This window comes from Pectobacterium peruviense (assembly GCF_002847345.1).
In the GTDB taxonomy this organism is placed as follows: Bacteria; Pseudomonadota; Gammaproteobacteria; order Enterobacterales; family Enterobacteriaceae; genus Pectobacterium; species Pectobacterium peruviense.
The window spans coordinates 57,672-102,946 of record NZ_LXFV01000022.1 but is presented as its reverse complement, the minus strand read 5'-3'; the positions used below and the strand labels follow the sequence as shown (position 1 = coordinate 102,946).

Below are 45,275 nucleotides of genomic sequence, written 5' to 3'. Positions count from 1 at the left end.
GGATTGTCATTTCACCGCCTTTTTACGGCGGATGACTGTGTTGAATATGCCCGCCAGTACGGCGGTGTCAGTCAGCCGCAAACGCTGGTAACCGCAGAAGAGATCGGCGATGGCAATCTGAATCTGGTGTTTAAAATTAAAGATGAAGCGGGCATCAGCCGGGTGATTGTTAAACAGGCGCTGCCCTACGTACGCTGTGTCGGGGAATCCTGGCCGCTGACGCTCGACCGCGCCCGTATTGAGGCCGAAACGTTGCTGACGCACGCGCGTTTTTGTCCGCAACATACCGTGACCGTGCTATATCACGATCCCGAACTGGCGGTGATGGTTCAGGAAGATCTCTCCGATCATCGCATCTGGCGCAGCGAGTTGATCAAGGGAGTGGATTATCCTCAGGCGGCGGCGCAGTTAGGGGAATATCTGGCACAAACGTTATTCCATACTTCTGATTTCTATCAGCATCCGCATGAGAAGAAAGCAGCGGTAAGCCAGTTTACCAACCCTGAACTGTGCCAGATTACCGAAGACCTTTTCTTTACCGACCCCTATATCGATCACGAAAGAAATCAGTTTGATGCGGCGTTGACACCGGATGTGCAGGCATTGCGTGACGATCGGGCGCTGAAGCTGGCGGTTGCTGGGCTTAAGCACCGCTTCCTAAGCAAAGCTGAAGCGCTGCTGCACGGCGACATCCACAGCGGATCGATCTTTGTGGCGGAAGGGCGCTTAAAGGCGATTGACGCTGAATTCGGTTTCTATGGGCCGGTTGGTTTTGACGTTGGCACCGCCATTGGCAACCTGCTGCTGAATTATTGTGGCCTGCCGGGGCTGCTGTCCCCGCGTGAGGCGGCGGCTGGGCGTGAACGACGTCTGGAAGATATTCGTGCGCTTTGGCAGACCTTTTCTGCACGTTTCCTGGCACTGAGCGAAAGTGACAGCCGCGAGCCGGCGCTGGCGGAATCGGGTTATGCCGCGCTGTTTTTACAGCAGGTTTGGCTGGATGCTATCGGATACTGTGGAACTGAACTGATTCGCCGCACGATTGGGCTGGCGCACGTTGCCGATCTTGATAGCATTCAGGAGACGGATGCCCGTCTGGCGTGTCAGCGTCATGCTCTTTCGCTGGGCAGGACGTTGGTGCTGGCAGCTCCGCATATTGCCGATGTGGATGCACTACTGGCGCGTGTACGGCAGAGTGGGGCTTAATAATTAGTTAGCCACACAATTTCAAGACCCGCTCCCGTCAACGAACCGGATGGGAGCGGCAATCCTATGATGTTTTATCTCTATTTCTTCCCTTTATTCATCATGGCCTGTAAATCCGCAAAAGGATTATGCGTGGCAACTCCAACATCCTTCTGCGCATCTTCACCTGCAACGACGGTCGAACCGTACATATCTGCATCGGTATATTTCGAATGCTCATTGTCGTGACAGTAGAGGCACAGCATTTCCCAGTTACTGCCGTCTTCCGGGTTATTGCCGTGATCGTGATCGATGTGGTGAACGGTCAATTCACGCAGGTTGGAATAGACGAATTCGCGTGAACAACGACCACACACCCACGGGAAAAGTTTGAGCGCTTTTTCGCGGTAGCCGCTTTCAAGTCTGGCGTAGTTCTTGGGGATGTAAGCCATGTGTAGGGTTTCATTCAGAAGAAAAGATGGCATCGATTTTACAACTGATGAACGTGTAAAGAAAGGAACAGGCCGCCATATTGACGGCCTGATTCTATTTATGCCGCTTCGGTTTTTCTTTCTGGCTGTGTTACGGACGCGGGATTGTTGGCGGCCAGCGCGTCGAACGCAAAGTCATCCACATTAATAGAACGTAAGCGGCTGGCTTCGGCTTTGGTCAGAATACCCGCTTCTTCTGCGGTAATCTGACCTTCGATCAGCGCTTGCTCTGCCAGTTGATCCAATCGCATGAACGGCAGCGGTTTATCGCTGGCCTTCGACAGGCGTTGGTAAATCGGCTCGGCTGCGATGATATCCCGCAATGCTTCTTCCAGCAGCCCGACAGGGTTGTGCTCACTGGCAACCAGATATTGGCCGCGTCCCAGACGACTACGCGTTTCTGATGGCGTTTGCAGAATCTTCGCGACCTCGTGATCGAGGCGATCAGACGGTGCAGGGCAACGCAGACCCAGCGGGAAGATAATGACGGTCAGCAACCCCGCCACGACGCGATTCGGGAAATTGCGCAGCAGATCGTCCAGTGCTTGCTCTGCCTGATGCAGGCTATCCTGCACGCCCCAGTGCACCAGCGGTAGATCCGCTTTCTGGCGACCTTCATCCTCATAGCGTTTCAGCGTCGCAGAGGCTAAATAGAGCTGGCTGAGAATATCGCCTAAACGTGCCGAGATACGCTCACGACGCTTCAGGCTACCGCCCAGTACCGCCATCGATACATCAGACAGCAGTGCCAGATTCGCACTGAGGCGGTTGAGTTGTTGATAGTAGCGACGCGTTTTGTCGTTTACCGGCGCACGGCTTAGCAGGCCGTTGGTCAGGCCGAGCCAGAAGCTACGCACCTTATTGCTGCCAACGTGGCCAATGTGTCCAACCAGTGCACGGTCAAAGCGCGATACATCGTTGTCCTGCGCGGCTGCCATTTCTTCCAGTACATAAGGATGACAGCGGATTGCACCCTGGCCGAAGATAATCATACTGCGCGTCAGGATGTTTGCCCCTTCCACGGTGATGGCAATCGGTGCGCCCTGATAGCTGCGCGCCAGAAAGTTGGACGGGCCGAGACAGATGCCTTTACCGCCAGCGATATCCATCGCATCCAGCACGCTGCGCTGACCGCGGTGGGTACAGTGATATTTGACGATAGCGGAAAGCACAGCTGGTTTTTCACCCTGCATGATGCCGCTGGTAATCAGCGTCGCAGCAGCGTCCATCACGTAAGCATTACCTGCGATGCGTGCCAGCGGTTCTTCGATGCCTTCCATCTTACCGATAGAGATTTTGAACTGGCGGCGAATGTGGGCGTAAGCACCAATGCCGAGGGCAATCGACTTCAGCCCGCCGGTGGAATTGGACGGTAACGTAATGCCGCGCCCCACTGACAGGCACTCCATCAGCATACGCCAGCCCTGACCTGCCATCTTCGCACCACCAATGATGTAATCCAGCGGAACAAAAATGTTCTCACCCTGCGTTGGTCCATTTTGGAATGGAACGTTCAGCGGGAAATGGCGGCGGCCGATTTTAACGCCGTCAGTATCCGTCGGAATTAACGCACAGGTAATCCCTACGTCGTCTTGATCGCCTAACAGGTGATCGGGATCGTACAGCTTAAAGGCCAACCCGAGCACGGTGGCGACGGGCGCGAGTGTGATATAGCGTTTATTCCAGGTCAGGCGCATACCTACGACCTGTTCCCCGTGCCAGTTGCCGTAGCAGACAATGCCGGTATCGGGAATTGAACCTGCATCAGATCCCGCTTCTGGGCTGGTCAGCGCAAAGCAGGGAACTTCCTGACCGCGTGCCAGACGTGGCAGGTAGTGATCTTTTTGCGCTTCCGTACCGTAGTGTTGCAGCAGTTCGCCGGGGCCGAGTGAGTTAGGAACACCGACGGTGATCGCCACAATACTGGAGACGCCCGACAGTTTTTGCAGCACCTGTGCTTGTGCATAAGCGGAGAATTCCAGACCGCCGTATTGCTTTTTGATGATCATGGCGAAGAAGCGGTGTTCTTTTAAAAATGCCCACAGCTCCGGTGGAATATCGGCGCGTTCGTGGGTGATTTCAAAGTCGTTGGCCATTCGACAGGCTTCTTCAACTGGCCCGTCGATAAACGCCTGCTCTTCAGCCGTCAGTTGCGGGCGCGGGTAGTTATGCAATTTTTTCCAGTCCGGTACGCCGCGAAACAGATCGCCTTCCCACCAGGTTGTTCCGGCATCGATCGCTTCTTTTTCCGTGTTCGACATCGGCGGCATGACCTTCTGGAACATGCGCAGCGCGGAAGCGGAAACCAGCTTTTGACGCAGGGCGGGAACCGTAATCGGAATCAGCAGAATTACGAGCGGAATCATCAGCCAAACGGGCCACAGTAACATGGCGGACATGGCTGCGAAGTAGGCCAGCAGGATGGCGCTGCCGAGCAGCAGATTGAGCCGATGGTAAAACATCGCTCCGATGATAATCAGTAGGAGGAGGATACTGACAGCAACCATAACGTGTCTCCAGCATTGTGATCGAATTAAAGGTTCCTTCCCTCCACCGAGTATTGTGTGATAGTGGAAAGCGAGAACCGTTTCATCAGTGAAATAAGGCGTAAGAGGTCAATGTTGTAAGAGGTCTGACCTGTTGCTTATATTTGTTTTAGTTTATCTGATTATTTTTATCAATTCGTTTACATCATAATTACAACTCACTTCACAAACCGAACGGCCGTCACGCGTTTTCTGACGGGCATCAGCGATCCTCTCGATCCCGTGATTACGCGCTTCTCGCTGTTTGTTCAATCCGCTACACTGCATGCAGAAGATGATACTGTCACCAGACAAAATGAGAGGATTCCATGTATCAGGATTTAATCCGTAGTGAACTGAAAGAAGCGGCAGAAACACTGAATAATTTCTTGAGTGATGATGCGAACATTCAGTCGATTCAAAACGCTGCGGTACTGCTGGCTAACGCTTTTAAAGCGGGTGGTAAAGTGATTTCCTGCGGTAACGGTGGCTCACACTGTGACGCGATGCACTTTGCCGAAGAGCTGACGGGTCGTTACCGTGAGAATCGTCCGGGTTACCCAGCTATTGCGATCTCCGATCCAAGTCACCTGTCTTGTGTCAGCAACGATTTTGGCTACGATTTTGTCTTCTCCCGTTACGTTGAATCGCTGGGACGTGAAGGCGATGTGTTGCTGGGGATTTCCACTTCTGGTAATTCTGGCAATATCATTAAAGCCATTGCTGCGGCAAAAACGAAAGGCATGAAGGTCATTACGCTAACGGGGAAAGACGGCGGCAAAATGGCAGGATCGGCCGATGTGGAAATCCGTGTTCCGCACTTTGGTTATGCCGACCGTATTCAGGAAATCCATATCAAAGCGATTCACATCCTGATTCAACTGATTGAAAAAGAGATGGCGGATCAGTAAGCCGCATTAATACGCTCTAAAAGGGCAAGAAGGGAAGGGTAGGAAGTCAGATGTGTGAACTGCTGGGGATGAGCGCGAATGTACCGACGGATATCTGCTTTAGCTTTACCGGGCTGATACAACGCGGTGGGAACACCGGTCCGCACCGGGATGGCTGGGGGATTACCTTTTATGAAGGGAACGGCTGTCGTACGTTCAAAGATCCGCTGCCGAGCTATAACTCGCCGATTGCCCGGCTGGTGCAGGATTACCCGATCAAATCGTGTGCGGTGATTTCACATATTCGGCAGGCGAATCGCGGTGAGGTTTCGCTGGAAAATACCCATCCGTTTACTCGCGAGCTATGGGGGCGGAACTGGACGTACGCCCACAACGGGCAGCTTAAAGGCTACCACACCCTGAAAACGGGGATGTTTCGCCCTGTCGGCCAGACGGACAGCGAATTTGCCTTCTGCTGGCTGTTGTCCCAGCTGTCCGAGCGCTATCCACGCACGCCGGGTAACTGGCCTGCGGTATTCCGCTATATCGCTAAACAGGCGGATGTCTTGCGGGAGAAAGGCGTGTTTAACATGCTGCTGTCGGACGGGCGATTTGTGATGGGGTATTGCTCAACCAAACTCTACTGGATCACCCGCCGCGCGCCGTTTGGCAAAGCGACGCTGTTAGATCAGGATGTAGAGATTGATTTCCAGCAGCAGACTACGCCCAATGATGTCGTCACCGTGCTGGCGACGCAGCCGCTAACGGGCAACGAAACCTGGCATCAGATAATGCCAGGTGAATTCGTTCTATTTTGTTTCGGCGAGCGCATACTTTAAGGTTGGCTGGCTGGTCATCAGCGGTGGGTTAACGACGTATTGCCCGTTAAAAACCGTGATGGCCGGCGGCTGGTTGTGCTGATTAAAGTAAGCGTATCCCGGCTGAAGCTGTTTCCAGAAGCTGGCATAGGTAGAACTGCGGTGGCGCTGCATGTTCTGTTCCGTCATGCGGAACGGATAGATGGCGATATCAATTTTCGCCTGCCCGTGGCGTAGCGCCGCTTCTGCATAGCGATAAATCACATCCATATAGTTGTTAGTCATGGCATAGCAGCCAACCGACACACATTCACCGTGGATCATTAAATAGCGGCCAGAATATCCCTGTGATTTATCATAGTCGTTGGGAAAACCGATATTGATCGCGCGGTAATATTGGCTGTCTGGCTTGAGCTGGCGCAGATCGACCTGATAGAAACCTTCCGGGCTTTTTAAATCGCCTTCAACGCGTTTTGGCCCTAATCCACCCGAATATTTACAAATTGGATATTGTTCCAATAAACGATATTCGTTGCCGACTTTCGCATAGAGTTCGAATATTCGCTCTTCTTTAAAGATCTGAATATAGATCGGAGAGCCTAATAATTGCTGTTTTAATTCTTTTGCTATCGGCGCAAGCGGTGGTGCAGTCTCGCTGGCGGCGCTGGTAACAACAAGAGAAGGCAAAAAAAACAACATCGCAAACGACAGCGCGATTTTTTGCATTATGGTTCCTGATAATAAAATTGCCTGCTACACGCGGCATCCGCGTCGCGATACTGGTGCTTTAGCGAAAGCGTTGGGACAGCCGTTATCGTTCTGTATTTCGTCGCCAAATAGAGAACGACGAAAACGAAATCACATTATCATTGGTTTCATATTAATCAAGCGTTGAAAAGCGCTAGGAAATAACATTTACAAAAAACGGCCCGAAAGGATGCGGGCCGCCCAATTTGAGATCGTTTTTACGTCGTTAATTGCGGAGAAAAGCGTATTAGGCGCGGGTGGCTTCTATCATCATAATGTCGGTGACAAAGGAACCGTCTGCCTGTACGTCAAAATGCTGCGCCACCTCATCCGCCAGCGTTTTTTGCAACTCACGGATGGCGATAGCGAAATGTTCAGGCGTGCGCATACGTGCGATCCAACTGCTGAATTCCAGCGTCAACCTGTCGCTGGTAACATTGCGCACGGTAAACCCTGCTTCTGTAAACAGACTCAGCCATTCGCCCGGCGCGTAGTTGCGCACGTGCGACGTGTCGCGCAGCTTCTCTACCGTCTGCAAATAGATGTCCAACAACGGATGACCGGGCGAAACGACGTCCATCATGATCACGCGACCGCCCGGTTTCAGCACGCGCCGCATTTCACGTAACGCCTGCCCGACATCATGCCAGTGGTGTGCGGAATAACGGCTGATGATGATGTCCGCACTGCCGTTATCGAATGGTAAAGACTCGGCTACGCCTTGTTGAATGCGGATATTATTCAGCCCTTTTTGCTCTGCGGCCTGACTCACCACATCCAGCATTTGGGATGACAGGTCATAGGCGACAACCTCCGCCACGGCCTGTGCGGCGACGAAGCTGGCATGTCCGGCACCGCAGCCAACATCGATCACGCGTGCCTGCGGAAAAGGAGCCAATAACGCCGCCAGTTGGGTTAAATCTTTGCCCTGCGCGTGCACCGCGCTGGTCAGGTAGCTCTGCGCCTGTGAGCCGAACTGGTGTTCGACACGACGATTATGATTCTGTTTTTCTTCCATCATTGCTCCCGCTTTATCTGAGTTTTTTCGTTTCGTCATGGTTAAACGGCGGCGCGCCTGCCAGTAAAGAAGACCTTAGTCTGAGAACACTATAATCAGGGAAAAATACGGGTACAATATGAGCATTTATACGGGTATAAAATACTCCCTGTTTGATTAGCACATTTTTGCCGCTGTCATCGTAAGTCACTTGGATGAACAGAATGAAAAGGACACTGGGTTATGTCTGCAAATACGTTTATGTCTGCCAATTCTCTGAGTGGTCCAAAAGCGCTAGGCGCTTTCTTACGGGCGTTGCGTGAGCGGACAACGCCGGAAATGGTTGGTCTGCCTGCCTCTGGGCGGCGGCGCACCAATGGGTTACGCCGCGAAGAATTGGCGCAAATCGCCCGAATCAGCACCACTTGGTATACCTGGATTGAGCAGGGGCGTGATGTGTCCGCTTCGGCATCCGCGTTGACCCGTTTATCGCAGGCATTAAAACTGGAACCCGCCGAGCATGACTATCTTTTTAGTCTTGCTGGCGTGAAGGATCCTCAGAAGCAGAATAGGGCAACGTTGCTGGATGCACAGGTTGCCGCCAGCCTGCACCAGATTGCCTGCCCTGCGTATCTTCTGGATGGCTGCTGGAATATGCTCGCGTGGAATGCGCCGTCGGAACAGTTGTTTGCCGAGTGGTTGGGAAATGATCCCGAACCTAATCTGCTGCGTTTCATGTTTCTTAATCCATTAGCACGATCGCTGGTGGTGGACTGGCCGGAACGAGCAAAGCGGGTGGTGGCAGAGTTTCGTGCGGAATCAAGTTATTACGCGCCAACCGAGTCCGTTCGGCAAATCGTGATGGCGCTGTGTGAAGAAAGCCGCGAATTCAACCTTTGGTGGTCGCAGCAGGCTGTCACCGCCCGTGAAGGCGGCGAAAGACGTTTTCATCATCCTTTGCTTGGCGATGTGGCCTACCATCAACAGACTTTCCATCCTGCCGGTCATGGGGAAGTTAAGCTGGTGATGCTCATCATGCAGTAAACGCGGCAAGCATCGCGCAACTTGTCTACACTGACTTTGATCTGTATATTCATACAGTATTGTCAGAGGGCCAGTATGCGCAAAATCATTCATGTTGATATGGACTGCTTCTACGCAGCAATTGAGATGCGTGATAACCCGCGCCTGCGCGATATTCCTCTGGCGATTGGTGGAAGCGCCGATCGACGTGGCGTTATTAGTACCGCTAACTATCCTGCCCGACGCTACGGTGTCCGCAGCGCGATGGCGACCGCAACCGCTCTGCGCCTGTGTCCGCAGCTCACGTTGTTACCGGGGCGCATGGAGGTGTATAAGTCCACTTCGCGCCAGATCCGAGAAATTTTCGCCCGCTACACCTCACTGATCGAACCGCTTTCTCTGGATGAAGCCTATCTGGATGTTACCGATAGTCCGCACTGCAACGGTTCGGCAACGCGGATCGCCGAAGAAATCCGCCGAACGATTGCGCATGAACTGAATCTGACAGCCTCGGCAGGCATTGCGCCGATCAAGTTTCTGGCGAAGGTCGCGTCTGAGTTAAATAAGCCGAATGGACAATATGTAATTACACCGGAGCAGGTGGATGATTTCCTGCTCGCGCTGCCGCTGGAGAAGATTCCCGGCGTTGGAAAAGTGACGGCGAAACGGCTGGAAGAACGCGGTCTGCATACCTGTGCCGATGTGCGGGTATATGCGCTGGCGGATCTGCTCAAAGCATTCGGCAAGTTTGGCCGGGTGCTGTGGGAGCGATGTCAGGGGATTGACGATCGGCGGATTTCACCGGATCGGCTGAGGAAGTCGGTTGGGGTAGAGAAGACGCTGGCGCAGGATATCCACGATTGGGGTCAGTGTGAAAACCTGATAGAACAGCTTTATCAGGAGTTGGAAGTTCGTCTGAAACGGGTGAAACCCGATCTGCATATTGCGCGTCAGGGGGTAAAACTCAAGTTCGATGACTTTCAGCAAACGACGCAGGAACATGTGTGGCCGATGTTGAATAAACAGGATCTGTTGAAGCTGGCGCAACAAACCTGGCAGGAGCGGCGTAAATCCAGAGGCGTCCGGCTAGTTGGGCTACATGTGACGTTGCTCGACCCGCAAATTGAGCGACAGCTGGTCTTTGATTGGGGATAGTCGGGACAGACTGGGAATAAAAAGGCGACGGATATCCGTCGCCTTGGTTTTTTACAGCAATGCGATTAGGCGCGTGGCGGAATCGCTTTCAGCAGTTCTGTCAGCAATTTCCAGTACAGATCCACGCTGCCGATATGTACTTGCTCATCCGGCGAGTGCGGTCCGGTGATGGTCGGCCCAATGGAGACCATATCCATGTCTGGGTACGGTTTCTTGAACAGACCACATTCCAGCCCTGCGTGAATCACCATGATGTTCGGCGTCTTGTTGAACAGCTTCTGATACGTTTCGCGAACCAGCGCCATGACCGGTGAATGCGCATCTGGCTGCCAGCCTGGGTAGCCGCCTTTCGGTGACGTTTTCGCGCCAGCCAATTGGCCGAGCGACGTCAGCGTACCGACTACAGCGTCTTTGCCGCTGTCGATCAGCGAACGAATCAGGCAGATAATTTCCGCGTGGTCGTCTTCCATGGTGACAACGCCGAGGTTCAGTGAGGTTTCCACCACGCCTTTGACGTCGTCGCTCATGCGGATCACGCCGTTCGGCGTCGCGTTGAGCAGCGCCAGCAGACGGTCGCGGCTGTCCTGCGTCAGCGGGTGTTCGTTGCTGTCGCTGGCTTCCACCAGCACAGTCAGGTTTTTCTCAACGGCAGACAGTTCATTCTTCAACACGGCCAGATAGTCTTGGCTCAGCGTCTTCAACTGCTCGACGTTAGCGGCAGGCAGTGACAGCGTCGCGAAGGCTTCACGTGGAATCGCGTTACGCAGCGTGCCACCGTTCAGATCGAGAATGCGGATATCCAGCGCTTTCGCCTGCTCGAACAGGAAACGTGCCAGCAGTTTGTTGGCGTTACCCAGTCCCAGATGAATGTCGCCACCGGAATGGCCGCCTTTCAGCCCTTTAATCGTCAGCTTCAGCGTTTGGTAACCAGCTGGTGGCACTTCACGCACCAGCGGTAGATGGGTAATAAAATCAATACCGCCCGCGCAACCCATGTAGATCTCGCCTTCTTCTTCCGAATCGGTGTTGATCAGGATTTCGGCCTGAAGCCAGTTAGGTTGCAGGCCAAATGCGCCATCCATACCCGCTTCTTCCGTCATGGTCAGCAGTACTTCCAGCGGACCGTGCTCGACGCGCGGATCGGCCAGCACTGCCAGCGCGGAAGCCATACCAATACCGTTATCCGCACCTAGTGTGGTGCCGCGTGCTTTCAGCCATTCACCGTCCACGTAAGGCTGGATCGGATCGGTAGTGAAATCATGCACGGTGTCGTTGTTTTTCTGCGGCACCATATCTAGATGCGCCTGCAACACGACAGGTTTGCGATTTTCCATACCTGCGGTTGCCGCTTTGCGCAGCAGAATATTGCCAACCTGATCGCGTTCGGCATAAATGCCTTTCTCTTTAGCCCATTCCAGAATGTGCGCGGCCAGCGCTTCTTCATGATAAGAAGGGTGCGGAATAGAACAGATTTTGGCGAAAATATCCCACAGAGGCTGGGGGGAAAGTTGAGACAATTCAGACACTATTTCAGTCTCCTTATTAGCTGCCTGTTTTCGCATTCTGGCGTGCAGGGGCTAGAGGTTAAAAGTTAATCGCGGTTAGCCACGTAAGGTGGCGTGTCATAAGAGAATATCATTTTCCATCAAAGCTGGGGAAATTGCCGTCGTTCCCGCTTACTTTTCATTCCGCAATATAAGTCAACAGGCTTGGCAGGGCGCAGGTTGTCAGGAAAAACTCGGCTCTCGCGTTGAGAAAAACTGGTTTTTATGTTGTTGGCTATCTATAATCTCGCGCAACCTTTTTCCCCCTCTCAGACTCAACTTAAGCCGGTTTTTATTCGGCTGGGATATATTTTATGAGCGAAAAGTACGTCGTAACCTGGGATATGTTGCAAATTCATGCCCGCAAACTGGCACAGCGTTTACTGCCTGCCGAACAATGGAAAGGCATCATTGCCGTCAGCCGTGGTGGTCTGGTTCCTGGCGCGCTGCTGGCGCGTGAGCTTGGCATTCGTCACGTTGATACCGTTTGCATCTCCAGTTATGACCATGACAACCAGCGCGAAATGAAAGTGATCAAGCGTGCCGAGGGAGATGGCGAAGGATTTATCGTGGTTGACGATCTGGTTGATACTGGCGGTACGGCAAAGGCGATTCGTGATATGTATCCGAAAGCGCACTTTGTGACCATTTTCGCCAAACCTGCTGGTCAACCGCTGGTCGACGACTACGTGATTGATATCCCGCAGGATACCTGGATTGAACAACCGTGGGATATGGGCGTGGTGTTTGTTCCGCCTTTGTCTAGCCGTTAATCGCCTAGCGACAATCCTCACCGATTCCCAACAATGCCCGGTTTAGCCGGGCATTGTTGTATCTACTCCCTTATGATTTCTGGCGCAGGGCTTGATCCGATCGTGTGTTTCTGACGTTGGCATTTGTCTTCCCTAGCCTGAGTTCGTTACACTTTAGCAGGTGACGAAGAAGTCGTCTGATGTCCGCTAACGGCGGTTCACATTAACGGAGGCTGCTGTGGCGCAAGCTAACCTGTCTGAAACGCTATTCAAACCATCCTTCAAACATCCAGAAACCTCGACGTTGGTCAGACGTACGCGACACGATCAGGAAACGCAGGGGATACATTCTACGCTGGAAGGAGAAAAGACCCGCAGTTGGTATCGGATGATTAACCGACTGATGTGGATTTGGCGTGGTGTCGACCCGTGGGAAATTGAAGACGTGCTGTCACGTATCGCGGCCAGCAAGTCTGACCGAAGCAATGAACAGTTGCTCGATACGGTGATCGGCTACCGAGGCGGTAACTGGATTTATGAGTGGGCGAAGCAGGGCGCAGACTGGCAGCAGCGAGCCACAGAAAGTGGAAATGACGCGCGAACCGGACAGTTTTGGTTGAATGCAGCCAACCTCTACAGCATTGCCGCGTATCCGCATATTAAAGGCGATGAGCTGGCGGAGCAGGCGCAAACGCTGGCAAATCGCGCCTATGAAGAGGCTGCTAAGTACCTGCCGTACGAACTCAAAGAACTGACCTTTCCGATTGCAGGCGGCGGCACGCTGACTGGCTTTCTGCATATGCCATCGCAAGGAAAAGCCCCTTTCCCGACTGTCCTCATGTGTGGCAGTCTGGAAACGTTGCAGAGCGATTATCACCGCCTATTTCAGGACTATTTTGCGCCAGCGGGCATGGCGATGTTGACGATTGATGTTCCCTCCGTTGGATTTTCTTCCCGCTGGAAGTTGACTCAGGATTCCAGTTTTTTGCACCAGCAGGTCTTACGCGCGTTGCCGGATGTCCCGTGGGTCGATCACACTCGCGTTGCTGCATTTGGTTTCCGCTTTGGTGCCAACATTGCCGTTCGGCTGGCTTATCTGGAATCACAGCGCTTATGCGGCGTAGCCTGTCTTGGCCCAGTGGTGCATCATCTGTTAAGCGATCCGACTCGCCAGCAGCAGGTACCAGATATGTTTATGGATGTGCTGGCAAGCCGGTTGGGCATGCCTTACTCGACGGATGCGTCGCTGAAGACCGAGCTGGGGCGTTATTCGTTGAAAACGCAAGGGCTGCTAGGGCGTCGCTGCCCGACGCCGATGCTGGCAGGTTACTGGGATAACGATCTGCTATGCCCGAAAGAAGAGGCAAGCCTGATTGTGAATTCATCCGCACAAGGAAAGCTGATGCCGGTTAATTTCTCTCCGGTGTACCAGAATTTTGATCGCGCACTACAGCAAATCAGCGCGTGGTTGCAGGATAAAGTGTGTTGAACATGATGAATAAACACGTGGGTGCCGGCAGTAACCTTATGCCAGGTGGTTGATAAATTGCCATTCTCTGCTAAAAAGAATGTTCAACCAGAGGAGATCGTAAATGATGTTACCGAGTGGACACCCCAAGAGCCGACTCATGAAGAACTTTACGTCGTTGGGGCCTTATATCCGTGAAGCGCAGTGCGAGGATACCGCGTTCTTCTTTGATTGCCTGGCGGTTTGCGTCAATATCAAGCCTGCACCGGAAGAGCGTGAGTTCTGGGGCTGGTGGCTGAATTTGGAAGATACGGGTAAAACCTTTGCTTATGAGTATCACTACGGTCTGTTTGATAAACAGGGTAACTGGCGTGAGGAAAAAATTAAGGACAAAGCCGTGATTGAACAGGTAGAAAATGCCAAACAGGCTTTTCATGTTCGACTGGAGAAACTGCTGCACTCGCTGGAACCCGCCTGTACCCTCGTCGCACGACCGTGATGCTTCTTTGACGCTCCCCGATTTATTCGCAGGTTTTCGCGTTATGCCTGTTGGCATAACGCGCCTGTCCTGTTACAACGTTTTCCTTATTCTTATTTTTTGACATTCAACGGCAGAGAAATTATGAGCGGCAGCCAGACTTTGGTTGTGAAACTGGGCACCAGCGTGTTAACCGGCGGTTCGCGCCGTCTTAACCGTGCCCACATTGTTGAACTGGTGCGCCAGTGCGCGCAGCAACATGCGGCAGGGCATCGGATTGTTATTGTCACCTCAGGGGCGATTGCCGCCGGACGTGAACATTTGGGTTACCCCGAGCTACCGGCCACGATTGCGACCAAACAACTGCTGGCCGCCGTGGGTCAAAGCCGCCTGATTCAACTGTGGGAACAGCTGTTTTCCATCTACGGTATCCACATCGGGCAAATGCTGCTGACGCGTGCGGATATGGAAGATCGTGAGCGTTTCCTCAATGCGCGTGACACCATGCGGGCGCTGCTGGATAACAATATCGTTCCAGTGATTAATGAAAACGATGCGGTTGCGACCGCTGAGATCAAGGTTGGCGATAACGACAACCTGTCCGCGCTGGCCGCGATTCTGGCCGATGCGGATAAGCTGCTGCTGCTGACCGACCAAGCAGGGCTGTTTACCGCCGATCCGCGTAATAATCCTGATGCAGAGTTGATCCGTGAAGTGAACGGCATCAACGATGCGCTGCGCAGCATTGCGGGTGACAGCGTGTCTGGCCTCGGAACGGGCGGCATGTCGACTAAATTGCAGGCTGCCGATGTGGCCTGTCGTGCCGGTATCGACGTGGTGATTGCCGCAGGCAGCAAGCCGGGCGTGATTGGCGATGTGATTGCTGATATTTCCGTTGGAACGCGTTTTCATGCGCTGGATGCACCGCTGGAAAGCCGCAAACACTGGATTTTCGGTGCACCACCGGCGGGTGAAATCACCGTCGATGACGGCGCGCTTTCGGCGATCCTCGAACGTGGTAGCTCGCTGCTGCCTAAAGGTATCCGCACGGTAGAAGGGAATTTCTCTCGTGGCGAAGTGATTCGTGTGCGTAGCCTGGCGGGCCGCGATGTGGCGCATGCCGTGACGCGCTACAACAGCGATGCGCTGCGTCTGATTGCCGGACATCATTCTCAACAGATTGCCGATATTCTTGGCTACGAATATGGTCCGGTGGCTATCCATCGCGACGATATGATTATCAATTAAGGAGTTCGCGATGCTTGAACAAATGGGTAAAGCGGCAAAAGCGGCCTCTTATCAACTGTCGGTCTTGAGCACAGCTCAGAAAGATCGTGCGCTGCTGACAATTGCAGATTTGCTGGAAGCTGAGAGTGCAACGATCCTGGCGGCTAACGCGCTGGATTTAGCCGATGCACGTCAAAATGGCATGAGCGAGGCGTTACTGGATCGTCTGCTTTTAACGCAGGAAAGACTGAGTGCGATTGCCGGCGATGTACGTCAGGTGTGTCGCTTGACCGATCCGGTAGGGCAGGTGATTGATGGCAACATGCTGGATAACGGGCTTAAGCTGGAGCGTCGCCGTGTGCCGCTGGGCGTGGTCGGCGTGATTTATGAAGCGCGCCCGAACGTCACTATTGATGTGGCTTCCCTGTGCCTGAAAACCGGTAATGCGGTAATTCTGCGCGGTGGCAAAGAGACGTACCGCACCAATGCGGCGACGGTCAAAGTCATTCAGCAGGCGCTGTCGCAGAGTGGCCTGCCAGCTGCTGCGGTGCAGGCAATTGAAAGCCCGGACCGTGAGTTAGTCAATCAACTGCTGAAGCTGGATCGCTACGTGGACATGCTGATTCCACGTGGGGGCGCAGGCCTGCATAAGCTATGTCGTGAGCAATCGACGATTCCGGTGATCACTGGTGGTATCGGTGTGTGTCACATCTATGCCGATGACAGCATCGATTTCGACAAGGCGTTGACGGTTATTGAAAGCGCCAAGGTGCAACGTCCTAGCGCCTGCAACAGCCTGGAAACGCTGTTGGTCAATCGAAGCATTGCCGATCGTTTCCTGCCTGAACTGAGCAAGAAAATGGCGGCGTCGGGCGTTACGCTCCATGCCAGCCCTTCAGCAATGCCTTACCTGACCAGTGGCCCCGCTAACGTCGTTGCTGTGGAAGACGCCAACTACAATGATGAATGGCTCTCTAACGACCTGAACGTCACGCTGGTGGACGATCTGGATGCGGCGGTTGCCCATATTCGTGAACACGGTACGCAGCACTCTGATGCGATTCTGACGCGATCCTTGAGCAACGCGGAACGCTTCGTGCGTGAAGTGGATTCCTCAGCGGTGTATGTCAACGCCAGTACGCGCTTCACCGACGGTGGCCAGTTTGGTCTGGGCGCGGAAGTGGCGGTCAGTACTCAGAAACTGCACGCTCGTGGTCCAATGGGGCTGGAAGCGCTGACCACCTACAAGTGGATTGGTTATGGCGATGATTTGATTCGTGCCTAATCGATGAATTGCTGCGCATCTCAAAGAGATGCGCAGCAATTATTTTTATTCCGATAAAAGTATTTATTTCAACTGTATTGCTCTGCTGCGCCATCGTTATTTAAATTAAAATTTAATGCGAAAATATAAATGCAATAAAATAACTGCATCAGAAAAATATCCTCCAATAGTAACAAACTATGCTTTGTGCGATATTTCACAGATCCATAGTCTGTCTTGCTATCGGAGGATAATTATTTATCCTTTGTTTCAAAAATACATTATTTCATATTAACGTTGATGCTTCTCTGCGGCGTTATGGATTGAGTTGGCAGTTTCGTGAGCCTGTTTTTCCGCTCGGCTGTTAAAATTATCTGCTTTCGTTTTGGCATCAGCCCAGCCTTTTTCGGCGTCTTTTCTGACTTCGGATTCTCTGGGTTTCACATCAGCTTTGACTTTGTCAGCTTTTTCCCGGGCTTCTGGCTCCCTTGATTTGAGATCGGATTTGAAATCATTCGCTTTTTCCCGCGCCTGAGTTTCATGCTCATGCGCTTTAGTTCGCGCCTCTGACGCTTTTTCTCTCGCTTCAACACTATCGTGGCTGAAGGCTGATTCCGCCGATGCTCGGGCTGAATCCAAGTCATTTGCTGCCGCCATGCCAATGTAACTGGTTCCCAGTATTAAGCCTAAAAACAATGGTTTCATATTCATGGTGTATTTCCTCTTACAGCGCGTTATGACTACGCTAACAATAATCTTGTCGTCGACAACGTATTATTGAGAGCTTCACGTTAAGACAACGTCCTTTTCGTCTTGGCTGCTTAAGTAGAGCAAAATAGAAAATAAAAAGAATAGGGAATTATCTTAAACCGTACAGGTGGGTATTGTTATGTGTTGCGGTTATAGTCGAAGGGTAAAAAGATATTTTTATTGTAAATATCACGCTGTATATAAAACTTAATATTTATCTCCACAGAAAGCATAGTTTTCACATAATCAGGTATTATCTTTTTGGTTCTTCTCCCGAAGAGAATGGAGATTTGGGAGCCGTGTTATGTATGTGCATCTGTTAAGCCGAAAAGATATAGCGTATGACGTTATTAGCACTGAAAATTATCAGCACAGAGTGGATGATGATAAAACCAGCAGACGATCGCCAAACGCTTGACTTGCTGTACCATTATCACTAATTTGTCACCCCGTAGTTCACGTCTGGCTCTCGCCATGACGATCTCAAAGCCGATATAGCTCAGTTGGTAGAGCAGCGCATTCGTAATGCGAAGGTCGTAGGTTCGACTCCTATTATCGGCACCATAAAATCAATCACTTACCTCAGGTTCCATTAGTTTCCGTAATTTTGTGGGACATATTTGTGCCATTGCGCTCTAAAATCACGTAAATTTTACTTGCGTGCTCACTCAGGTGTCCGGATGATAAATGCGCATATCTCTGAACCATTTCCAGCGTTTCCCATCCACCCAACTCCTTCAGTGCCAGAAGAGAAACACCAGCCAACTCCCACGTGTGCCTCAAGCTATGGAATCGGAAATTGCTAATGCCTGCTCGCTTTAGCGCTCCATTAACGAGTGCTCTTTTGCAGTAAGTGGCGCAGTGGATACTAAGGTCGTTGGACAATTAAAAATTAATGTTATGGTAAATAGGTGTTTCTGTTTTAACAGGAGAATCTGCCTCATGGAATTATTTTTGCTGCGACATGGAAAGCCTAATATTAGAAGTTCGATGGCAATCAGATCGGTCGATATGTACTCGTGGATAGGGGAGTATGATGCGGCTGGTATATTGGATTCGCCCGATGCTTCAACCGTCGCTGCTAGTGAGGGAGAATTTATAGTTTCTAGTCCAATGCAACGGGCTCTTGAGTCTGTAGCTGCTCTTGGATTGGAGCCAGATATCATCATTGATGAACTGCATGAAGCACCATTGCCTGTTTTTAATATCCCCCTGCTAAAGTTAACCCCACTTGTTTGGGCTGCTTTATTTCGTATTGTTTGGATGGCGGGAGGTAGTGGAGTCGTAGAAACTTTTTCTTCAGTAAAGATAAGAGCGAAGCTCGCTTCCTGTGAGTTGAATAAAATGGCAGAAACACATGGATATGTATTAAGTGTTGGACATGGTTTTATGAATGTTCTGGTTGCCAGAGAGCTACAGAAAGTTGGCTGGAGAAGGCAGAAAGTGGGTTCTTCAGGATACTGGTCGGGCATTAAACTTGTGCGTTGATAGCTCAGGCAGTTATATTTTCAGGGCATATCAAACGCACGAATCAGATAGTAGCAATCCAGATCATCCGGAGAGTTGCCAAACGAAGCCACATCGTTCCCGTGGCGTTGATGGAGAGGAACGCTGGTTTCCCACATGATGCTTTGGAAAGCCGCGCCAGTTATAAACGCTCCAACTTCGGATGCTAACCAGAGAATAGTTCCTGCTATATCGGTTACGTCAAAGTCCAGCATTAACCTCCACCAGTCATCTTTGTTCTGTAAACATGAGCCAGTGCGCATTTTTACAGGATTGTAAGGAATAGTGTTTGAGTGGTTATCTGGAGGGCATACTCATGAAAAAGTTGCTGATATGTTGCTTGTTCGGAAATACGGCCAATGTTCTTGCAAAAAAAATGCAGAAAGCGGCAGATGCTCAGAATTATCAGATTATGATCAGTGCTGTAGGGCTGGATAATTTTGCCAGTATTGCGCCTGCTTTTGACTGCTTTCTTGTTGCGCCACACATTCAATATAAACTCCCTGAACTCAGGAATATTGTTGGTGAATCGCGGTTCATTGCTGTTATAGATAGCCTGCCATATGCATCATTCGACGGAAAAAAAGTATTACAGTTTGCTCAGACTTATATACCTGAAAATATTAATTAAGTTGCGGAGCGGGTAGCTTGGTGTTTAGTGGACAGTTCTCATTGGCTGAGATTCTCCTCTATTGCGAATTAAACTCGATTTATCAACGGCAACAGATATTTGCTGGTATCGATATTTTTGAAAGATACACCATAGCCACAATTGATAATCACATGCTCGAATAATAAATGCTGAGAGCGTCCATTGATTTCCCGAAACGGATGAATCACATTCAAACCTGAATAGTATTCTGTTAATCGGGTTATTGGTATCGGACGCTCAAGGCCTTGTAAAAAATTGTCGCCGAATAGCGGCGTAACAATGTTATTGGCTTAGAGACTGTGCAAAAAACGTGATTTGCCGATGTTGTTTACATATCGAGAGAACGGTATTTTTCAATCAACCCTTCTCCGTCTCCGAACTCGCCCCATTAAGAAACATGGAGTTAACCAGCACCGCCATATCAATGGGGGCAATTTCGCCGCGTAATGCAGAATCAACAGCAGCATAAAGCATAAAATCGTAAGCTTTGGTGAGCCAGCGAGCTGGCATGTCAACGCGGAACACACCTTCCTTTTGACCTCGCCTGAAAAATTCTTCTAGTGCTTCACCATAAAAGGAAGGAATGGCTTCATCCACGGCATCTTTTCTGTCATCAACCATCCGCACCCACTGAGCCGCATTCCAAAACATGTAAAAATCACGTCCAGCAATGACGTTCTGCGTGAGCCGAATCAATGCATCAGGATAAGGTGGCTTTGCGAGTTCCGCACTGGAAAGAGCCTGTTCAAGGTGACGGGTGGCGCGTTCAAGCAAGAGTACAATGACTTCCTCTCTGGTCGGTGCGATGCGGTACAGAGTGGCTTTGCTAATCCCCGCTTTCTTGGCTATTTGTTGTAGATTTGCTCTGGGATTGCGGGCGATTGCAAGAGCTAGAGCTCCAGCCAGCTTGTCACTGATATTTTCAGACATCCTCTTTCCTTTTCTTGTTGTCAGCCCCGTCAGGGTGCCTGCTTATCTTTCCATACCCGCAATGAAAAAAAAACACCTCATTAGAGTTTATTTTGTTTCTTTTGAATCAATATTGACTCATTTGGGGCTTGAAAGTATTATCTGCGTCGCAAATTTAAGCAAAAATTCCAGTGTGGCCCAGGGGGTTGTATGGCTAGGTTAAAAATGAGTGCGCTTGCCTTGAGTTTGTTATTGGCAGGTTGTGGTGATGAAACGACTGCGTCTGAACAGCAGTCGCCGCAATCGGTAGAGGTTGAAGCTCAGACCGTCATCCCGCAGATGAAAACCATGACGGCAGACTTGCCAGGACGAATCGAGCCTGTCCGTGTCGCACAGGTTAGGGCGCGCGTAGCAGGGATTGTTCAGAAAAGGCACTTCACTGAAGGTGCCGCGGTGAAGGAGGGGGAACTGCTTTTCACCATTGCACAGGAACCGTTTGAAGCAGCCCTTGCCCGTGCTAAGGCGGGTCTGGTGCGGTCGGAGTCACAGGTAAAACAGGCCGAATCCCTTGTTCGTCGCTATACCCCGCTTGTGAAAATCGATGCTGTCAGCCGCCAAGAATACGATGATGCGGATACTGCCCTACAAACAGCGAAGGCCAATCGTTTGTCCGCTCGTGCGGACGTCAAAACTGCTGAACTGGATCTCAGCTATGCCACTGTCAGGGCACCGATCTCCGGCAGGGTAGGTAAAAGTCTGGTGAGTGAAGGAAGTCTGGTGGGGCAGGGAGAAACCACGCCAATGGCTTTGATACAGCAAATCGATCCGGTTTATGCCGATTTCAATCAGCCTGCGAATACCGCCCTGCAATTGCGTGAGGCAATGGAAAAGGGGCAGCTTTCAGCGAATAAGGATTCAGCGCCGAAGGTGAGCATTCATGTCGAAGGAACGGGTTATACCGCAACGGGTAAATTGCTGTTCACCGACATTTCGGTCAACAGAAACACTGGCGAAATCATGCTGCGTGGAGAATTCCCCAATCCGGATAACCGGCTCCTGCCTGGTATGTATGTGAGAGTGAGTACGGAACTGGGTGTGGATCAGAAGGCTATTTTCATTCCACAGCGGGCAATAATCCGTGGAACGGATGGAACTGCAAAGGTTTTTGTCATCAATGCTGAAGGTATGGCTGTTGAGAAACACGTGACTACTGGTGTGATGCAAGGCAAGGACTGGCAGATAACGGAAGGATTGAGCGCTGGGGATAAGGTCATTATCAATGGCGTAGATAAAATTCAGCCAGGAATGTCTGTAAAAACTGCTGATACGGCTCAACAGGAAGTACAAACGCCAAAACAACAGGATGGCAATGCCTCTTCTTAGCACTGACGGGGGCGTTATCTCGTTCGATTTGCACCATCAGTGTTTTTTTAATCCGCAAAAATCATACGTGCCGGAATAAATCATGCCTAATTTTTTTATTCACAGACCCAACTTTGCCTGGGTTGTGGCTATCTTCATCGCGATGGCAGGGCTGCTTGCCATTTCGTCGTTGCCTGTTTCGCAGTACCCCGCTGTTGCTCCGCCACAAATTGTGGTGACGGCAACTTATCCCGGTGCGTCCGCTGAAGTCATCAATAGCGGTGTCACAAGCCTGATAGAGGAAGAGCTTAATGGCGCAAAAGGGCTGCTCTATTATGAATCTCAGAGCAACAGTGCTGGCTTAGCAGAAATAACCATTACCTTTCAGCCGGGCACCAACCCCGATCTCGCTCAGGTTGACGTACAGAACCGTATTAAAAAAGTCGAATCCCGTCTTCCTGCCTCGGTAACCCAACAAGGGCTACAGGTCGAGCAGGCGAGCACAAACTTCCTCATGATCTTTGCTCTGACAGCCAAAGATAAGAATGCTGATGAGGTCAACCTTGCCGACTATGCGGCGCGAAACATTAACAACGAAATTCGCCGAGTCACAGGTGTAGGCCGCGTGCAAATGTTTTCCGCAGAGCGTGCTTTGCGTGTATGGATAGATCCAGCGAAGCTGATTAGCTACGGGTTATCCATTAATGATGTAGATAATGCCATCAAAGCGCAGAACGCGCAGGTATCCGGTGGGAGCCTGGGAGAGCAGCCCAGCCCGCCTGATCAAGAAATCTCTGCAAACATACTGGTTCAGGGGCAACTGTCCTCTATTGAGGAATTTTCTCGTATTGTGCTTAAGGCCGATGCCGACGGATCGACTGTCCGTTTGAGTGATGTTGGTCGAGTAGAAATGGGGCGGCAAGATTATCGTTTATCATCACGGCTCAATGGTGAGCCAGCGGTAGGGATCGGTGTGCAACTTTCTCCTGGGGCCAATGCACTTGAGACAGCAAAAGCCGTCAAATCTCGACTGGCTGAATTATCGATGAACTTCCCAGAGAATATCAGTTATAGCGTTCCTCATGACACATCGAAATTTGTTGAAGTGGCCATTAAGAAAGTCCTGATGACGCTGCTTGAAGCCGTCGTGCTCGTCTTTCTAGTCATGCTGCTGTTTCTGCAAAATATTCGCTACACCCTTATCCCGACGATTGTTGTTCCTATCTGTTTGCTTGGCACGCTGGCGGTGATGTTGCCGTTAGGGTTCTCCGTCAACATGATGACCATGTTTGGTATGGTTTTGGCCATCGGTATTCTGGTGGATGATGCCATTGTGGTCGTGGAAAATGTCGAACGCATCATGGCTGAAGAAGGTCTGCCGCCTAAAGAGGCGACGATCAAAGCGATGTCCCAAATCAGTGGGGCAATCGTGGGGATTACCCTCGTGCTCGCTGCGGTGTTCCTGCCACTTGCATTCATGAGTGGTTCTGTTGGGGTGATATATCGTCAGTTCTCTGTTTCTCTGGCAATTTCGATTCTTTTCTCTGGTTTTCTTGCCCTTACGCTGACGCCTGCGCTTTGCGCCACTTTGATTAAGCCTATCGCTAAAGGCCACCATGCTGAGAAGAGAGGGCTATTCGGCTGGTTCAACCGTAAATTCAGCAGCCTGACGGAACGTTACTCTTCTACCACATCTACATTGCTGTCACGCACAGGCAGAGTGATGCTGGTGTATGTCGCCATTCTTGGTGTGCTTGCGGTGGCCTATACCCGGCTGCCATCGGCGTTTCTTCCGTCAGAAGATCAGGGCTATGTCATGACGGATATTCAGCTTCCCCCGGGGGCGACATATCAGCGGCTGATGACATCAACCAAGGAAATGGAAAACTACTTTCTTGAACGTCCTGCGGTTGCCGATGTGCTGACACTCCAAGGATTCAGCTTTTCCGGTACGGGGCAGAATGCTGGCATGGGGTTTGTCATGCTCAAAGACTGGTCGGAACGCTCCAGTGAGGAATCTGTGCAAAATGAAGCAGATCAATCCAGCGGCGTTTTCCAGAGCATAAAAGACGGCACGCTATTTTCTATCGTTCCGCCTTCGGTTGAAGGCATGGGGAACTCAAGTGGCTTTGCGTTACGCCTTCAGGATCGTGCCGGACTGGGTCGTGATGCGCTGCTTGCCGCAAGCCAACAGCTAATGGGTATGGTGTATGAGTCCCCGACTTTTGCTTACATCATGGTGGAAGGATTGGCTGATGCACCACAGCTTGACCTTCGTATCGATCGTGAGAAAGCCGAAGCAATGGGGGTTCCTTTTGATGCCATTAATAATGCCATCTCGACCGCCTACGGTTCGGCTTTAGTCAATGAGTTCCCAAATCAGGGGCGTATGCAGCGCGTTATTGTCCAAGCCGCGCCTGAAAACCGCGCTACGCCGGAAACGCTGCGTAAACTGAATATTCTCAACCGCAATGGGGAATTGGTTCCTCTGGAAGCGTTTAGCGACATTGCGTGGAAGCATGGCCCTGTGCAAGTTGTCCGCTATAACGGTTATCCGAGCCTCAAACTTTCTGGTGACGTGGTGCCCGGCATGAGTTCGGGTGAAGGGATGAAAGAGATTGAGCGCTTGGTGGCGCAATTACCGCCGGGCATTGGGTATGAGTGGACCGGCTTGTCCTATCAGGAAAAAGCCGCCGGTTCTCAGGCTCCGATGCTATTAGCCCTGGCACTCGTCGTGGTCTTTCTGGTTCTGGTTGCTTTGTACGAAAGCTGGAAGATCCCGTTCTCGGTACTGCTGATTGTTCCTATCGGCGCGTTGGGGGCTGTTGCGGCCGTAATGGCTGCGGGGATGTCTAATGACGTGTATTTCAAGGTAGGTCTGATCACGATCATTGGGCTGGCGGCGAAAAACGCAATTCTTATCATCGAGTTTGCAAAGGATCTCCACGCAGAAGGGAAATCTTTCAGGCAGTCCGCTATTGAAGCCGCACGCTTGCGTTTTCGTCCCATCGTGATGACCTCGCTTGCCTTCATTCTTGGCGTGGTACCGCTTGCTATTGCAACTGGAGCGGGCGCACTTAGCCAGCGTGCTATCGGTACGGGTGTCATGGGAGGGATGTTGAGCGCGACCTTACTGGGTGTGCTGTTTGTACCAGTCTTCTATGTCTGGGTCATGTCTTTGATGAATAAAAGCAAAGAAAAGATGCCGTCTGATAGCCAGACAGATACCCAAGAGGTGGGAAAATGATAACGCCTCATAAACTCAGTCTGATTGCGGCTACGCTTCTGTTTGCGGGGTGCTCCATGGCACCCAGCTATACCACGCCACCGTCACCGATAACGGAACAATGGAAAAGTGATCGGGCTACTCAGCACTCATCTGCCACAACCGACTGGAAGATATTTATTCAGGATGAACGGTTACGACATTTGGTCGATATAGCGCTCGCCAATAACCGGGATTTAAGGCAAACCCTGTTAAATGTGGATGTTGCTCGGGCGCAATATCGCATCCAACGTGCCGATCGATTACCGGGTATTGAGGCTCAAGGATCGGGTTCACGCCAGCGTGTTCCTGGCGATATATCCCCAACCGGCCAAGCGGCTATTCAGAACGAGTGGCGCTCAGGGATCGGTCTGGCAGCTTTTGAACTCGATCTGTTCGGGAGAATTAAAAGCCTCTCTGATGCTGCGATGGAAGAGTATCTGGCAACAGAGACCAATGCCCGTGGTGCGAGAATTACGCTGATAGCGGAGGTCGTGCAGGCTTATCTCACTCGCAATGGTGCGGTGCAGCGTTACGAGCTGACAAACAGCACATTACAGTCGCGGCAGGACTCCCTGAGGCTCATTTCAGAAAGACGTGTTGTAGGCGTAGTATCCGCTCTTGATTATCAGGAAGCGCTGGGGCTTGTGGAGCAAGCGCGGGCGGAAAGGGAGCAGGTCACCCGTCAGTTAAGACAATCAGAGAACGCGCTGCGTTTGCTGGTTGGCACTAACGATATTGACCGTTATCTGCCTCAGAAGTCTGTCGCTGAAGACGCGATTCTGCAAAATATTGCACCGGGTACACCCTCTCAGCTGTTGGCGTCCCGGCCCGATATTGAAGCAGCAGAACATCGGCTGAAATCAAGAAACGCCAGTATTGGCGCTGCGCGGGCAGCCTTTTTTCCTCGCATCTCTTTAACAGCCATGTACGGCAGTGCCAGTACTGAGTTATCCGATCTTTTCAGTGGTGGACAGCAGGCTTGGTCATTTTCCCCACAGATAACGCTGCCGTTATTTTCCGGCGGAAGCAATATGGCTAATCTGGATGTCGCAAATCTGCGGAAAGATATTGCTGTGGCAGATTATGAAAAAACCATTCAGACGGCATTTCGTGAAGTATCTGACGCATTGGATGCAACGGATACTTTACGGCGGGAGGCGTTGGCACAGGAAAGCCTGACGAAGACCAATCTTGAGTCGTTGCGGCTGGCTGAGGCAAGATATGCCAGTGGTGTGGATGGCCACTTGCGCTATCTTGATGCACAACGCCGGGCATTGAGTAGTCAGATTCAACTTATTGATATCCGAACACAGCATCAAATGGCGTTATCTACACTCTACCGCGTGCTGGGCGGTGGCTGGAATGAAGAAAATCGGCAAGCGCGTTAAGCATATTCTTTAACCCGTTAAATCGCGTGCTGCTGAATTATCATACGAGCCTGGCAGTTGAAAGCGCCGATCTCGTTCTCCAACGATAATCTGAAGTCATACAAAGAAGGGCGTCCTATTAGGGCACCCTTATTTCACGCTATTGCTGATGACCCGCTTCACGAGATGTTTTGATGGTTTCATACCTTACTCCTCATTTTCCTTTTCGTTGTGCTTTGGCCGCCAGGTATCACCTGGAAGGTTACCCTGCCGGATGACTGCTATTTTTTAACCTAAAAATGTCGTTTAAAAGATCATTCCACTGCTTCACTCTGTAATTTTTGTTATGAAACTCCGCTAATTTTAATTATTTAGCGTATGTCACTTCTTTTGTGTTTTTTGATAGTATAAAAAACTAATAATTTTCATTAAAAAATCAATGATTGCTAAACTATCTAATATTTATTTCTTAACACGGAAATAGTTTCCTAAGGTGATAGAGTTATTTATTCTGCCAAAAGCAAAAAATAGAGAGTGAATATTTTCACTAAATTAAAATTAATGCGTTATTTGTTATTTTTATCATTTATTAGCGGGTTAAGTATTTCGTTGTTAACGAAATTAAAAGGCACGAAATATATTCTTTTTCCGTCAATTGAAACTCAATGGATTATTATGTTTTATTATGGATATTTTTACTTAAGTTTAATTTATATTTTTGTTTTTACTGTATTTTTTGTTTTAATCGTTCCGTTTACTTGCTCTGCTATATAAGCGTTGACCGTGCGTTTATGTTGTGTGTATGATCTAAACTCAAAATATGAATGTATTTAACTTCCTTCTTGGTGTGAGTCTTTCACTCCGATATAAATCGTAACTTTACGGTTTTATTATGGTTTTTTAATTCGATTTAAATTTATTTCATCTCGCTGGTCGAAAAACAAATACGCTATACCCTAAATAATTCGAGTTTCAGGAAGGCGGCAAGAGAAGACATCTCGATGAGCTTACTCAGGTAAGTGATTCGGGTGACTGAACGCAGCCAACGTACATGCAACTTGAAGTATGACGGGGATATTTGTTTGCCGAGTCGCTGCCGTGCTTATGGATTATGGCGGGCTTTTGGTAGGAATCGACTTTACTTCTCCGGGCCCGAGTGCCCTTACGTTGGTATAGACACATGGCAAAAGGAACTGATGGTGCATCTGTCGCACCAAAGGAACGTATTAATATCAAATATGTTCCGGCCACTGGTGGTCAGCAGGCGGAAATAGAATTGCCGTTAACGCTGATGATCGTGGGAAATATGAAAGGGCGCACAGAGGAAACACCGATCGAGGAGCGTCAGACCGTATCGATCGATAAAAACAATTTTACCTCCGTGATGAAAGAAGCAAATCTGGAACTGAATTTCAGTGTGCCAAATCGCCTTGAAGAAGAAAGTCAGGACGACCTGCCAGTGAAATTGAGCATCGGCGGTTTGAATGATTTCTCCCCTGACCGCATCGCCCAGCAAGTGCCTGAATTACGTAAGCTGCTTGATTTACGTGAAGCATTAGTCGCGCTGAAAGGCCCCCTCGGCAATATTCCCTCATTCCGTAATCGTTTGCAGGATCTGTTGTCCAGCGAAGAAGCCAGAGAGCAGCTTTTGAAAGAGCTCGAGCTGGTGAAACCCGCCGAATAATTGATGTTTACTGACGAAATAGGGAAATAATATGTCAATAATTGAAGAACAGGCTCAGACAGGGGCTGCCAGCACCTCTGGATCACTGCTTGATGACATCATGGCTCAAGCACGCATTAGCCCGGTCGATGAAGGTTATAGCGTGGCTAAGCAAGGTATTGCCGCGCTGGTTGCTAACATTCTTGATAGCGGTAATGCAGCAGAACCCGTGAATAAAGCGCTAGTCGATAGCATGATCGTCGAACTGGACAAAAAACTCAGCAAGCAGATTGACGTTATTCTGCATGCGAAAGAACTTCAGGAATTGGAATCTTCCTGGCGTTCGATGAAACTGCTTATCGATCGCACTGATTTCCGTGAAAACATCAAACTGTTGGTGTTGCATGCGACAAAAGAAGAGCTATTGGAAGATTTTGAATTCGCGCCTGAAATCTCCCAGTCTGGCTTCTATAAGCACGTTTACTCTAGCGGCTACGGTCAATTTGGCGGTCAGCCTATCGGCGGCGTGATCGGTGACTATGCGCTGACGCAAAGCTCACCAGACATTAAGCTGATGCAGTATGTCAGCGCCGTTGGCGCGATGGCGCATGCGCCGTTCATCTCTTCTGTTGCACCGACCTTCTTTGGCGTAGATCGCTTCACCGATCTGCCTTCCATCAAAGATCTGAAATCTGTTTTCGAAGGCCCAGCCTACACGAAATGGCGCTCGCTACGTGAATCTGAAGACGGTCGTTATCTGGGCCTGACGGCACCGCGCTTCCTGGCTCGCCTGCCTTATGACCCGGTAGAAAACCCGATTAAGGGCTTCAACTACAAGGAAGATATCAGTACCAATCACGAACACTATCTGTGGGGCAATACCGCCTATCTGATGGGAACGGCGCTGACGGACAGCTTCGCGAAATACCGCTGGTGTCCGAACATCATTGGTCCGCAGAGCGGTGGTGCGATTACCGACCTGCCAGTGCATGTTTATGAAGCCATGGGCCAACTTCAGGCCAAGATCCCGACTGAAGTTCTGATCACCGATCGTCGTGAATATGAAATGGCCGAAGAAGGCTTTATCACGCTGACGATGCGTAAAGACAGTGACAATGCGGCCTTCTTCTCTGCTAACTCGGTGCAGAAGCCGAAGGTGTTCCCGAACACCAAAGAAGGCAAAGAAGCGGAAACCAACTACAAGCTGGGTACGCAACTGCCGTACATGTTCATCATCAACCGTCTGGCGCACTACATTAAAGTGCTTCAGCGTGAGCAGATTGGCTCATGGAAAGAGCGTCAGGATCTTGAACGTGAGTTGAATACCTGGATTAAACAGTACATCGCCGATCAGGAAAACCCGCCGGCAGATGTCCGTAGCCGTCGTCCTCTGCGTGCCGCACAGATCAAAGTGTTGGATGTAGAAGGAGAACCAGGTTGGTATCAGGTCACCATGTCTGTGCGCCCGCACTTCAAGTACATGGGGGCGAACTTTGAGCTGTCGCTGGTAGGGCGCTTAGATAAGGAATAAGACTTATGCCGTCTCTTTCTGCTTGGGAAAGGGGAAACGCGGCAAGTCTGTTTGATCGTATCCGTGGGGAGGAACGTCGTTCCTCCCCTGAAACGGAAGTTGAAGCACTGATCGAGTCCGTTAAGCGTCAACTGGACAACGTGCTCAACACCCGGCCCGGAAATTGTCGCAGCGCACCTGAGCTTGGCGTGATTGATTTTAATGACGCGACGCAGGGTGGTGCGGACATTCGAGGGAAAATCCGGGAGGCGATCCGACAGTGTATCTGTCGCTTTGAACCTCGAATTGTTCATGTGGATGTCGACACATCGGACTATTTATCGAATCCGATGGAGATGTCGTTTCAGGTTACCGCCCGGGTCAGATTGGAAGATCTGGAGCAGGTCGCCTCTTTCAATATCCATATGGATAGCCACCGCCATTACAGAATGATCTGATTATGTCACTGGAACATTTTTTCAGGGATGAGCTGACCTACTTGCGCCTGCAAGGGCGTGAATTCGCCAAGGCGCACCCTGAGCTTACCCGATTTTTGTCAGAACAAACCACGGATCCAGACGTCGAGCGTCTGCTGGAAGGGTTCGCCTTTTTGACGGGGAGCCTGCGGGCGAAGATCGAGGATGAATTTCCGGAACTGACACACGGTCTGCTGGGAATGCTGTGGCCTAATTACCTGCGCCCCGTACCGAGTATGACCATTATGCAGTTTTCGGTACTCCCCGGCGCGATTGCACAGCCTGCGTTTGTTGAGCGTGGCTGTGAACTCGACAGCCTGCCGATTGATGATGTGGTTTGCCATTTTCAGACCTGTCACGATGCCTGGATTTATCCGGCGGATATCCGTGACATCAAGGTACAGAGCGGCAATGATCTTTCTACGATTACGCTAGATATTGGGCTGCATGGCCCGCTTTCACTCAGCGATCTGCAACTCGACAAACTGCGCTTTTATCTGGGCGGTGATACCTATACGGCCTACGAACTCTATTTCTGGATCGCCAGCCAGCTGTCGCATATTGAGCTGGAAGTCGATGGCCAACGCTTCCGTCAGGAAGCCAGCGTGCTGAAGACGGTCGGCTTTGAGCGTGACGATGCGCTATTGCCGTACCCCGGGAATGTCTATTCGGGTTACCGCATCTTGCAGGAATACTTTTGTTTTCCTGAAAGTTTTCTCTTTTTCCAACTCGCTGGCGCGGTATGGCCGGATCTCCCGCTGACGGTAACAGAATTCCGTCTGCATTTTTGCTTTGACCGTCCGTTACCGGCGGAACTCAAGATCCGCCCTGATTCGTTCATGCTCAATTGCGTGCCGGCGATCAACCTCTTCCAACACGATAGCGAACCGATCAACCTCAGTGGACGCCAGACGGATTACCCGCTGAAAGCCAGCTACCGCAACGCCGATAGCTTTGAAATCTTCTCCGTGGATAAGGTTGAAGGCTGGGTTGAAGGGAATTCAGGTCGTTCTCGGGGCATTCCGCGTACGTATCAGCCTTTTGAGAGTTTTCAGCACCAAATAGAGCGAGCCAAAGGACGGTTGGCGCTCTATTACCGCATCCGGGTAAGAGAAGCCGTGAACGGCAACGGTTTTGATCACATGCTCTCTTTTGTGCGTGGCGATGAGCAAGAGGTGATTGATTTGGATGAGTCCATCTCGGTGACCCTGACCTGTACCAATCGATCGCGGGCGGCACAGCTGTCCGTTGGGGCGATCTGCGTACCCACCGGCAATTCACCGTCTTTTGCGACGTTTCGTAATTTGGTTCGCCCGACGCGACCGTTACGGCCTGCGATGGATGGCAGCCTGCACTGGACGCTGATCTCCAACCTGTCCCTGAACTACGTATCGCTGCTGCGGCGTGATGCGCTGGTACAGATTCTGCGTACTTACGATTTCCCGGCGCTGCACGATAAGCAGGCAGAGCAAGCCTCGCGTAAGCGTCTGGCAGGTATCGAGTCTATCGAAACCACGCCTATCGATCGTCTGGTTCAGGGCATGCCGGTGCGCGGCTTGAAATCAATCCTGTCGGTACGGCAATCCGCGTTCTCCAGTGAAGGGGAACTCTATCTGTTTAGTACGGTGCTGGCGCACTTCTTCTCGCTATACGCCAGTGTCAACGCTTTCCACCTGTTGGAAGTGGTCAACATCGATAACAAGGAGCGCTACCGATGGCCGGTACAGATAGGTCAACACTCGATGATGTGACGTTCCGTCAGGATGTCTCGCGCTTTAATTTTTTCCAATTGGTGGAATTGCTTAATCGACTGGAAGGCGTGGATCTGGAACAAGATCTGGATTTTCGTCCTGAACAGGAGCGTCTGCGCTTTCGCTCTACGGCATCTATTGGCTTTCACCCCAGCGATATCTTGCAGGTGGGACGCGATGAAGAGGGCCGTCAGGAACTGGAAGTCGCGTTTCTGGGTCTGCACGGCAGCCAGTCACCGATGCCCGGCTATTACCTCGAAGAACTAGCTTGGGAATACGCGCAGGGCGAACAGAAGCTGGGTGTGTTTCTTGATTTCTTCCATCACCGCTTGCTCACGCTGTTGCACCGCGCATGGCGTAAATACCGTTACCACGTCCGCTTTCAGAATGAGGGGGAGGATGGATTCTCTCGCCTGATGTTTGCGCTCGTCGGGCTAGGAAATGACGCCGTACGCGACAGCCTGCCGGTTAACCGCGCCAAGATGCTTTCCTACGCCGGGGTGTTGGCAAGTCCCAGCCGTTCCCCGGAAGTTGTCGCGGGTCTGGTTATTCACTGTTTTGATCTGGACGACGTCGCCGTCATGGCCTGGCAGCACCGCCGTGTTCCCATTCACGAAGGGCAGCAGAACCGCTTGGGAAAAGGAAACATGATGTTGGGCGGTGATTTTGTGATCGGCGACAAAGTGAATGACTGCGCGGGCAAGTTTTTGCTCAAGGTTGGCAATCTCAGCTTCAGCCGCTTTCTCAGTTTTTTGCCCAACGGTGAGCATTTTCAGCCGCTGGTGCGTTTTGTCTCTTTCATTCTTCGCGATCAGTTGGCCTGGGATCTGCGTCTTGGTTTCGCGGAAGGCGAAGCTAAGGGCTTAAGCCTGGGAAGTGAGCAAAGCAGCCGTTTGGGATGGAGCAGCTTTCTCGGGCAGCCGCCAACGGATCCCTATGTGACGATTTGTGTGCAGGAGTAAATGTGAACGTAACCCACCCACTCACGTTGGTTGTGCTTAACAGTGAGCAGCTCGATATCAATTCTCAGGTGCAGCACCAGTTCGATCACCGTGGTGGCACGCTGGGCGCGTCGGAAAAAGACCAGTGGCAATTGCGGGATCGGCTGGGCTCTGTGGTCCCGGCACATGCTCGTATCGACATGACCGATGGTTATTTCAGCCTGTGCGATCTGAGCGGCCAGTCTTTTATTAACGGTTCCCTGTCGCCGATTGGGCGAGATCGCAAAGTCATTCTGTCGCACGGCGATGAGCTGGTGATTGGGCCTTTCCGGCTGGGCGTGTACATCGGCGATCCCACGACGGAACAGGATATCGATCAGGTATTGGGACAGCGCACGGACGACGTGCTGGGCGGCTGGCTCAGTGAAGATAAAAAAAGGCGTTCTACGGATCTTGCAGACTCCACCGTTGTGTTGAACGACCCGCTGTGGGCGCTACAGAAAGAACAGAGCCAGTCACTTTTGCTATCAGACAATGAGACGGTCGGCGAATCGCTCACGCCCTCTCTTTCTTCTTTTTCTTCTGCTGAGGACACCATGGATCAGAAATTTGTCGAATTACCGACTATCAACACACGCTATGCGGGAGATGAGCTGGAAGGGTACAGCGACGGTACCTCGTTGGCTCCGTTGATGCGTGGGCTGGGTCTGTCGCTTCAGCCGGCCGACGATGCGCGACTGCGTGAAATGTTGGAAGAGATGGGGAAAAGCCTGCGCGCCATGGTTGAAGGCTTGCTGGCATTGCAGACAGAGCAGGCGGCACTGGCGGACACGCACTTACGCCCGATTGAAGATAACCCGCTGCGTCTGGGGTTGGGCTATGCGGATACGCTGTCGGTGCTGTTTGCCGAAGGGAAAAGCCCCGTGCACCTCTCTGCGCCTGCCGCAGTGGAAGAGGTGTTGAACAATGTGCGGGTGCATCACATCGCGAACCAGCAGGCGATTGCCGTGGCGTTGGAAAATATTCTTCAGGCTTTTTCGCCAGCCGCGCTGCTTAGCCGTTTTGAACACTATCGCCGCAGTGGTGAACTGATGGCAGCAGATGACGGCTGGGCGTGGCAGATGTATCAGCACTACTACCGAGAATTGACGTCACCCCGCCAGCAGGGTTTCCAAAAATTGTTCCATCAGGTGTATGCGCAGGCGTATGACCGTGCCGTGCGTCAACAGCAGGAGCAAAAATAATGCTGCGGGCACTGTGCTTATGTTCCCTGATGTTCCTGCTATCGGGATGTACCACGCTGGGCAAGATGGCGCAGGTCGCGGCGAATCCTGATATCCAGGTGGGCAGCAACAATCATCAGCCTTCTACCGTGGGGTTTAGTCTGCTGGCGGAACCGGATGTTAACCCGAACGACAGCGGTGAAGCTGCCCCTATCGAATTCCAACTGGTTCTGCTGGCGGAAGATTCGCGTCTGTTAGCGACCGATTACGACCAGATCACGACGGATATCGAAAAAGCGTTAGCCAAGAATTACATCAATCATCAGGACTACACGCTATTGCCAGGGCAGTTCAAATATCTGCCCCCAGAAGTACTGGATGAAAAGGTGCACTACCTCGGCGTGGTGGCTCGGTATGCCGATTCGGAAAGCGCGGAGTGGCGCAAAGTCATCAAGCTAAAGAATACCGGGCAAACGTATCAGATTCTCGTGCACCTGCGCCGGGATGAAGTCGAAATCAAAAAAGACCAAGAAGAAGAATAATTATGTCGAGTCGCAATCGCATTATCTGGCGGGAAGGTTTGTTCATTAAACCGCAGCATTTTCAACAGCAACAAAGACACACCGATTACGCACTGCACGCGCGTCTCAGCGCCCTTAGTGATTATTTCTATGGTTTACAGTCACTGGCAATTAATGAGGAATATCTCAATTTTGGCCGCATCGCGCTGGTTAACGCCAGCGGTGTGATGCCGGACGGCACCGTGTTCAATATTCCCGGTGATGATGCCCTGCCGCTGCCGTTGGAGATCACCGACGTCGCGCTGGCAAACCAGAAAGTGTATCTGGCGCTGCCACTGGCAGTAAATGGCGTCAGTGAAGTGGGTCAGCCGGGGCAGGGGATCGCCAGCCGTCTGCAATCACACCGGCATGACGTGCGCGATCTACACAGCGACGGTGGCGATATCGTTTCTCTGGAAGTTGGTAAGGTCAGCCTGCGACTGATGCTCGATCGTGACGATCGCAGCGCCTATGCCTCGCTGGCGATCGCCAACATTCTGGATAAACGCCCTGACGGCGGATTGATTCTGGATCCTAACTTTATGCCATGCAGCATCAGCGTTACTGCAATCCCCAGTTTAAAACGCTTTTTGGGCGAATCTGCCGGTTTGGTTGCTGAACGCGCACGCAGTCTGTCGCAGCGTATTGCCGCACCGGGACAGCAGGGCGTAGCGGACGTGGCTGAGTTCATGATGCTGCAATTACTCAACCGCGCTCAGCCTAAGCTGTCGCATCTGGCACGTCTTGGCACGTTGCACCCTGAACGCCTGCACGAAACGCTGGTGGAGCTGTGCGGTGAACTGATGACGTTTACCGATGAATCGCGTCTGCCGCCTGAATTCCCCGCCTATCGCCATGAACATCAGCAGGCCAGCTTTGAGCCGCTGATGATGGCGCTGCGTCAAGCCTTGAGCACCGTGCTGTCGCCGCGTGCCGTCTCCATCCAACTGAAGAAACAGCCGTATGGCGTGATGGTAGCAATGGTTGGCGATGCGGAATTGATGACCAGCGCAGAGTTTGTGCTGGCGGTACGTGCGCGTATGCCGCAGGAACATCTGCGTAAACAGCTGCTGCAACAAACGAAGATTGCCTCCAGCGAGAAGATCCGCGAACTGATCAGCCTGCAATTGCCTGGCATCCCGCTGCTGCCGCTGCCGGTTGCGCCGCGTCAACTGCCTTATCACGCGGGTTACAGCTATTTCCAACTGGATAGACAAAGCCCTGCCTGGCAGGTGCTGGTGTCTGGCAACACGCTGGCGTTCCACATTGCTGGTGAATTCCCGGAACTGGATATGCAGCTTTGGGCCATCCGTGGCCAGTAGTCAGGAGAGGAAGAGATGAGCATCGAGGTTATTAAAAACGATCAACTGGGCGATCTGCTTTTTGACCACGCCCGACAGCTGGATATGGATTCCGACTACTGGTTCCGCCTGCGTGGGCAAAGCATTAATCCGATGGTTGATGCGGTCACACCGCTGCTGGGCATGGTGGAGCGAGTTCGCCAGCTCTCTGCCTATGACGGCGTGGAGGATCTTTATCAGCGCGTGGTATCTGAAATTCAGGCTATCGAGCAGGAACTGCATTCTCATGGCTATGAAAACGGCGTGATTTTGTCCTTCCGCTACATCCTCTGCACCTTCATTGATGAAGCCGTGATGGGACGGGAGTGGGGCGGGCAAAGCATGTGGTCGGCCCATTCCCTGCTGACTCGTTTTCACAATGAAACCTGGGGGGGCGAAAAGGTTTTTGTCCTGCTGGAGAAGCTGCTGGACGATCCCACCCGCTATCGAGACATCCTGGAATTTATCTACCTTTGCCTCTGTCTGGGCTTTGAAGGGCGCTACCGGGTGATGACTCAGGGGCGTGAGGAGTTGAACCGCGTCGTGAGTAAGTTACATGACACGTTGCGCCCTGAGCCTGCTAATTCGCCGACGGTCTTCCACCTGAATCTGGGGCAGCAGGCCTCGCGTTACCACCTGCGCAGGCAGGTGTCATTGCGCACGTTGTTTATCGGCGTTTTTGTGGTCTTGGTGGCCGCATTCGGCCTGTACCGTTACGAGCTAACCCATCAAACCCAGGACGTACTGCGTCAGCTGGGAGAATTATTACAATAACAGGAGCTACACCGTGATTCGAATTGAACTGCCGACACTGGTTGAACGACTCAACCCTGTGTGCCGTCATATGCTGGAAGAAGCGGCGGCACTCTGTATTCAACATCAGGGTGCGGAAATCCGCATTGAGCACCTGTTGATGAAAATGCTGGAAACGCCGCTGTGCGATGTGCGCCAGATCCTCAAGCGTGCTGGCGTCGATGCGGATGAGCTGTCTTCGCTGCTGTTACCTTCCTCCGTGGATAAAGAATTTGATGCGGGCTATCCCTCATTCTCTCCTCTGTTGGTGGAATGGCTACAGGACAGCTGGCTGCTGGCCTCGGCTGAATTTCAACATGTGCATCTGCGTAGCGGTATCTTGCTGCTGGTTTTACTGCTGACGCCAAATCGCTATGTGGCAGGCGCGATATCCCGTCCGCTGGCACAGATTAACCGTGAACTTTTACGCCAGCAGTTTGATGAGTGGGTGAAGGATTCTGTTGAAACGGAAGTGGCGGTGCAGTCTGCCACGGCGGAACAGGCTATTGCGGCAAGCACGCAGCTGTCCCGCTATACGCAAAACGTGACGGAATCTGCCCGACAGGGGCAATTGGATCCGGTGCTGTGCCGCGATCATGAAATCGATCTGATGATCGACATTCTCTCCCGTCGCCGTAAAAACAACCCGATTGTGGTGGGGGAAGCGGGCGTCGGTAAAAGTGCGCTGATCGAAGGGTTGGCGCTGCGTATTGTGGCGGGTGCCGTACCGGAAAGGTTGCGGGATGTAGAACTGCTTACGCTCGACCTAGGGGCGATGCAGGCCGGTGCCTCGGTTAAAGGCGAATTTGAGAAACGCTTCAAAGGTGTGATGCAGGAAGTGAAGGATGCGCCACGCCCGATCATTCTGTTTATCGATGAAGCGCATACGCTAATTGGGGCTGGTAATCAGGCCGGCGGGCTGGATGTATCAAACTTGCTCAAGCCTGCGCTGGCACGCGGTGAACTGCGTACCATCGCGGCGACGACCTGGAGCGAGTATAAAAAATACGTCGAGAAAGATGCGGCGCTTTCCCGTCGCTTCCAGCTCGTCAAAGTCGGTGAACCAAACGCGGAAGAAGCCACGGTTATCCTGCGTGGGCTGCGCGGCATCTATGAGAAAGCGCACGGCGTCCTGATTGATGAAGATGCGCTTCAGGCGGCGGCGCAGCTGTCGGCGCGCTATATCTCAGGTCGCCAACTCCCCGATAAGGCGATTGACGTGCTGGATACTGCGAGTGCGCGCGTGGCGATTAACCTGACGACGCCACCGCGTGCAGTCAGCCAGCTACAAACTCGCCTGCATCAGCAGAAAATGGAAATCACCCAGCTTGAGCGTCAGGCGCGCATCGGTCTCGGCAATACCGAAGAGCGGTTAGTCGAACTGCGTGACGCCCGCGAAGCAGGCGCGGCATCGCTGGCAAAGTTGGAAGCTGATTGGCAGCAGCAGAAAACACAGGTTCAGCGTGTGATCGAACTGCGCACAGCGCTGTTGGATGAAGAGCAAGCCGTCGACTTTGATGCGGTATCGGCAGCGGCGGAACTGGCTACCTGTGAGCAAGCGCTGGAAATACTTCAGCAAGCCTCCGTGCTGGTCTCCCCCCACGTCGATAAAATGCAGATTGCCGCAGTGATTGCTGAATGGACGGGCGTGCCGCTGAATCGGATCTCTCAGGGAGAGATGGATATCGTCACGCGCCTGCCTGAATTCTTGGGGGAATCTATTAAAGGGCAGCAGTTGGCGATTGCTCAATTGCATAAACACTTGCTGACTGCGCGTGCGGACCTCCGTCGTCCAGGGCGTCCGCTGGGGGCTTTCCTGCTGGTGGGGCCAAGCGGCGTCGGTAAAACGGAAACCGTGGTTCAGATTGCCGACCTGATGTTTGGCGGACGTAACTACCTGACCACCATCAATATGTCGGAATATCAGGAAAAGCATACGGTTTCACGCCTGATCGGCTCGCCCCCAGGCTACGTCGGGTTTGGCGAAGGTGGCGTATTGACCGAAGCGATCCGTCAGAAACCGTACTCCGTGGTGCTGCTGGATGAAGTAGAGAAGGCACACCCGGATGTTCTGAATTTGTTCTATCAGGCGTTTGATAAAGGCGAGTTGGCCGATGGTGAAGGCCGTGTCATCGACTGCCGTAACGTAGTGTTTTTCCTGACGTCCAACCTCGGGTTCCAGACGATTGTTACCTACGCTGAGCAATCAGAGGTGTTGCTGGATGCGCTCTATCCTGAGCTGGCGGCTTTCTTCAAACCTGCTCTGTTAGCACGTATGGAAGTCATCCCTTATCTGCCGCTGGCGCATGACACCATGGTCGAGATCGTACAGGGCAAATTGTCGCGTCTGGTTTCTCTGCTGCAACAGCGATTTGGGGCGGAAGTCATCATTGAAGACGAGGTGCCGGAAGAGATTCTACGGTTGGCGAACCGCAGCGAAAACGGGGCACGCATGCTCGAATCGGTGATTGATGGCGCCTTGCTGCCACCGGTTTCGCTACAACTGCTGCAACGTATGTCTGCGGGTGAACCCGTTAGTCGTATTCATTTCCGTGTCGAAGCCGGCCAGTTCCAGACTGAGGTGGAGGGCTGAGTATGCAACATGCCCTCGAACTGGCGCTCGCACTCACTCGACAGCACGATGAGGCCGGTCTGTGCGACTGGCTGCTGGAGACGATGCAGGCCGCCTGGCAGCCGCAAGGGATGCTACTGGGTATGGTGGATGTCAGCGGCAGGCAACTGACTTGTCAGGGGCGGGTGCATGAGATGCCGGTGGCGCTGAGTCTGGGGGTGGATGACTTTAGCCACCCGCTGGCTTATGCACTGCATAAGAATCAGGCGCGTACCTGGGATTCCCTCTATGGCGGTGCTCGCATTGAGCATCGTGAGTTTCGGCAGATGCTGGTTTCTGTCGGGACGAATTGCGGGCTTCACGCGCTGCCGCTGCTGTCGGACAGCGGCAAACCGCTGGCGGTATTGGCGCTGTTGGATACGCCAACGCGCCTGCAAACGCTGCATCAACGAGGGGAATGCGAACGGCTGGCGCAGGTGTTTTGTCGCCAGCTTATGCTGTTGCGTGAGCTGGCACACACCCGACGGGAACAGGTCGCGTTAAGAGATTCACTCCGCCAGATTAAGGATGAGGGGCAGAGTCGTCGCGAACAGGAAAAGCGGGTGGAAGCCACCCTGATTGGCCGGTCTGTGGTGATTAAAGAGCTGCATCAGCAGATTTATCAGGCAGCAAAACACCGCCTTTCGGTGCTGATTCAGGGCGAAACCGGTTCAGGGAAAGATGTGGTGGCGCGTTTGCTGCATGAGTGCTCCGAACGTGCCGACAAACCCTTTATTGCTATCAACTGTGCCGCAATTCCCGAAAATCTGATTGAAAGCGAACTGTTTGGCTATCAGAAAGGGGCGTTCTCCGGCGCACAAAGCAACAAAATTGGTCTGGTAGAACAGGCTAACGGCGGCACGCTGTTTTTGGATGAAGTCGGCGATATGCCGCAGTCAATGCAGGCCAAGCTGCTAAGGGTATTGGAGACGCACAGCTTCCGTCCTCTGGGCGCGGAGAAAGAAGTTTATTCTGATTTCCGTCTGATTGCTGCGACCCATCAGCCGCTGGAACAGCAGGTGTCTGACGGCGTGTTCCGGCAGGATCTCTATCACCGCCTTTGCCAGTGTTTATTACAGGTTGCTCCGCTGCGTGAGCGGCCGGACGATATTCGCCTGTTGTGCGAGCACTTCATTGGTCAGTTTGCCGACAAGCAATTTGCAGATAAACAATTTACAGACAAACCACAAAAGCACCTTGGGCCACTGAGTCGTGCCTTCCTGCGTCAACTGGTGGCGTATGACTTCCCCGGTAATGTGCGGGAACTACGTAACCTGCTGGAAGTCGCCTGCGCGCATACGCCGGACGGTGAGGCGCTGTCCCTGACATCGCTGCCGCCTGAACTGCGCGATCGGCTGACGAGCAGTACGGCTGAGGAACACGATTGTTATCAGCATATCCACGATTTGCGTATAGCCACGCAGCTGTATGAAGCGGCTGTGATTGAGGCACGCCTGCGTCAGTTTCAGGGCAACCGCCTGCTGGTAGCCGATAGCCTCAATATCCCTAAACGTACTCTTGACCACAAATGCCAGAAGCTGGAGGTAAATTGATGTTTCTGACGATGGCTCCCTTACTGTTGGCAACCGCTGCGACGCCCGATCCCGCCTGGCAGTCGTTATGGGAACAGTGCCGTAATGAAACGGCTTCAGAGCTTCGACTGGCCTGTTATGACGCGCTGGGTCGGGAAGCTGAGCGTAGCGGTACGCTGTCCCCACAAGATGATAACGCTGCTGCTGGCGGAACGTTCCAATTGGGACGTGAAGCGGACAGCGGCGATATGACGCTCACCCGCGTGCTGGCCGATGGCAATGCGCTGGTGATTAGCTGTGCCAGCAATATTACGCACCTGCGCATTACCCTCAGCGAAGCCTGGGCAGGCGAGTCTGTCACGTCGCAGCTTGATGGTGTGACCGTATCCGACAGTTGGTTTATCCGTAATCGTGGGCAACTGCTGGAGTCAGGGCGCGGCCTGCCGGCGATTGATGCGTTAAAGCGCTGGATTGGGCATCGCGAACTGGTGCTTAACGGCACTGACGGTCATACGCTGCGTATCGAACTTGCTGGGCTGGGTGAAGCAGTCGCGCCGCTGCGTCAGCAGTGTCACTGGTAAAGGAGGCATTCATGCATGCACATCCCTGGTGTAAACGCCTGCAAACCTCGTTGCCGGATGAGCGGTTGCGCGCGGCGGTATTGGCTGACGATCCGCTCTGGGAAAAGGTAGAAACGGAGCTGGTCAAGCTAGGATCGCTGGCACATAACCAGGTCGATCTTAACGTGGTAGCGGGTTATTGCCTGACGTTACTGGAAAGCAAAACCAAAGACATGAGGGTGCTGGTGCAGCTATTGCGCTGCTTACAGCACCCCGCTAAAGCGACACCGTTTTCTACCGCGCTGATGCTGCTGGATAGCTGGCTGGAGAGTTACTGGGTGACCGCCTGGCCTGCCAGCCCGGTGCAGAAACAGAAGTTGATGATCCAGATTGTTCGACGTTTTGAGAGTGCGATCCCGCGTATTGCGGAGACGGCATCCAGCGCAGAGCTAGAGCAATTACAGCAGTTAACGGAGCAGGTGGCGACCCGTTGGGGCGAACTGGCCAGCGACAAAGCCGTGCTGATGGATGAGCTGGTGCAGGGCGTTAAACGTGCCAGACAGCGGCAGCAGGCGCAAGAACAGGCGAATCAGACGGCGAAACCGACCCCGACAGTAAGCGGTAGCTCAGGCGAGAGTGAAACCAGTGCCAGCGCTGCCTCGACGCCAGTCAGTTCGGTGGAGATTAATTCATCCGATGAGCGCAGTTGGCGACAAACCCAGTTGAACGTCGCCGCATTATTGGTTGAGCGTCATCCTGATTCACCGATCGGCTACCGCCTGCGACGTCATGCTATCTGGTCCGGTATTGCCACCCCGCCGATGTCGTCGAAGGGGCATAAAACGCAGTTGGCACCCGTCTCGTCAGACCGTGTGGATGAATACCAAAGTGCGCTTGCACAGGCCGATTTGGCGCTGTGGGAACGTATAGAACAAAGTCTGGTACTGGCGCCTTACTGGTTTGATGGCCATATGTTGTCGGCCTCGGTGGCTTCCAGACTGGGACATACGTCGGTCGCCACAGCGATGGCGGAAGAGCTTTCTGCGTTTATTCAGCGCTTGCCGGAACTGCGTGAACTGGCGTTCAGCGATGGTGCGCCATTTCTGACCGGGAAGTGCACCCAGTGGTTGCAGTCCAGTCAGCCTGTTCGCGGTGGCGGCGGCGCGCGGCAGGACGATCTGGCGACGGAGGCCGCCGCCTGTCGGGATGAGAAAGGCATTGGGGCGGCGATGCAGCTATTGGATGAGCGCATGCGTCGCCTGAAAGAGCCTCGCGATCGTTTTTATGCCGAGCTGGTACTGGCGGATTTACTCGCCGAAGAAGGAATGAAATCACTGGCAGCACAGCACTATCAGCACATGTGGCAGGAAAGCCAACAATTGGGCCTGATGCAATGGGAACCGGGAATGGTCAGCCGCGTAGAGCGGTTGGCGGCATCCCGCAAAAAATAAGACATTCGGAGTGAATGGTCACTTATGTTTAAAACAATCATAACCTTTCTACGCAAGCAGTTGCCTAAACTGAAACCCTCCTGGCTACTTTTGGGGGCGCTACTGTGGGTCGTGGTGTTGGTTCTGGCCTGGTGGCTGGGGCCGCGTTTGACTGTGGGCGAGGTTCGTCCGTTACAGGGAATCTGGGGCCGCGTGGTGTTCACGCTGGTGTGGCTGTGGCTGGCGTTCTCCTACAGTGCCTGGCTGGTCTGGCGTCGTGTGCAGCAGATGCGTGCGGAGCGTCATGAACAGCAGGTGATTGAGCAGGACCCTCTACAGGTGTATGTGGACGGTCAGCAGACGTTTCTCGATCGCTGGTTGGAAGCGTTTCAGGCCCAGTTAGGTAAAAAAGCGCTGTATGCGATGCCGTGGTATCTGACGATTGGTTTGGCTGGCAGTGGCAAAAGTAGCCTGATCCATCGCGCCAATCCGGCAAACAAAATGAATCCGAAGCTGGATGCAGAGCTGCGAGACGTGGCGGCAGGCCAGCAGGTGAGCTGTTGGGTTGGGGAGTCTGCGGTTATTTGGGACCCAAGCGGACAACTACTTGCACAGCCTGAGCTGGAGGGCGATTCGCTCGGGCTGCGTTATGCTCGGCTGTGGCAGCACCTGCTACAGTGGCTCAGTGAAAATCGCCGCCGCCAGCCGCTCAACGGTCTGGTTCTCACGCTGGATATTTCCTGGTTAGCACAGGCCGGCGTTGCGGATCGCAAAGCCTACGCACAGGTCATGCGCGCGCGGTTGCAGGAGATTTCGGTCAACATCAATACACGCTTACCGGTGTATATCGCGCTGACTCGATTGGATATGCTGAGCGGCTTCGATAAGGTCTATCGCCAGTTAAACCGCGACGCGCGTCAGGCCGTTTTAGGCGTGACGTTTACGCCGCAGGCGAGCAACAGCAAAGGGTGGCTGGAGGAGCTGGAGCGTTTCTGGGACGAGTGGGTCACGCACCTGAATGACAACCTGCCAGACATGCTGTTGACGCAATCCGACAGAAGTGTACGCAATTCGCTGTTCTCGTTCGTCCGCCAGTTGGCTGGAGTGAAAGACTACGTGATGGACGTGCTGACGGAAACGTTAGCGACGGGCGAGGATCGTGCGTTCCTGATTCGTGGTGTCTACGTCAGTTCTGTTTATCAACAAGGGGTGCCGTTCGATGCCTTTGCGCAGTCGGCTTCCCGACGCTATCAACTGCCAGAGCCGATTAACGCTGCGCTGCGTGGTGAATCCAATACCTTCTTTGTCCAGCGTCTCTTCCCTGACGTCATTTTCCCAGAGGCCAGTCTGGCGGGGGAAAACCGGCTGCATAGCCTTTATCGTCGGCGTCGATTGAGTATCGGCGTGGGCTGCATGCTGCTCGCCAGTTTGGCGCTGGTCGGCAGTTGGCATCATTTCTATCGGGTTAATGAAGAAGCTGGGCGCAACGTACTGACGAAAGCGCAGGCGTTCATCGGCACCAATGAGCTGGAAGGGCAACCGGGCTACGGCTATCAGCAGTTGCCGCGTCTGAATTTGATTCGCGATGCGACCTTATCCTTTGGGAATTACCACGAACGTACGCCGCTGCTGGCCGACCTTGGCCTGTATCAGGGCGGTAAGATTGGGCCTTATGTGGAAGGCACCTATCTGCAAATGCTGAACCAGCGCTTTCTCCCTGCGGTGATGCAGGGATTGTTGGAGGATTTGAATCAGGCTCCCGCTAATAGCGAGCAAAAGCTAACGATTCTGCGCGTGATGCGGATGCTGGATGATGCTTCTGGACGCAATAAAGCGCTGGTCGAACAGTTTATGGCGCAGCGCTGGCAAAAGGCATTTCCTGCTCAAGGTCAGGTGCAGGAAGAACTGATGCAACATCTGGATTACGCTCTGGAACATACCGACTGGCACAAGGCTCGTGAGCAAAAAGATGCGGTAGCGATTAGCACCTTTGCGCCGTTTACTGGACCGATTACGCTGGCTCAGCAGGAACTGAGCAAGCTGCCGATGTATCAGCGCGTTTATCAGAGTCTGGTCATGAAGGCGACACAGGTGCTGCCGCCAGATTTAGCGATCCGTGATGAAGTTGGGCCGACCTTTGATCCGGTGTTTTCCCTGCGTAATGACAAAGCGGGAAGCGTGCCACGGCTGCTGACGTATCCCGGTTTCAGTGATTATTACCTCAAGCAGGACAAAGCGTTGTTAGAGCTGACGGCACTGGATGCCTGGGTTCTGGGGCAGCGTGAGCGCGCGCAGTTTAGTGAAGCAGACCGCCGGGAAATTCTGCGTCAGGTGAACGATCGCTACATAACGGATTACATCAACCAGTGGCAGAAAGTGTTGGCGAACATTGATGTGCAGACGCTCGATACGCCGGAACAGGCGCTCGATATTCTCACGGATATTACCGGCAACGATCAGCCCTTCCAGCGTGTGTTGACCACAGTCAGCGATAACACCCGCATCCGT

Annotated in this window: 37 protein-coding genes, 1 tRNA gene and 2 pseudogenes (1 of these 40 only partly in view); 30 read left to right on the top strand and 10 right to left on the bottom strand. The window is 52.4% G+C overall.

The genetic code is table 11. The features are described from left to right. Positions 1 to 3: 3 nt before the first annotated feature. Entirely contained in the window at positions 4 to 1,206 is a 1,203-nt protein-coding gene (gene mtnK, locus A0G03_RS16230) for an S-methyl-5-thioribose kinase (RefSeq protein WP_101749524.1), read from the top strand. A gap of 80 nt (positions 1,207 to 1,286) precedes the next feature. Here the strand turns inward: mtnK and yajD are convergent, their stop codons facing one another. Together yajD and fadE are read right to left on the bottom strand one after the other, a co-directional pair. After that, the gene (gene yajD, locus A0G03_RS16225; RefSeq protein WP_048261875.1) at positions 1,287 to 1,637 is read right to left on the bottom strand and encodes an HNH nuclease YajD; all 351 of its coding nucleotides are present in this window, start codon (positions 1,635 to 1,637) and stop codon (positions 1,287 to 1,289) included. A 98-nt stretch (positions 1,638 to 1,735) separates the two neighbouring features. Next, a complete protein-coding gene (gene fadE / locus A0G03_RS16220) occupies positions 1,736 to 4,183 on the bottom strand; it encodes an acyl-CoA dehydrogenase FadE (protein WP_048261872.1) in 2,448 nt (815 codons plus the stop codon). A 347-nt stretch (positions 4,184 to 4,530) separates the two neighbouring features. Here fadE and lpcA point away from each other — a divergent pair, with 347 nt between their 5' ends. Both lpcA and A0G03_RS16210 read left to right on the top strand, forming a co-directional pair. Continuing rightward, positions 4,531 to 5,112 carry a D-sedoheptulose 7-phosphate isomerase gene (gene lpcA, locus A0G03_RS16215; RefSeq protein WP_048261870.1) on the top strand — a complete coding sequence of 194 codons (582 nt, stop codon included), beginning with the start codon at positions 4,531 to 4,533 and terminating at the stop codon, positions 5,110 to 5,112. Between the two features lie 50 nt (positions 5,113 to 5,162). After that, the gene (locus A0G03_RS16210) at positions 5,163 to 5,930 is read left to right on the top strand and encodes a class II glutamine amidotransferase (RefSeq protein WP_048261868.1); all 768 of its coding nucleotides are present in this window, start codon (positions 5,163 to 5,165) and stop codon (positions 5,928 to 5,930) included. Here the strand turns inward: A0G03_RS16210 and dpaA are convergent. Together dpaA and A0G03_RS16200 are read right to left on the bottom strand one after the other, a co-directional pair. Then, complete coding sequence (gene dpaA, locus A0G03_RS16205) at positions 5,901 to 6,635, bottom strand: peptidoglycan meso-diaminopimelic acid protein amidase (RefSeq protein ID WP_048261866.1); 735 nt, start codon at positions 6,633 to 6,635, stop codon at positions 5,901 to 5,903. The genes A0G03_RS16210 and dpaA overlap by 30 nt on opposite strands. Before the next feature lie 268 nt (positions 6,636 to 6,903). Continuing rightward, positions 6,904 to 7,674, bottom strand: a complete 771-nt coding sequence (locus A0G03_RS16200; RefSeq protein ID WP_048261865.1) for a class I SAM-dependent methyltransferase — start codon at positions 7,672 to 7,674, stop codon at positions 6,904 to 6,906. 222 nt (positions 7,675 to 7,896) lie between these two features. Between A0G03_RS16200 and A0G03_RS16195 the strand changes: the two genes are divergently transcribed. Together A0G03_RS16195 and dinB are read left to right on the top strand one after the other, a co-directional pair. Further along, the gene (locus A0G03_RS16195; protein WP_048261862.1) at positions 7,897 to 8,697 is read left to right on the top strand and encodes a helix-turn-helix transcriptional regulator; all 801 of its coding nucleotides are present in this window, start codon (positions 7,897 to 7,899) and stop codon (positions 8,695 to 8,697) included. A gap of 75 nt (positions 8,698 to 8,772) precedes the next feature. Further along, complete coding sequence (gene dinB / locus A0G03_RS16190; RefSeq protein ID WP_048261861.1) at positions 8,773 to 9,831, top strand: DNA polymerase IV; 1,059 nt, start codon at positions 8,773 to 8,775, stop codon at positions 9,829 to 9,831. A 65-nt stretch (positions 9,832 to 9,896) separates the two neighbouring features. Here the strand turns inward: dinB and pepD are convergent, their stop codons facing one another. After that, a complete protein-coding gene (gene pepD, locus A0G03_RS16185) occupies positions 9,897 to 11,357 on the bottom strand; it encodes a beta-Ala-His dipeptidase (RefSeq protein WP_048261858.1) in 1,461 nt (486 codons plus the stop codon). 332 nt (positions 11,358 to 11,689) lie between these two features. On the opposite strand from pepD, the gene gpt reads away from it, so the two are divergent. The 5 genes from gpt to proA all read left to right on the top strand — a co-directional run bounded on the left by gpt (position 11,690) and on the right by proA (position 16,585). Then, positions 11,690 to 12,148, top strand: coding sequence for a xanthine phosphoribosyltransferase (gene gpt / locus A0G03_RS16180; RefSeq protein ID WP_048261856.1), 459 nt, complete (start codon positions 11,690 to 11,692; stop codon positions 12,146 to 12,148). 217 nt (positions 12,149 to 12,365) lie between these two features. After that, positions 12,366 to 13,616, top strand: coding sequence for an esterase FrsA (gene frsA / locus A0G03_RS16175; protein ID WP_048261854.1), 1,251 nt, complete (start codon positions 12,366 to 12,368; stop codon positions 13,614 to 13,616). Between the two features lie 103 nt (positions 13,617 to 13,719). Continuing rightward, positions 13,720 to 14,094 (top strand): sigma factor-binding protein Crl, encoded by a 375-nt coding sequence (crl, locus tag A0G03_RS16170; RefSeq protein WP_048261851.1) that lies wholly within the window; start codon positions 13,720 to 13,722, stop codon positions 14,092 to 14,094. A 123-nt stretch (positions 14,095 to 14,217) separates the two neighbouring features. Then, positions 14,218 to 15,321 (top strand): glutamate 5-kinase, encoded by a 1,104-nt coding sequence (proB, locus tag A0G03_RS16165; protein WP_048261848.1) that lies wholly within the window; start codon positions 14,218 to 14,220, stop codon positions 15,319 to 15,321. Between the two features lie 10 nt (positions 15,322 to 15,331). Then, positions 15,332 to 16,585, top strand: coding sequence for a glutamate-5-semialdehyde dehydrogenase (gene proA / locus A0G03_RS16160; protein WP_048261846.1), 1,254 nt, complete (start codon positions 15,332 to 15,334; stop codon positions 16,583 to 16,585). A 270-nt stretch (positions 16,586 to 16,855) separates the two neighbouring features. Here proA and A0G03_RS16155 read toward each other — a convergent pair whose 3' ends face one another. Next, positions 16,856 to 17,275 (bottom strand): hypothetical protein, encoded by a 420-nt coding sequence (locus tag A0G03_RS16155; protein WP_048261844.1) that lies wholly within the window; start codon positions 17,273 to 17,275, stop codon positions 16,856 to 16,858. A gap of 527 nt (positions 17,276 to 17,802) precedes the next feature. On the opposite strand from A0G03_RS16155, the gene A0G03_RS16150 reads away from it, so the two are divergent. Beyond that, a tRNA-Thr gene (locus A0G03_RS16150) sits at positions 17,803 to 17,878 on the top strand. Between the two features lie 18 nt (positions 17,879 to 17,896). Here A0G03_RS16150 and A0G03_RS16145 read toward each other — a convergent pair. Beyond that, a pseudogene (locus A0G03_RS16145) lies at positions 17,897 to 18,142 on the bottom strand (tyrosine-type recombinase/integrase); the annotation flags it as partial. A 114-nt stretch (positions 18,143 to 18,256) separates the two neighbouring features. Between A0G03_RS16145 and A0G03_RS16140 the strand changes: the two are divergent. Further along, positions 18,257 to 18,802 (top strand): histidine phosphatase family protein, encoded by a 546-nt coding sequence (locus A0G03_RS16140; protein WP_048261842.1) that lies wholly within the window; start codon positions 18,257 to 18,259, stop codon positions 18,800 to 18,802. Between the two features lie 29 nt (positions 18,803 to 18,831). Here A0G03_RS16140 and A0G03_RS22010 read toward each other — a convergent pair. Next, positions 18,832 to 18,939: pseudogene (locus tag A0G03_RS22010) on the bottom strand (NIPSNAP family protein); the annotation flags it as partial. Between the two features lie 197 nt (positions 18,940 to 19,136). On the opposite strand from A0G03_RS22010, the gene A0G03_RS16130 reads away from it, so the two are divergent. Further along, positions 19,137 to 19,451, top strand: a complete 315-nt coding sequence (locus A0G03_RS16130; RefSeq protein ID WP_048261837.1) for a PTS sugar transporter subunit IIB — start codon at positions 19,137 to 19,139, stop codon at positions 19,449 to 19,451. 68 nt (positions 19,452 to 19,519) lie between these two features. Here A0G03_RS16130 and A0G03_RS22005 read toward each other — a convergent pair whose 3' ends face one another. Beyond that, the gene (locus A0G03_RS22005) at positions 19,520 to 19,696 is read right to left on the bottom strand and encodes a hypothetical protein (RefSeq protein WP_422120986.1); all 177 of its coding nucleotides are present in this window, start codon (positions 19,694 to 19,696) and stop codon (positions 19,520 to 19,522) included. Between the two features lie 133 nt (positions 19,697 to 19,829). Next, positions 19,830 to 20,402: a TetR/AcrR family transcriptional regulator gene (locus tag A0G03_RS16120; protein WP_048261835.1), complete on the bottom strand. Its 573-nt coding sequence runs from the start codon at positions 20,400 to 20,402 to the stop codon at positions 19,830 to 19,832. Positions 20,403 to 20,591: 189 nt separating this feature from the next. On the opposite strand from A0G03_RS16120, the gene A0G03_RS16115 reads away from it, so the two are divergent. The 17 genes from A0G03_RS16115 to tssM all read left to right on the top strand — a co-directional run. Continuing rightward, a complete protein-coding gene (locus tag A0G03_RS16115; RefSeq protein WP_048261833.1) occupies positions 20,592 to 21,764 on the top strand; it encodes an efflux RND transporter periplasmic adaptor subunit in 1,173 nt (390 codons plus the stop codon). Between the two features lie 82 nt (positions 21,765 to 21,846). Further along, positions 21,847 to 24,990, top strand: coding sequence for an efflux RND transporter permease subunit (locus tag A0G03_RS16110; protein ID WP_048261830.1), 3,144 nt, complete (start codon positions 21,847 to 21,849; stop codon positions 24,988 to 24,990). Further along, positions 24,987 to 26,399, top strand: a complete 1,413-nt coding sequence (locus tag A0G03_RS16105; RefSeq protein WP_048261829.1) for an efflux transporter outer membrane subunit — start codon at positions 24,987 to 24,989, stop codon at positions 26,397 to 26,399. Before A0G03_RS16110 ends, A0G03_RS16105 begins: the two co-directional genes overlap by 4 nt. Before the next feature lie 1,159 nt (positions 26,400 to 27,558). After that, positions 27,559 to 28,062, top strand: coding sequence for a type VI secretion system contractile sheath small subunit (gene tssB, locus A0G03_RS16100; RefSeq protein WP_011094953.1), 504 nt, complete (start codon positions 27,559 to 27,561; stop codon positions 28,060 to 28,062). Positions 28,063 to 28,093: 31 nt separating this feature from the next. Continuing rightward, the gene (gene tssC, locus A0G03_RS16095; protein ID WP_048261827.1) at positions 28,094 to 29,572 is read left to right on the top strand and encodes a type VI secretion system contractile sheath large subunit; all 1,479 of its coding nucleotides are present in this window, start codon (positions 28,094 to 28,096) and stop codon (positions 29,570 to 29,572) included. Positions 29,573 to 29,577: 5 nt separating this feature from the next. Continuing rightward, positions 29,578 to 30,009: a type VI secretion system baseplate subunit TssE gene (gene tssE / locus A0G03_RS16090; RefSeq protein ID WP_005972060.1), complete on the top strand. Its 432-nt coding sequence runs from the start codon at positions 29,578 to 29,580 to the stop codon at positions 30,007 to 30,009. Positions 30,010 to 30,011: 2 nt separating this feature from the next. Then, entirely contained in the window at positions 30,012 to 31,778 is a 1,767-nt protein-coding gene (tssF, locus tag A0G03_RS16085; protein WP_048261825.1) for a type VI secretion system baseplate subunit TssF, read from the top strand. Beyond that, positions 31,742 to 32,740, top strand: coding sequence for a type VI secretion system baseplate subunit TssG (gene tssG / locus A0G03_RS16080; RefSeq protein WP_048261823.1), 999 nt, complete (start codon positions 31,742 to 31,744; stop codon positions 32,738 to 32,740). Before tssF ends, tssG begins: the two co-directional genes overlap by 37 nt. Positions 32,741 to 32,742: 2 nt before the next feature. Beyond that, entirely contained in the window at positions 32,743 to 33,963 is a 1,221-nt protein-coding gene (gene tagH / locus A0G03_RS16075; RefSeq protein ID WP_048261821.1) for a type VI secretion system-associated FHA domain protein TagH, read from the top strand. Next, on the top strand, positions 33,963 to 34,484 hold the full coding sequence (gene tssJ / locus A0G03_RS16070; RefSeq protein WP_048261819.1) for a type VI secretion system lipoprotein TssJ: 522 nt from the start codon (positions 33,963 to 33,965) through the stop codon (positions 34,482 to 34,484). The genes tagH and tssJ overlap by 1 nt, the downstream gene beginning before the upstream one ends. Before the next feature lie 2 nt (positions 34,485 to 34,486). After that, entirely contained in the window at positions 34,487 to 35,824 is a 1,338-nt protein-coding gene (gene tssK, locus A0G03_RS16065) for a type VI secretion system baseplate subunit TssK (RefSeq protein ID WP_048261817.1), read from the top strand. Between the two features lie 15 nt (positions 35,825 to 35,839). Next, a complete protein-coding gene (gene icmH / locus A0G03_RS16060) occupies positions 35,840 to 36,616 on the top strand; it encodes a type IVB secretion system protein IcmH/DotU (RefSeq protein ID WP_048261814.1) in 777 nt (258 codons plus the stop codon). Between the two features lie 13 nt (positions 36,617 to 36,629). Next, positions 36,630 to 39,227, top strand: a complete 2,598-nt coding sequence (gene tssH, locus A0G03_RS16055; protein WP_048261812.1) for a type VI secretion system ATPase TssH — start codon at positions 36,630 to 36,632, stop codon at positions 39,225 to 39,227. 2 nt (positions 39,228 to 39,229) lie between these two features. After that, positions 39,230 to 40,798 carry a sigma-54 interaction domain-containing protein gene (locus A0G03_RS16050; protein WP_048261810.1) on the top strand — a complete coding sequence of 523 codons (1,569 nt, stop codon included), beginning with the start codon at positions 39,230 to 39,232 and terminating at the stop codon, positions 40,796 to 40,798. Further along, positions 40,798 to 41,358, top strand: coding sequence for a type VI secretion system-associated protein VasI (gene vasI, locus A0G03_RS16045; RefSeq protein WP_048261808.1), 561 nt, complete (start codon positions 40,798 to 40,800; stop codon positions 41,356 to 41,358). Before A0G03_RS16050 ends, vasI begins: the two co-directional genes overlap by 1 nt. 11 nt (positions 41,359 to 41,369) lie before the next feature. Then, complete coding sequence (tssA, locus tag A0G03_RS16040) at positions 41,370 to 42,788, top strand: type VI secretion system protein TssA (protein ID WP_048261805.1); 1,419 nt, start codon at positions 41,370 to 41,372, stop codon at positions 42,786 to 42,788. 24 nt (positions 42,789 to 42,812) lie between these two features. Then, on the top strand, positions 42,813 to 45,275 hold the 5' portion of the coding sequence (tssM, locus tag A0G03_RS16035) for a type VI secretion system membrane subunit TssM (protein ID WP_048261803.1). 1,035 nt of this gene lie beyond the right edge of the window; only the first 2,463 of its 3,498 coding nucleotides appear in the window; the start codon lies at positions 42,813 to 42,815; its stop codon lies beyond the right edge, outside the window.

What these genes read in the sequence shown, in the direction of transcription:
- yajD (WP_048261875.1), bottom strand. Translation starts at nt 1,637, where the DNA reads ATGGCTTACATCCCCAAGAACTACGCCAGACTTGAAAGCGGCTACCGC.
- fadE (WP_048261872.1), bottom strand. Translation starts at nt 4,183, where the DNA reads ATGGTTGCTGTCAGTATCCTCCTCCTACTGATTATCATCGGAGCGATG.
- lpcA (WP_048261870.1), top strand. Translation starts at nt 4,531, where the DNA reads ATGTATCAGGATTTAATCCGTAGTGAACTGAAAGAAGCGGCAGAAACA.
- A0G03_RS16210 (WP_048261868.1), top strand. Translation starts at nt 5,163, where the DNA reads ATGTGTGAACTGCTGGGGATGAGCGCGAATGTACCGACGGATATCTGC.
- dpaA (WP_048261866.1), bottom strand. Translation starts at nt 6,635, where the DNA reads ATGCAAAAAATCGCGCTGTCGTTTGCGATGTTGTTTTTTTTGCCTTCT.
- A0G03_RS16200 (WP_048261865.1), bottom strand. Translation starts at nt 7,674, where the DNA reads ATGGAAGAAAAACAGAATCATAATCGTCGTGTCGAACACCAGTTCGGC.
- A0G03_RS16195 (WP_048261862.1), top strand. Translation starts at nt 7,897, where the DNA reads ATGTCTGCAAATACGTTTATGTCTGCCAATTCTCTGAGTGGTCCAAAA.
- dinB (WP_048261861.1), top strand. Translation starts at nt 8,773, where the DNA reads ATGCGCAAAATCATTCATGTTGATATGGACTGCTTCTACGCAGCAATT.
- gpt (WP_048261856.1), top strand. Translation starts at nt 11,690, where the DNA reads ATGAGCGAAAAGTACGTCGTAACCTGGGATATGTTGCAAATTCATGCC.
- crl (WP_048261851.1), top strand. Translation starts at nt 13,720, where the DNA reads ATGATGTTACCGAGTGGACACCCCAAGAGCCGACTCATGAAGAACTTT.
- proB (WP_048261848.1), top strand. Translation starts at nt 14,218, where the DNA reads ATGAGCGGCAGCCAGACTTTGGTTGTGAAACTGGGCACCAGCGTGTTA.
- proA (WP_048261846.1), top strand. Translation starts at nt 15,332, where the DNA reads ATGCTTGAACAAATGGGTAAAGCGGCAAAAGCGGCCTCTTATCAACTG.
- A0G03_RS16155 (WP_048261844.1), bottom strand. Translation starts at nt 17,275, where the DNA reads ATGAATATGAAACCATTGTTTTTAGGCTTAATACTGGGAACCAGTTAC.
- A0G03_RS16140 (WP_048261842.1), top strand. Translation starts at nt 18,257, where the DNA reads ATGGAATTATTTTTGCTGCGACATGGAAAGCCTAATATTAGAAGTTCG.
- A0G03_RS16130 (WP_048261837.1), top strand. Translation starts at nt 19,137, where the DNA reads ATGAAAAAGTTGCTGATATGTTGCTTGTTCGGAAATACGGCCAATGTT.
- A0G03_RS16120 (WP_048261835.1), bottom strand. Translation starts at nt 20,402, where the DNA reads ATGTCTGAAAATATCAGTGACAAGCTGGCTGGAGCTCTAGCTCTTGCA.
- A0G03_RS16115 (WP_048261833.1), top strand. Translation starts at nt 20,592, where the DNA reads ATGGCTAGGTTAAAAATGAGTGCGCTTGCCTTGAGTTTGTTATTGGCA.
- A0G03_RS16110 (WP_048261830.1), top strand. Translation starts at nt 21,847, where the DNA reads ATGCCTAATTTTTTTATTCACAGACCCAACTTTGCCTGGGTTGTGGCT.
- A0G03_RS16105 (WP_048261829.1), top strand. Translation starts at nt 24,987, where the DNA reads ATGATAACGCCTCATAAACTCAGTCTGATTGCGGCTACGCTTCTGTTT.
- tssB (WP_011094953.1), top strand. Translation starts at nt 27,559, where the DNA reads ATGGCAAAAGGAACTGATGGTGCATCTGTCGCACCAAAGGAACGTATT.
- tssC (WP_048261827.1), top strand. Translation starts at nt 28,094, where the DNA reads ATGTCAATAATTGAAGAACAGGCTCAGACAGGGGCTGCCAGCACCTCT.
- tssE (WP_005972060.1), top strand. Translation starts at nt 29,578, where the DNA reads ATGCCGTCTCTTTCTGCTTGGGAAAGGGGAAACGCGGCAAGTCTGTTT.
- tssF (WP_048261825.1), top strand. Translation starts at nt 30,012, where the DNA reads ATGTCACTGGAACATTTTTTCAGGGATGAGCTGACCTACTTGCGCCTG.
- tssG (WP_048261823.1), top strand. Translation starts at nt 31,742, where the DNA reads ATGGCCGGTACAGATAGGTCAACACTCGATGATGTGACGTTCCGTCAG.
- tssJ (WP_048261819.1), top strand. Translation starts at nt 33,963, where the DNA reads ATGCTGCGGGCACTGTGCTTATGTTCCCTGATGTTCCTGCTATCGGGA.
- tssK (WP_048261817.1), top strand. Translation starts at nt 34,487, where the DNA reads ATGTCGAGTCGCAATCGCATTATCTGGCGGGAAGGTTTGTTCATTAAA.
- icmH (WP_048261814.1), top strand. Translation starts at nt 35,840, where the DNA reads ATGAGCATCGAGGTTATTAAAAACGATCAACTGGGCGATCTGCTTTTT.
- A0G03_RS16050 (WP_048261810.1), top strand. Translation starts at nt 39,230, where the DNA reads ATGCAACATGCCCTCGAACTGGCGCTCGCACTCACTCGACAGCACGAT.
- vasI (WP_048261808.1), top strand. Translation starts at nt 40,798, where the DNA reads ATGTTTCTGACGATGGCTCCCTTACTGTTGGCAACCGCTGCGACGCCC.
- tssA (WP_048261805.1), top strand. Translation starts at nt 41,370, where the DNA reads ATGCATGCACATCCCTGGTGTAAACGCCTGCAAACCTCGTTGCCGGAT.